Source organism: Propioniciclava sp. LT432 (assembly GCF_059515965.1).
The window spans coordinates 1-53396 of the sequence record NZ_JCAKNE010000031.1 but is presented as its reverse complement, the minus strand read 5'-3'; the positions used below and the strand labels follow the sequence as shown (position 1 = coordinate 53396).

Here is a 53396-nt window from a genome sequence, read left to right as displayed (position 1 = left end):
GTCGTAGGCCGGGAACGCGCCACGGGACGATGAGGTCACCACCCAGCATGGCCGGCGTCCCCTTGAGCCTTGTGAGGCTTGCGTCGGGCGCCGGCTTCAACTTGACACTTGAATTGGCACTTTCGGCTACAGGCCGGCAATACGCCCAGATCGCTCAAACTCTCTTCGCTGTTCGAGGAAGTCCGAGGCAAGCGTGGCACCTTCTTGGCGTAGAGTGACGTGAGCGGGCCAACCTCCAGCTAGATCATCGCCATCGGGGATTTGGTACAGCAAGGCGTCGCCGCGTTGCCAGCCGACCTCGCGCAACTCAGCTGGGGTAAGCGAAAACGCGTTCCCGGCCATCCATGATGTCAAGGCCCCGAGAGCTTCCCTCAGGGATCGAAATGCTTCATCAACGTCAGTTGAATCGAAGAACCACTCCGTCCACTTACCCTCCAAGGCGTACAACGGGTCCGATTGCTCATCGGTCCACTGCTTGAGGGGACTGTTCTGCAGCCAGGCCAGGGGGCCGCGCTCCCACGGTAGGTCATCCAGAACTGAAGTGAACTGCGCTCGATCGCGCTCACTTCCTTCCGCACGCGTCGCTTCTAGACGGGAGAGCCTTTCTCGTGCGCTACCCAGCTGATGCCGCATCCGATCGAGGGTAGCCAATTGGGCCGCCATGGCTAGGAGTAACACCAAGGACACACCCCACCCCCACCACGCATTTTCAGAAAACCAACTGCGCATGTTTGGAAAGAAGACCACGCCGGCACCGAGTAACGTTGCGATGCCCAAGAGGGTCGCTATAACAGACCGGGTAGCGGCCCGTGGATTCATCATGAAGTTTAGCTTACGGGTAGCTCGCGTCACCTTGGCCCCCTACCGGCCCGGGATGCGCTCTCGTCAGAACCCAGAGCCTCCGAGGTATACCGACGCGCTCGTGGTCCACCCGCCTGTCAAGTTGACATGACTCTGCCGAGTTCCCGCATCAAGCAGTTGCGTTATGTCACGACCATGGGCATGACTGCGATCTCAAGACCATCCCCATCGGCATACGTCCACAGCCGGGGGTGAGGCCGGACCTCCGCAGTCCTGGACTGAATCTCCGGGCTTGGACTCGGGGCCTGCTGCCCTTGGCGTACCCCCCCAGACCCGATGGGGCCCAAGGATGCTCACGCCATCACGTGAATCGGCAGACCTGATGGGGGGGCACTGTGCCGGGCTGCTGAGGGGTAGTCTGGTCAGCAGGAAGGGGGCGAGTTGGGGCGACAGGATGGACACGCGATTCTGTAGCCCCCAATAAGCCCCCAAAACGCAACAACAGGTCAGGAACTCCATCGTTACCCCTAGTCAACGAGAGATCGAGACGAGGGGGTCGCTGATTCGAGTCCTGTCGCCCCGACCATGTCGCCACATCGTCCTGGCTACGGGTTCAACGCTCGCCCAGCTGGGGCTCCGTAGTCAGGACGATGTTGCCGATTACCTGTCCGGTCTCGTACAAGGTGTTCGCGTCAGCGGCCCCAAGGAGCGGGAAGGTGGCCGCAACCACCGGACGAATGGCACCCTCACGCAGCAGCCTGAAGAGCGTCGCCCAGTCCGCCAGGAACGGCTTCCGGTCGAGGAAGGACAGGCCGGTGCTGTACAGCGTCGCCTTCCTGCCATCGGGCCACAGGGAAAGCCCGCCCACCAGCCCGAGCAGTCTCAACATCGCGGCCAAGCTGCCCGGATTCCCGAAACCCACCAGCGTCCCGCCCCGCCGGAGCAGGGAGTAGCCGCGCCAGTGGTCCTTCCCGGCCATCCCGTCCAGCACCGCGTCCAGACCGGCTGGTTCGGCCTGTCTGATCACCCGCACGTAGTCCTCGGTGAGGTAGTCGATCGGAGTGGCCCCGTACTCCTGCAAGATCTGGTGCTTGCCTCGGGAGGCCACTCCATAGAGGCGAAGGCCGCGAGCCGCCCCAACTGGAGCAACGCGGTCCCGATCCCGCCACTGGCACCGATGATCAGCACCCGGTCACCCCTCCCGCACACGGGCGGTGCAGCACCTGATAGGCGACCAGGTAGTTGAGGATGAGGGGCACCACTTGGGCGGGGTCCAGGTCGGCCGGCACCGGAGTCAAGGCCTTGGCGGGCACGTACACGTACTCGGCGTACCGCCATAGATGGTCAGGGCCGCGACCCGTTCCCCCACTGACGCGCCCGTCACTCCTGTACCCACGGCGTCGACGTCCCCGACGATCGAGTAACCCGGCACGAACGGCGTCCGAACGCGGAACGGAGAAGGACCGTAACGGGCCTGGACGTCCGGGGCGCTGACCGAGGCCGCCAGAGCCTTCACACGCACCTGCTTCGCTGCTGGGAGACGAAGCTCCTTCACGACGGTCCGCAACACCTCCGGACCCCCACGCGCCGTGACAACCACAGCCCTGTAGCCCACATCAGATTCTAACGCCGCCGGCACCGCGACCGAGCAGAAACATCACCCACCTGCATGGCCCAGCTGCGGACAGCATGATCGGACAAAGCAGTCTTCGCCCTCCCCGCTACTTTGGGTCCATGGCAGCTCCCCTTCCGTACCTGTACTTTCCTGGCACCGCCCGAGAAGCGCTGACCTTCTACGCCGGCATCTTCGGTGGGGAGGCGCAACTGTTCACCCAAGAGCAGATGGGCGCCCGTGAAGGCCGAGCTGACGCCATCGCCCACGGCGAACTCACCGGTCCTGTCACGCTCTGCGCCGCCGATGGCGACTCCACCGCGAATCCCCGTGTTGAGGGCCTGCAGCTGGCCCTGCTGGGGACTGCTGCTCCCGACATCCTGCGCGGTTGGTTCGTGGCCCTCTCTGAGGGCGGCCGCGTCGTCGACGATCTTCAGGAGCGTCCATGGGGCGACTGGGATGGCACCGTCGTGGATCGCTACGGCCTCACCTGGCTGATCGGCTTCCACCCGGAAGCCTGAGCGCTCCAGCTCGCCTTGGCGTGAGGGTGTCCAACCCGTGTGGACGCCCATTGCCTTGACGCTGCTCCGAATCCGCTGCGGGCATTTTCCGCGATAGCGCAGGCTACGCGAGGGCGTCCGCCAGTTCTCGGGGGCGGCTGAGTGCCACCAAGTGGCCACCGGGCAGGATCCCGGGCGTGATGCCCAGCCGTTTCTGCGCCACTCGTGTCTGGAACTCGACCGGGAAGAACCGGTCGTCGCGGCTGCTGAGGACGATCGTGGCCACGTCTGGCCAGGCGTCCAGTGGCCAGGGTTCCTTGAACGGTGTTGCCGACTGCTGCGCCTCGCGGGCCATCGCCCCCCGGGTGATGTCGTCGGGAACGTCGTGGAAGAAGTGGACCAGCGGGTCGAACGGTGCGTCGGGGGAACGGCCCTGGATCAGGTCCAACTCACGACGGGCGGCGTCCTGGCCGGTGTTGACCCACCAGTCGCCTCCGGACTCCCCTGGCGTGGGAATCATCGCGTTGACGAGCACCAGCCGGTCGACCGGTAGGCGGCCGCACACCAAGGGCGCGGTGAGTCCGCCCATGGATGACGCCACCACGACAAGAGGTCCGCCCAGGCCACTCGGGGTGACCGCCACGACAGCGTCCGCGTACTCCTGCAGGCCGGCGCCATCATCACCGGCGGGCAGGTCGACCGTGATCACCTCATGCCGGGCTTGCTCCAGTTCAGGCACCAATCGGTGCCAGTACCACGCGCTGCCACCCGCTCCGGGGATCAACAGGAACGTACCCATGGGACCACCATGACCCCCCGAGCGCCCATCCGGAAGGGGCAGCCCCCACCACCCCTGCTGCCCAACGCGCGGATCTTGCCGCGTTCGGCCACTGAGGGTTTGTCAGGGACGCGCGGCACGGCCCGCGCGCGCTACCGCCCGCAGTGTCAAGGGACCCGTCGGTTCACCGAGCCGCTCGAAGAGGGCGCGGCGCAGGACGGCCCGGTGCGGGGCGTCCAGGCCCACGCAGTAGCTGCCCGCCGGCCCGACCCCCTCCAAGAATCCCGACCACAGCTCGTCGAAGTCCGCGTAGGTCGACGCCACCGTCAGCGTCGACTCGGTGACCTCCTCGAAGCCGGACTCGTCCAGCCACTGGGCGATCTCGCCGTCGCGTCCGAACCGCATCACCCGCAGTTCATCCCGGGCGTCGGCGTCCACGCTGACCGCGGCGTCCCAGAACGCCCGCAGCATCTCCATGCCGTGGGCGAAGTCCCACACCGTCGCCGCGATGGTGCCGCCGGGTCGCACCACGCGGTGCGCCTCGGTGGCCGCCCGGGCCGGGTCCGCCACGAAGTGAAGTACCAGTTGGGCCAGCGCGACGTCGAACGGGGCGTCGTCGAACGGCAACGACTCCGCGGAGCCGACGCGGATGTCCACTCCTGGGTGTCGACGCCGGCAAGCGGCCACGAACGGCTCGGACGGGTCGCACGCCGAGACCGCACGAACGCCGAGGAGCCGGACAAGTTCCCCGGTCAACGCTCCCGGCCCGCACCCCACGTCCAGCGCCCGTTGGCCCGGCGCCACCCCGGCGAACTCGGCGAAGGCCACGGACAGCGGCCGGGAGTACCGGCCCATGAAGCGGTCGTAGGCCTCCCCCGACGCGGTGAAGGGCCGCCCCGTCAGCGGCATCTGGGCGATCGCCGGACGCCCTCCGCCGGCCTCGAAGTGGGCCAGCAGCGCTGCGGCGTACGCGTCGGACGCCGTGGGCGCGGAGAAGAGAACATCGGGACGGCCCGCGAGGCGCACCCGCACCTCGAATCCGGACGCCGTCCGGGTCAGGCTCTGGAACGCGTTCCCGAGCCGATCCCGGAGCTGCGCCTCCGAGGGCAGCCACAGCGCCTGCTCGACGCTCACCGAGTCGAGCGCCCACTCCGTCGTCCCGTCGAACGCCAGCAGCGTGCCCGTGGGGTAGTCACGCGCCTCGATGACCATGTCGGCCACCGTGAACACCTCACCCTCCAACGCGTCGGCGAGGACAACGAACCGGTCGCCCGCGCTCGGGCGCCAGACGAGACCCGCCTGCCGGAGCCGGCCGGCCGCCGAATGGGAGATCATCCCCGCATTATGCGCCCGATCAGCCGCTCTGCCATGGTGGAAGCAGCCTCCGCCTGGCCGACACGCCGCAGCGGCCGGCGTGCTGCCAACGCTCAGCCCCGCGAGGAAGCCCCACCTTCTTCGAGTGGCCTGTCCCCGGGCACCGATCGCTCGATCCCCGCCACCTGGGTGTAGTAGCGCCAGCGCTCGTCCACGTCAGCCTGGGCGAGTACCGCCAGTTCCTCCGCCCGCTCGGGGTTGGAGCGGGCCAGCATCGAGAAGCGTCCCTCGCCGGTCATGAACTCCTTGACCGGAAGCGTGGGCGGCTTGCTGTCGAGCTTGAGCGGGGCGCCGGTCCCGTCGTCGGGGCGGAACCGGTAGAGGGGCCAGTAGCCGGAAGCGACGGCGTCCGCTTGGTGCGACATGGACGTGGCCATCTCGATGCCGTGCTCGATGCACGTCGAGTACGCGATGAGGAGGGACGGGCCGGGCCACGCCTGGGCCTCGAGCATCGCCCGGACGGCCTGCTGCTGGTTGGCACCGATCGCGAGCCGCGCGACGTACACATCACCGTAGGACTGGGCGATCATGCCCAGGTCCTTCTTGGCCGTCCCCTTGCCCGCGACGCGAACTTGGCCGTGGCCCCTCGCGGCGTCGACTTGGAGGCCTGTCCGCCGGTGTTGGAGTACACTCCGGTGTCGAGCACCAGGACGTTGACGTTGCGGCCCGACGCCAGGACGTGGTCGAGGCCGCCGTACCCGATGTCGTAGGCCCAGCCGTCGCCACCGATGATCCACACGGACTTCTCCACGAGCTCGTCGGCGAGCGAGGCCAACCTGCGCACCGCATCCGCGTCGCCCGCATCGGCGTCGCCCGCGGTGGCGTCGGCCGCGAGCTCCGAGAGCCGCTGCTTCACCTGCTCCACCCGACCACGCTGCCCTGCCACGCCGGCCTCGTCGGACTGGTCGGCCCCGAGCAGGGCACCGGCGAGGTCCCCACCGATGGGTTCGCGCAGACTCCTCAAGAGCCGGCGCGCCTCGGAGTTCTGCTGCTCCCAGGCGATCCGCATGCCCAGACCGAACTCGGCATTGTCCTCGAACAGGGAGTTCGCCCAAGCGGGACCGCGGCCATCGGCGTTCCTGGCGTACGGAACGGTCGGCATGTTCGCACCATAGATGGACGAACAGCCGGTCGCGTTGGCGATGATCATCCGGTCGCCGAACAACTGCGTGAGCGTCTTGATGTACGGCGTCTCGCCGCAGCCCGAGCAGGCCAGCGAGAACTCGAACAGGGGTTGCAGTTGGGCGACCCCCTTCACCTGGTCGTGCCGGACGTCGGTGCGCGCGATCTCGGGCAGGCCCAGGAAGTACTCGTAGTTGACCCGCTCCCGGTCGCGGTGGACGGCCGCCGGCTCCATGTTGATCGACTTGTGGTCCGGTTCGGTCCTGGACCTGGCTGGGCAGATGTCGACGCAGATGCCGCACCCGGTGCAGTCGTCCGGGGCCACCTGCACGATCAGCCGGTGGTCCTTGAGCGTGCGGTCCTTGTACGGCTTCGACGCGAGGGTGGCCGGGGCGTCCGCCAAGATGCCCTCGGGCGCGAGCTTGATGCGGATGGCGGCGTGCGGGCAGACCACGGCGCACTTGCCGCAGTCGGTGCACAGGGAGGCGTCCCACACCGGGATCTCCGTGGCGAGAGCCCGCTTCTCCCACGTCGACGTTCCGGTCGGCCAGACGCCGCCGACGGGGAGCGCGCTGACCGGCAGGAGGTCCCCCTCGCCGTGCAGCATCTTCTGCGTGACCCGCTGGACGAAGTCCGGCGCGGCGTCCGGAACGGGGGCGAGCCGGTGCACCTTGCTGGAGGCGGCGTCGGGGATCTCCACCTCCCGCAGGGCGTCGATGGCCGCGTCGATGGCGGCGAAGTTGCGCTCGACGACGGTGCGCCCGCGCTTGCCGTAGGTCTTCTCGACGGACGCCTTGATCCTCGGGATCGCCTCATCGGCCGGCACGACACCGGAGAGGGCGAAGAAGCAGGGCTGCATGACGGTGTTGATGCGCTTGCCCAGACCCGCCCGCTTGGCCACGGACTCCGCGTCGATGACGAAGAGCCGCAGTCGCCGCTCGAGGATCACGGCCTGCACCTCGGCCGGCAGGTGGTCCCAGGTGTCGAGGCCGTACGGAGAGTTGAGCAGCACCGTCGCGCCGGGCTTTGCGATGTCGATCGTCTTCATCGTCTTGAGCAGGTCGAACTGGTGGACTCCGACGAAGTCGGCTTCCTGCACGAGGTAACTCGACCGGATGGGGTCGGTCCCGAAGCGCAGGTGCGAGACGGTGGACGCCCCGGACTTGCGGGAGTCGTAGACGAAGTAGCCCTGGGCCTCGGCGTCCGGCTGTTCGCCGATGATCTTCACCGAGTTCTTGGCTGCGCCCACGGTGCCGTCCGAGCCCAGGCCGAAGAACACCGCCGCGAGCGCCTTCTGCGGCACGCGGAAGGAGTCGTCGACCTCCAGCGACAGGTGGGTGACGTCGTCGACGATGCCGACGGTGAAGCGGGGCTTCGGCTCGGGCTTGAGCAGTTCGTCGAAGACCGCCTTCGCCATGGCCGGCGTGAACTCCTTGCTCGACAGGCCATAGCGTCCCCCGATCACGGTCGGCATGCGGTGGAACCGCTCCCCACCGCGCTGCCCCAACGCCACCATGACGTCCGCGTGCAGCGGCTCCGCGGGCGCCCCGGGTTCCTTCGAGCGATCCAACACGGCGATGCCGTGGACCGTCTTCGGGAGGGCGGCGAGGAACTCCGCGACCGGGAACGGGCGGAACAGGCGGACGGTGAGCACGCCGACCTTCTCACCGCGACGGTTCAGTTCGTCGACGGTCTCGGCCAGAGTGCCGGACGCCGACCCCATCACGACGACGACCCGGTCGGCGTCCGACGCGCCGTGGTAGTCGACCAGCGAGTAGCGGCGTCCCGTCCGTGCCGCGAGTTCGGCGAAGACCTCGGCCACCGCTGCCGGCACGGCGTCGTGGAACCGGTTCGCCGCCTCGGCCGCCTGGAAGAACGTGTCGGGGTTCTCGGCGGTCCCGCGGACGGACGGGGCGTCGGGCGTCAGGCCCCGGCTGCGGTGGGCGAGCACGTCCTCCTCACGCACCAGCGCCCGCATGTCCTCCCGCGTGAGCAGTTGGATGGTGTTGACCTCGTGAGACGTGCGGAACCCGTCGAAGAAGTGGAGGAACGGCACCCGGCTGCGGAGGGTCGCCGCGTGCGAGACCAGCGCGAAGTCCTGGGCCTCCTGCACGCTCGACGCCGAGAGCATCGCCCAACCGGTCATGCGCGCGCTCATCACGTCCGAGTGGTCACCGAAGATGCTGAGGGCGTGGGTGGCGACCGTGCGGGCGGCGACGTGGATCACGGCCGGGGTCAGTTCACCCGCGATCTTGTACATGTTGGGCAACATCAGCAGCAGCCCCTGAGACGCCGTGAAGGTGGTGCCGAGAGTGCCCTTGGTGATGGCGCCGTGGAGCGCACCGGCGGCGCCGCCCTCGGACTGCATCTCGACGACCTGCGGAACAGCGCCCCAGAGGTTCGTGCGACTCTGGGCGCTCCAGGAGTCCGCGGACTCCCCCATCGCCGAGCTCGGTGTGATCGGGTAGATTGCGATCACCTCGCTCAGCGCATGCGCGACCCGCGCCGCGGCCTCATTCCCGTCGATGGTCGCCCACTTGTTCTCCACGCCGACTCCCGAGGTCGAAGTTCCCCCCATCCTCACCGTCCCGCATGGCTCGGGAGGGGCTGTTCGCCCAGTGGTCCGGACGACACCAACCGCCCCGCGTGTGCTCCCTGCCCGCTGCGCCGGCACGGAAGGCGTCGGAGGGGGACGTGCGGACGACACCATGTGGCATCGAGGCCGCACGGCATTTCATCGCTGTGGGCCCATCACCTTTCCCACCCCGGCAAGCCTGCGGGAATCGTCGGCGACGGGACCGGCTCCGCGGGGGGAGGCGTCGTGGGGGCCGGCGCCTGCGTGGTCGGTGCCGGGGCCTGCGTGGTCGGAGCCGGGGTGGTCGGCGCCGGGGCCTGCGAGGGCGGAGCGGGGGCCTGGGTGGTCGACGCGGGCGGAGCCGGTTGAGGGACGCCTTGGGCCGGTTCGGTCGTGCGCGTGGCCGGCGCACGGGGTGCAGGGGGGCTCGGGCGCACCGTCGGGCTGGGGCGGACGCCGGGCGTCGGCGCCGGTGCGACGGACGCCGAGGGCGTCGCTTCCGGCGTCACGGTGGCCTCCGGCGAGGCGCTCACCTCGGGCGTGGCCGTCACCTCGGGCGTGGCGGACGCCGTGCGCCCGGCCGTCAAGGGCGCCGGGTTGGGCTGCCCCCAGGGATCGGGCGCTGTGACCGGGTTCAGGATCGCGTTGGCCAGGGCCCAGACGACCAGGCCGACGGTTGCCAGGGTCCCCACCGCGAGGGCATAGCCCCACCAGGGGATCATCCACCAGTGGAAGCCCCCGTGACGGCGCATGGCGCGGCGCAGTTCGTCCAAGGCCATGGTCGCCATTGTGGCAAACCATCACGGGACCGGATAGACACCCACGCCCAGGATGCCGATCGGGGGGTCAGGCCCCGATCTCCCCCAGCAGCAGCCACGCCAGGCCCTCGTACCCGGGCTGCAACCCATCGGCGTGGTCGGCCAGCAGCAGGGCCGCCCCCCGCTCAGCGGCCGCCGCGGCCACCCGCTTGGCCGCCCATCCTTCCGGCACAAGCCGGAGCAGGGCCACCAGGAGGCCGGCGTCCGCCTCGGACAGCCCGAGCGGCAGGCCGGGCAGGACGCCGTCCCCGAACCGGTGGGCGATCCCATGGACGCGCGGCCCGAAAACAGCGGCGTCCGTGTCGCCCAGCAGCGCGGCCTCGAAGGCGGCCTCCGGTGTCGCGGCGCGGGCGAAGACGCGGGTGAGGTCGAGTGGCGGCATGCCCATCCGCAGCGTGGCCAGCCAGCAGCGGGTCGCGACCATGCCCTGGCCCACGTCCGCCACCCCGGTCAGCACCGCCTCGCACGCCGCCGCCAACAGGGCCTCGTCGTGGGTCTCGACGGCGATGACGGCCGCGATGGCCGGGGCGAAGACGTCACCTCGGGCCAGCCAGTCCTCCCTCTCGAGCCAGTCCAGCACGGCCTCCGGGTCCGCCACCGCGCGCCTGGACAGAGCGGCCGCGACGACCGCCCCGGTGGCGGACGGCACGGACGAGGGTCGCGTGGACTTCAGGGCGGCCGAGAGCTCGGCGAGGAAGGGCTCCAGGGGCGGGACGAACGTCACGGCCAGCCGCTGCACACCGCGGACGCCGTGCACGGCCACCTCGCGGTGCCCCGGCTCGCCGAGCAGCACGCTGGTGGTGTCCTCGGTGGCCAGGCGGACGCCGGGGCCGGACACCACCGCCAGGTCGGGCTCGTCCAGGCGCAGGTCGTCCCCGGGAGCGACGACGAGTTCGGGCAGCCAGGCCGGCAGGAGGCCGCGGACCGCCGCGGCGTCCGGCACCTCCTCGAATTCCAGCGTGGTCTGGTGCCGTCCGTAGGCGCGGACGGAGCCGGTCGGGTTCGCCAGGTGGAACAGCGCGACGCCGTCACCCAGCGCGTCCCCGCGGCGGTCCAGCGGCGTGAACGCGCGCATGCCGGACGCCGACCTCAGGAATCCCTGACGCACGCGGACGACCAACGCCGGGCCGGGGGCGTCCCGGGGGGCGAGGATGATGAAGCCCTCGGTGTCGCTGGCCCACGACCAGCCCGTCCAGGCGTCGTGCACGGTGACGACCATCCCGAGCGGGGGCAGGGCGCGCTCGGTGGCGTCGATGTTGTCGAGCGAGACCACGGTCGTCCAGCCTCCGGGGTCGGCGACGTGGCGCAGGCGGACGGTGGCGTGGTCGTCCCGGGTCAGGCGCGCCTCGGAATCGTCCGGCTCCCAGCCCGGCACCGGCTCCCCCGGCAGGCCGAAGACGAACTCGGCCACTGATGTCTCACCCCGGCGGACGAGCAGGCCCCGTCCGCCTCCGGTCACCGAGCACGTGAATCCCCAGCTCACGAGCCCGGCACCTCGACGAGGCCACGGGAACCGGGCGACTGGCAGACAGCGCACCAGTACAGGTTGCGTCCGGCGAGGTCAGCGGTCGACACGGGCGTCCCGCACACGTGGCAGGGCAGGTCGGCGCGCCGATAGACGTACACCTCTCCACCGTGGCGATCCACGCGCGGGTCGCGCCCGGTGGCCTCGGGGGTGTGGTCGTCGGCGACGGTGTCGATCCGCCCGACCTCCACGGCGGCGCGCATCAGGGTCACGAGGTCGGCCCAGATGGCACCGAAGACGGGCCGCGCGAGGTCTTGGCCGGGAAGCATCGGGTCGATGCGATGCCGGTAGAGGACCTCCGCACGGAAGATGTTGCCCACCCCGGCGAAGGCCCGCTGGTCCATGAGCAGGGCGGCGATGGGCTTGCGCGAGCGGGACACGACCTCCCACGCGCGCTCGGGGTCGGCGTCGTCGCGGATGGGGTCCGGACCCGAATCGGCGATCACGGCCGCACGCTCGGCGGGCGTGATCAGCCGGCACCACTGCGGCCCGCGGAGGTCGGCGGCCGTCCTCCCGTCGGTGATGCGCAGGCGCAGCGTGGTGGGGTTGGGCGCGGGGAACGCGGTCGTGAACAGGAACCTCCCGATCAGACCCAGGTGGATCCAGACCGTGCCCGGCTCGAAGTCGACCAGCAGGTGTTTGCCGACCGAGTCGGCCCCCACGAGGACCCGACCGTCCAGCAGGGCGGCGGCCTCCGCGAAGCGTCCCTGCGGTGAGGACACCGACACGGCACGGCCGCCGAACTCGCCGGCCAGGGCGCGGGCGAGCCGGTGCGTGACGTGTCCCTCGGGCATGGCGGCGAGTGTAGCCCGCCCGGGAGTGACCCTCCCGGGGGGTGGGGGTCAGGCGCCGCGGCCCTCGTCGTAGGCGTCGATGATCGCGAGGCGACGGACGTGGCGCGGATCGCCGGAGAAGGGGGTGTCGAGGAACACCTTGGCCATCTCCAGGGCCTCGGGCAGGCTCTGCATCCGCCCACCCATCGACAGGACATTGGCGTTGTTGTGCTCGCGGGCCAGGCGGGCCATGACGAGGTTGTAGGCCAACGCCGCCCGGATGCCCCTCACCTTGTTGGCGACGATCTGCTCGCCGTTGCCGGAGCCGCCCAGCACGATCCCGAACGACTCCGGGTCGGCCGCGACGGCCTCGGCGGCGGGCAGGATGAACACGGGGTAGTCGTCCTGGGCGTCGTACGCGTGAGCTCCATGGTCGACCACCTCGTGCCCGAGCGCCCTCAACTCCTTGACCAGGAACTGCTTGAGGTCGAACGCCGCATGGTCGGTGGCAATGTGAACCAGCATGGCCTCAGTCTCCCCCACGCGGCGGCGCCGCAACAGGCTCAATCGAAGATGGGGCCCACGGTGCGCGTCCGCTTGAGCTCGTAGAAGCCCTCGTACGCGGTGACCTTGACGAGGCCGTCGAACAGGCTGGCGGCCTCCTCGCCCTTGGGTGCCGGGGAGATGACGGGGCCGAAGAGGCCCTTGCCGTTCAGGTGGATCACCGGCGTGCCCACCTCGTCGCCCACCGGGTCCATGCCCCGGTGGTGGCTGGCGCGCAGGTCGGCGTCGTGGGCGTCCGTCTGCCCGAGTTCGGCCAACCCGACGGGCAGCCCGACGTCGGCCAGCGCCCCCTCGATGGTCTCGTGCGCCTGCGGCTCGCCTCCGGGATGGAAGCGCGTGCCGATCGCGGTGTAGAAGTCGCGCAACGCCTGCTGGCCGTGCTCGCGCTCCACGGCGAGTGCCACCCGGGCGGCCGCCCAGCCGTTGTCCATCGCCGCGCGGTAGTCCGGCTCGAGGTCGCGGCCCTCGTTGAGCACCGACAGGCTCATCACGTGGAAGTCGACCCTCACGTCGCGCAACTTCTCGACCTCGAGCAGCCATCGGGACGTCATCCAGGCCCACGGGCACATGGGATCGAACCAGAGATCAACCGTCTGTGTCATGGGCGCCAGCGTAGCCGGGCCCACGACACTGAAATGTTGCGGGGGGCGTCCCGAGGGGCCGCCCGCTAGGCTGGGCGGTCGAACCAGCTTGCCGTTCGAGAATCGAGACCGCATGTTCCGCGCCAACATCACCCGCGACGAGGCCAGCACCCGGAGCGGTCAGCTCCGCCTGGAGTCCTACGAGGTCACCGTCGACCTCACCGGCGCGAGCGAGACCACGTTCACCGCCTCGACCCGCATCCGGTTCGGCTCCATCGCGTGCGTGGCCAACGCCAACGTCATCGCGGACGCCGTGTCGGCCACGCTGGACGGCCAGCCAGTCCGCGCCGAGGCGTTCGACGGGGAGCACCTGACGCTGGAGCTGTCGGAGGGCGACCACGTGCTGGAGGTCGAGAGCACGATGCGGTACTCCCGCACCGGCGAGGGCCTGCACCGCTTCGTCGATCCCGCGGATGACCGTGTCTACCTGTACAGCCAGTTCGAGGTCGCCGATGCGCGCCGAATGTTCGCGACGTTCGAGCAGCCCGACCTGAAGGCCACCTTCCAGTTCACAGTGCTGGCCCCGCAGGAGTGGACGGTGATCTCCAACAGCCCCGCCGTCCAGCCGACCGCCATCGACGACCGGTTCGCCCGCTGGGAGTTCGCCCCCACCCAGCGCATCTCGACCTATGTCACGGCCCTGTGCGCGGGCGAGTTCCACTCCGTCCTCGACTCCTACGCGCGCGAGGACGGCTCCCAGATCCCGCTGTCGATCCACGTCCGGCAGTCGCTCGCCGACGCACTGGACGCCGACCGGATCCTCGAGACCACCAAGCGCGGCTTCGCGGTGTTCGAGCACCACTTCGGCCGCCCCTACCCCTTCGAGGACTACGCGCAGGTGTTCGTGCCGGAGTTCAACTTCGGCGCCATGGAGAACGCGGGCTGCGTGACCTTCCGCGACGAGTACATCTTCCGCAGCCGCCAGACCACCGCCGCCTACGAGGGCCGTGACAACACGATCCTCCACGAGATGGCGCACATGTGGTTCGGCGACCTCGTCACGATGACGTGGTGGGACGACCTGTGGCTGAACGAGTCGTTCGCCGAGTTCGCCTCCCACTTCGCCCAGGAGCAGATCCGGGCCGAGCACGGCGACCGCGCCAACCCGTGGGCCACCTTCTCCAACCAGCGGAAGACCTGGGCCTACCGGCAGGACCAGCTCCCCTCGACGCACCCCATCGCCGCCGACATGGTCGACCTGGAGGCGGTCGAGCTGAACTTCGACGGCATCACGTACGCCAAGGGCGCCTCCGCCCTGCGGCAGCTCGTCGCGTTCGTCGGTGAAGAGGACTTCCTGGCCGGCGTCCGCACCTACTTCGAGGCCCACGCCTGGGGCAACACCCAGCTCGGCGACCTGCTCCACCACCTCCAGGTGGCCTCCGGGCGTGACCTGTCCTTCTTCACCACGCAGTGGCTCCAGACAGCCGGCGTCAACACGCTCGCGGCCGACTGGGACGCCGACGGCGAGACGTTCACCCGGTTCGGCATCCGCCAGTGGGCCACCCAGCAGTGGCCGACCCTGCGCCGGCACCGCATCGCGTTGGGCTTCTACAACCGGGTGGACGACAAGCTGGTGCGCACCCAGCGCTTCGAGTTCGACATCGACGGCGAGTACACCGAGGTGCGGGAGGTCGTCGGCCAGACGCGTCCCGACCTGTTGCTCATCAACGACGACGACCTCACCTACGCCAAGATCCGCCTGGACTCCCGCTCGCTCGCCACGCTGGTGAACCACGTGCACGAGCTCGACGACGAGTTGGCCCGGGCGCTGGCCTGGGGCGCCACGTGGGACCTGACGCGCGACGGCGAGATGGCGGTCTCCGACTACGTGGACCTCGTCCTGCGCGGCGTCGGCGTCGAGACCGACCTCACCGCGGTGGCGGCGCTGCTGGCCCAGGCACGCACCGCGATCGACTACTACGCGCACCGCGATGAACGGCGTGCGTTGGCCGACCGTTTCACGGCCGGCGTGACCAAGCTGCTCCTGGCGGCGGAGGCGGGTTCCGACCACCAGCTCGCGCTGGCCCGTTCGCTGGCGCTCTCCATCAACGACGAGGTCGGCGCCGCGGTGCTGCTGGCCTGGCTGCAGGGCGAGGAGGTGCCCGAGGGCCTGGCCATCGACACCGACCTGCGTTGGCGCCTGGTCACGGAACTCGCCCGCGTGGGCGCCGTCGGCGAGGCCGAGATCGCCGCCGAGTCCGAGCGCGATCGCACCGCCACGGGCGCCGAGAAGGCCGCCGGGGCACGCGCGGCGTCCAAGGACGCGGATGCCAAGGCCGAGGCCTGGTCGGCCGCGACCGAGCGGGAGACCCCGAACGAGACGCACGCCCAGATCTGCAGCCAGTTCTGGCAGCTCGACCAGGACGAGCTGCTCGCCCCGTACGCGGACAAGTACCTCGCGGTCGTGGACGCCATCGGTGCGGGCCAGGGCCGCTGGGCGACCACGTCGACGACCATCCGCCAGCACGTGCTGGGGCTGCTGTTCCCGCGTCCGCTCGCCGATGGTGCCTTCATCGAGAAGCTGGACGCCTTCCTCACCGAGCGGACCCTGCCCGAGTCGGTCCGCCGGCTCGTGGTGGAGCGGCGCGACGACGCCGTGCGCGCCCTCAACAATCAGGCGGCGGCGGTCAACCAGCCGGAGGAGCCGACGGAGTAGCCCCGGGGCGACGAAGGCTCCCGCCGGTAGGGTCGTCCCATGGCCACGGACCTCCGCACGATCATGGGCTGGCTGCAGGCCGCCTACCCCGAGAACCTCGCCGAGGAGTGGGACCGCGTCGGCCTGGGCTGCGGTGATCCCGACGCGTCGGTGGACCACGTCCTGCTCGCGGTCGACTGCACCGACGAGGTCGTCGACGAGGCCGAGCGCCTCGGCGCCCAGATGGTCGTCACGCACCACCCCCTCCTGCTGCGCGGCATCCACGCCGTGCGGGCCGACCAACCCAAGGGCCGGGTCCTCATGCGCCTCATCCGGTCGGGGATCGCCCAGTTCGCGGCCCACACCAACGCCGACTCGGCCACCGACGGCGTGGCCGAGGCGTTGGCGTCCGCGTGTGGGCTGACGGACCTGCGGCCGCTCCGACCGGTGCCGGGCGACCCGCTCGACAAGGTCGTCACCTTCGTCCCCGCGGCGGACGCCGAGTCCCTCATCGACGAGTTGGCCGCGGCCGGCGCGGGTGCGATCGGCGACTACGACCGCTGCGCGTTCACCGCGAGCGGGACGGGGACCTTCCGGCCCCTGCCGGGTGCGCACCCCACGATCGGCAGCGTCGGGGCGATCGAACGCGTCGAGGAGGTCCGGGTGGAGATGGTGCTCCCCCGCGGGCGCCGCTCCGCCGTCCTGTCGGCGCTGCGTGCGGCGCACCCTTACGAAGAGCCGGCCTTCGACGTGCTGGAACTGGCGCCCGAGGCGTCCGACCGCGGGCTGGGCCGCATCGGACGGCTGGCCGAGCCGCTGACGGCCCGGGAGTTCGCTCGCCGCGTCGCGGCGGGCGTCCCGGCGACGGCGGGGGGCGTGAAGCTGGGGGGTGACCCGGAGCGGATCGTGGAGAGGGTGGCTGTCGTCGGCGGCGCCGGCGACTCGATGCTGGACGCCGTGCGCGCGGCCGGGGTGGACGCCTACGTCACGGGGGACCTGCGCCACCACCCCGCCCAGGACTTCCTCGCCCACGTGGACGCCCCGGTCCTGGTGGACGTTCCCCACTGGGCGGCGGAGTGGACGTGGCTGCCGCGGGCGCAGCGGGTGCTCGACCATGCGGCGGCGGACGCCGGTGTCCGCGTGCGGTCGACGGTGTCGCGGATCGTCACCGATCCGTGGCGCGAACGCTTCTAGGTGCGCTGCAGTTCCTTGCTTTGCTCCCCCTGGGACTTGTGGAACCAGTGGGGACCCATCATCAGGACGGTGACGACCGCCGCGATCGCCGCCGGAATGCCGAGGACGACCACGAGGATGTCCAGCAGCGACGGCGAGTAGACCTCCGGCCAACCCGGGAGGCTCTCGAGGACGGGGATCAGGGCGACATGCGACATGGCCGGAATCGTAGCGGACAACTGGGGTAGATTGACTGCCGCCATGAGCGGTCGAGGGAGGGCCTAGTGAGTGCAGAGGGTGGGGCCCGGGTCATCTGGGACGGCGACGACGTGCAGCGGGCGCTGAAGCGCATCGCGCACCAGGTCCTGGAGGTCAACCGCGGGCCCGACGGCCTGGTCCTGCTGGGCATTCGGACGCGCGGCGTCCCCCTGGCACGCCGACTGAGCACCCTGATCGCCGACGCCGAGGGCGTCGAGGTTCCCGTGGGGGAACTCGACATCACCATGTACCGCGACGACCTGCGATCCAACCCGACCCGCGCGATCGGCCCGACCCGGATCCCGGTGTCCCTGGACGACAAGACGGTCGTGCTGGTCGACGACGTCCTGTTCTCCGGGCGCACGATCGCCGCCGCGATGGACGCCCTGAAGGACCTGGGTCGCCCGCGCGCCGTCCGGCTCGCCGTGCTCATCGACCGGGGGCACCGCGACCTTCCCATCCAGGCCGACCACGTCGGCAAGGACCTCCCCACGAGTTCGGGCGAGCACGTCCGGGTGGCCCTGGTCGAGACCGACGGTGAGGACCTGGTGACCCTCAGCCAGCCGAAGGGATCCTGATGCGCCACCTGCTGAGTGCCGCCGACCTGTCCGAATCCCAGGTGCAGTCGATCCTCGACGTCGCCGAGGAGATGCACGAGGTGCAGAGCCGGCCGATCAAGAAGTTGCCCGCCCTGCGCGGCCGCACGATCATCAACATGTTCTTCGAGGACTCCACCCGCACCCGCACGTCCTTCGAGATCGCCGGCAAGTGGATGAGCGCCGACACCATCAACGTGTCCGGCAAGGGCTCCTCGGTCAGCAAGGGCGAGTCGCTGCGCGACACGATGCTGACGCTGGACGCCATGGGTGTCGACTGCTTCGTCATCCGCCACCCGAGCTCCGGCGCGGTGGCCCAGGCCGCCGGCTGGGTGCGCGCCAGCGTCGTGAACGCCGGCGACGGCCAGCACGAACACCCCACCCAGGCCCTGCTCGACGCCTACACCATGCGCCAGCACTTCCGCGCCCACAAGATGTCCGACACGTTCGACGGCAAGAGCATCGCCATCGTGGGCGACCTGCTGCACAGCCGGGTGGTCCGGTCGAACGTCCTGCTGCAGCGCACGCTGGGTGGCCGCGTCACCCTCGTCGCTCCCCCGACCCTCCTCCCCTCGGGCGTGGACACGTGGGGCGTCCGCGTCACGCAGGACTTCGACGAGGCCCTGGAGTCGGCCGACGTCGTGATGATGCTGCGGGTGCAGCGCGAGCGGATGTCGGGTGGCTTCTTCCCGACCGCGCGCGAGTACGCCTCCTCCTACGGCCTGACGGCCGAGCGCCTGGTACGCCTCAAGCCGACCGCCGCGATCATGCACCCCGGCCCGATGAACCGCGGCGTCGAGATCAGCAGCGAGGCCGCCGACGCCGCGAGCTCCCGCGTGCTGGACCAGGTGTCCGCCGGCGTGGCCGTGCGGATGAGCGTGCTGTACCACCTGCTGGGTGGAGAGGGAGGACGTTGACGATGGCCGAAGCTGCACAGGCCCTGATCCTGACCGGCGCCAGCCTGGCCGATGGGTCCACCACCGACCTCGCGATCGCCGACGGTCGGTTCGTGGAGGTGTCGGACGCCCCGGCCGACGCCGAGCGCGTCGACGCCGCCGGCCTGGTCGCCCTGCCGGGGCTGGTCGACCTCCACACCCACCTCCGCGAGCCCGGCAAGGAGGACGCCGAGACCGTGGCGTCCGGCACCCTGGCCGCCGCCCGCGGTGGCTACACCGCCGTGTTCGCGATGCCGAACCTCACCCCGACGACCGACACGGCCGAGGCCGCCCAGTTCGTCCGCGAGTTGGGGCTCCGGGACGGACACTGCGAGGTCGTACCGATCGGTGCGGTGACCAAGGGCCGCGAGGGCGAGGAGCTGGCCGAGCTGGGGCTCATGGCGGACCAGGGCGTCCGTGTGTTCTCCGACGACGGGGCCTGCGTCCACGACTCGTTGATCATGCGGCGGGCGCTGACCTACCTGAAGCCGTACGACGGCGTCGTCGCCCAGCACGCCCAGGACCCGCGGCTCGCGGGCCCGTCCGCCTGCTGCCACGAGGGTGAGGTCTCCGGTCGCCTCGGCCTGCCGGGCTGGCCCACGGTGGCGGAGTCCACGATCATTGCGCGCGACGTCCAGCTCGCCGAGTTCACCGGCGGCCGCTACCACGCCTGCCACATCTCGACCGCGGAGTCCGTGGACGTGATCAGGTGGGCGAAGAAGCGGGGCCGGGCCGCCGTGACCGCCGAGGTGACCCCGCACCACCTGTTGCTCGACACCCCGCACGTGGAGACGTACGACACGACGTTCAAGGTCAACCCGCCGTTGCGGCCGTCCGAGCACCTCGAGGCGCTGCGCGAGGCCCTGGCCGACGGAACGATCGACATCGTCGGCACCGACCACGCCCCGCACACCGTCCAGGACAAGGACCACCCGTTCGAGGTCGCCTCCCCCGGCATGCTCGGACTGGAGCAGGCCCTCGCCGTGGTCATGGAGGTCATGGTGTCGACCGGGCGGCTCGACTGGGCCGGCGTGGCCGACCGCATGTCGATCGCACCGGCCCGCATCGGACGCCTGCCGCACCAGGGGCGTCCGATGGCGGTCGGTGAGCCCGCGAACCTCGTGTTGGTCGACCCGTCACGCCGCTCGATGGTGGACCGCAACCGGTCGGCGTCCAAGTCGCGCAACAACCCCTACCACGGCCTCGACCTGCCCGACCCGGTCGAGCTGACGGTCTGGGCGGGCAAGGTGACCTTCCGGCGCTGAGGCACCCCTTGTGGTCGCTCCTCCCCCGGCGGACAATGCCGGGATCGGCCGGACACGAGGAGAAGCACCATGAGTGACCACACCTACGGCATCAGCGAGATCGTCGGCACGTCGAGGGAATCGTTCGACGACGCCGTGCGCAGCGCGGTCGCCCGCGCGAACAAGACGGTGCGCAACCTCGAGTGGTTCGAGGTCGTCAGCACCCGCGGGCACTTGGTCGACGGCCAGGTGGCCCACTTCCAGGTGACCCTCAAGCTCGGCTTCCGCATCGAGGACTGACCGGGGCGGCCCGGCCAGTCCTCGATCTCGCGGCGACCCCGTCAGGCGGCCAGGCCCTCCAACTCCCGGGCGAGCGCCAGGATCGAGGCGCGAGCCCCGGCGTCCGAGATGGTGAGGTAGTCGCAGACCTTCTCGACCGACTCCTCGAGCGTGCCCTCACCGAAGCCCTTCACGGCGTCGGCGTTGGCGTCCTGGAACGGCGCACCCACGCCACGCAGGTGCAGCGTCCAGGCGGCGACGGCGCGCTCCGCACCGATCGGCTCCCCACCGGCCGCGCGCTCGGCGTTCAGCGCCGGGACGATGCGGATCGGCAGCTTCACCGAGCCGTCGGCCGCGATGCGGGCCAACTGGTCCTTCATGCGCGGGTTGCCGAAGCGCTCGAGCAGGGCGGCGCGGTAGGCGTCGACCTCGTCGGCGGGCAGCGGCAGGTGCCTGGCCGCGACGTCCCACCACTCGTTCACCCAGCCGGCGACGACCGGGTCCGAGATGGCCTCGTACACGGTCGGACGCCCGACGATCGTGGCGGCGTACGCCATGAGCGAGTGCGAGCCGTTGAGCAGCCAGAGCTTGCGGAGCTCGTGCGGGGTGATGTCGTCGACGAAGTTCGCGCCGGCGTCCTCCCAGCGGGGGCGTCCGGCCTTGAAGTCACCCGCGATGACCCACTCGGTGAAGGGCTCGGTCGCGACGGCCGCCGGGTCCTCGATGCCGGTGTCGTCGGTGATCGCCTGGAGGGCCTCGCCCGAGATGGACGGCGTGATGCGGTCGATCATCGTGGTGGCGAAGCCGACGTTCTCCCCCACCCACTCCGAGAGGGACGGATCGACCAGCGCAGCGACATCGCGGACGACGTGGGCGACCATCTCGCCGTTGTCCGGCACGTTGTCGCAGGGGCAGAAGGTGATCGGCCCGGCACCGGCCTCGCGGCGGACAAGCAGGCCGGCGGCGAACTTGCCCGGCGCCGTGGTGACGCCCGCCAGGTTGCCGGCCCTGATGGCCTCGATGTCGGCCTGGACGGCCGGGTGCTCGGCGTTGAGGCCACCGCCCGGCTTCGGCATGTAGCCGGCCTCGGTGATGGTCGAGGTGACGATCGCCAGTTCGGGCGAGCGGAAGTACTCCAGCAGCTGCTCCACGTCGGTGCCCGAGTGGGTGGCCGACAGCGAGCTGATCACCTGGTAGTCGTTGCCCTCGGGGTTCTGCACGACGAGGGTGTAGAGGTTGTCCTGCTCCTGCATCTGCGGGACGATGCCCAGCGAGCGCCCGGTGAAGGCGGCGATGCCCCACTCGGCCGCGTCCGGGGCGCGATCGGTGTACATGGCCTGGTGGGCCCGGAAGAAGTTGCCCAATCCCAGGTGAACGATCCGGACAGGGGCGGCGGGACGTCCGTCCTGAGCGCGGGAGAGTCGACGAGCCACGGGTGAGTTCCTTTCCAAACGGCACCAGAGGGGGAGATCCAAGTGCTCCCGAGACTAGTTCTCATGCTCTGCCCGAGGGTGGAATGGCTGGAAGTTGCCACCGCGTGCTGCGGCAATTCGCCGTGGGCCGAGGACCTCCGGACTAGTGTGGACGGACACGACCCGCAACCAGGAGGCACCCGTGACGACTGACGTGAGCCCTTCGCGCACCCTCGACGCTGTCACCATCGGGGGACCGCACCAGACCGTCAGCGACGCGGAACTGGACGCGTTCGTCGCCGAACAGTTCCAGCGCGTCGACTTCGACGGCAAGAAGGTCGTCCTCGTGGTGCCCGACGGCACGCGGAGCTGCCCGCTGCGCCTCGTGGTGAGCACCGCCCACAAGTACCTGATCGACCGCGTCGCGTCGCTGACCTGTGTCATCGCGCTGGGCACCCACTCCTACATGGAGCCGGACGAGATCGACCGCTGGTTCGGCGTCGAGGAGGGCGAGACCCTCGATTCGGTCTACCCCGGCATGACGATCGTCAACCACGAGTTCCTGGACCACGACAAGATCGTGCACATCGGCACGCTCACCGCCGACCAGATCCGGGAACTGTCCAACGGCTCCATGGCCGAGGACGTCGCGGTCGAGATGAACCGCTACGTGGTCGAGGCCGACATCAACCTGGTCATCGGACCGGTGTTCCCGCACGAGGTGGTCGGCATCTCCGGCGGCAACAAGTACTTCATCCCGGGCTGCTCGACCCACGACGCCATCGACCTGTCGCACTGGGTGGGCGCCCTCATCGGCGTCGAGGACATGATCGGCTCCCCCGGCGTCACCCCGGTCCGCAAGATCATCAACGCCGGCGTCGACCTGATCCCCAACGCCAAGTACGCCCTGTGCATGGTCGTCCAGTCCGGCACCGGCGAGCTGGAGTCCGTGTCGTTCGGCGACTCCGAGTCGTCCTGGGCCGACGCGGCCGACATCGCGGCCGAGAGCCACGTCGTCTACGTGGACGAGCCCTTCACCAAGGTGCTCGCCATGATGCCGACGCGCTACGACGACATCTGGACCGCCGCGAAGGGCTGCTACAAGATGCAGCCGGCGATGGCCGAGGGCGGCGAGGTCATCATCTACGCCCCACACGTCACCGAGGTCTCCGAGCAGCACCCGGAGATCTATGAGATCGGGTACCACTCGATCGAGTACTTCACGAAGCAGTGGGACAAGTTCTCCTCCGTCCCCAAGGGTGTGCTTGCGCACTCGACCCACGTGCGGGGCGCCGGATCCTACGACCCGGAGACGGGCGTGGAGACGAACCGCATCAAGGTGACGCTCTGCACACAGATCCCCGAGGAGGTCTGCCGGTCGGTCAACCTCGGCTACCTGTCACTGGACGACGTGGACGTCGAGGCGTGGAAGAACGACCCGAGCATCTTCGTCCAGGAGAACGCCGGCGAGGTCCTCTACCGCCTGCGCAGGAGCAACTGACGCAAGACAAAGCAGGACGCCCGGGTCTCGGCCCGGGCGTCCTGCGTGTCGTGGGGCTGTACGGCTCAGGCGGGGCCGGTGCTCTGGCGCACGATGAGGCGGACGGGCACCGACACCGGGGCGGCGTCCGCGGCCTTGTGGCCGGTCAGCGAGGCAACGATGTAGCGGACGGCCGAGTCACCCAGCATGGTGAGCGGCGCCGCGACCGTCGTCAGGCCCGGGGTGATGAGCGCCGAGGCGAAGATGTTGTCGAAACCGATGACGCTGACCTGCTCGGGCACCTTGATGCCGCGCTCGGCCAGGCCCTGCATGAGGCCGATCGCCATCAGGTCGTTGTAGCAGATCACGGCCTTCAGCCGGCGCGCGGCGATGACCTCGGCCGCACCGCGTCCGCCCTGGATCGTCGGCGCGAACGGCCCCACCCGGTGCTCGGTGAAGCCCAGGTCCTTCGCGGAGTCACGCATGGCCCTCCAGCGCATGCCGTCCGCCCAGGAGGCCTCCGGCCCCGCCAGGTAGGTGATGTTGCGGTGGCCGAGCGCCATGAGGTGCTCGGCGGCCTTGCGGACGCCGTGGGCCATGTCCGGGATGATGCAGTGCAGGCCCGCCACGCGACGGTTCAGCACCACCGTCGGGATGGTCTTGGCCACCGTGCGCAACTCCGTGTCCGACAGGCGTGAGCTGGCGATGATCAGGCCGTCCAGAAGTGGCAGGGAGCGACGGAGCATCTCGCGCTCGAGCGCCTCGGACTCCTGGGCGTCGTTCAGCGTCACGACGAAGCCCGCCTCGGCGGCGGCGGCCTGGCAACCCCGGATCACGCGGAAGTTGAACGGGTTCGTGATGTCCGCGACGGCCAGGCCCAGGACCTTGGTCGTGCTCTTCGCCGCCGTCCGCGCCACCTCACGGCTGCGGTAACCGAGTTCCTCGGCGACCTGGCGAATCTTCTCGGCAGTCTGGGCGCTGACCCGACCGGGTCGCGAGAAGGCTCGGGACACGGTGGAGGGGCTCACCCCGGCCACCCGCGCCACGTCATAGATGGTGGCGTCCGACCCTGTCCCCGACTCATTGGCCATGGTGGAACCCTAGCAAGTTGGCAACTTCGTGCAACGAACTTCGGAGAACTTTCTGCCCGCTGCTCGCTACGGGTATCCTTCGCCGTCGATGCTCCGGCTGCGCGTGGAGGCCGTCCACCAAGAGGCTCGCCGCGCGCGACCTCGTCTGGGACGCAGGAGGGCGGCCCCGTGCGGGGCCGCCCTCGGCGCATCGTGCAGCCGGTGGTCAGCTCGGGATGTTGAACGCCTTCCGGGGCAGCGTCGAGGTCAGGTCGAACGCGGTCTGCTCCGCCTCGTCCATCGCCAGGCGTCCCTCGACGACGAGCTCGGCCAGGTGCGAGACGTCGCAGCGGCGCGCGACGTCGTGGCGGGCCGGGATCGACATGAACGCACGGGTGTCGTCGATGAAGCCGGTCGTCTTGTAGAACGTGCCGTATTCCGTGACGGCCTTGCGCCAGCGCTTGATGGCGTCGGGCGCGTCGATGAACCACCAAGGCGGGCCGACGTACACCGAGGGGTAGAACCCGGCGAGCGGGCCGACCTCACGGCTGTAGACCGTTTCGTCCATCCCGAACAGGATGATGCGGAAGTTCGGGTTCGTGCCGAACGCGTTCAGCATCGGCTGCAGCGTCTTGACGACCTCGATCGCCATCGGGATGTCGCCGCCGACGTCGGCGCCGTACTTCTCGAACGTGGGCTGGTGGTGGTTGCGGTACACGGCCGGGTGGACGGTCATGACGAGGCCGTCCTCGGACGCCATGCGCGCCTGCTCGAACATGAAGGCCCTGCGCAGCGCGGTGCACTCCTCGACGGACGCCTCCCCGCGACGGGCCCTGGCGTAGACGGCCTCGACGTCGCCCAGCGGTTCGGCACCGAGGTCGGCGTGGCTGTGGTCGGTGGACGTGGCGCCCATCGACTTGAAGAACGCGCGACGGTTCTCCATCGCCTCGACCCAGCCGGTGAAGGTGCCGGTGTCGGCGCCGGTCTTCTCGGCCAGCGCGTCCATGAGGCCGTTCCAGTCGTCGCGGGCCGGCTCGAGGTACTTGTCGGGGCGGAACGTCGGGGCGACGGTGCGGGTGAACGAGGCGTCGTCGCGGATCTTCGCGTGGTGCTCGAGGTCGTCCAGCGGGTCGTCGGTGGTGGCGATGAACTCGATGTTGAAGCGGTCCATGAGCGCGCGCGGCTTGAAGTCGGGCTCGGCCAGCTTCTCGGCGATCTGGTCGTAGATGCGGTCAGCGGTCTCCTCGGACGGACGGACGTCCACACCGAAGATGTCGACGAGCTCCGCCTCCATCCAGAACTTCATCGGCGTGCCGCGGTAGAGGTACCAGTGGCGGCAGAAGATGCGCCACGCGTTGCGCGCCTGCTCGGCGCTGAAGTCGGTCCGCCCCATGGGCACGCCGAGGTCGGCGAGGTCGACACCCTGGCCGTGCATGATGCGGTTGACGTAGTGGTCGGGCGTCAACAAGAGGTTGGTGGGGTCGGGGAACGGAATGTCGTCGGCGATCCAGGCCGGGGGCACGTGACCGTGGGGTGACAGGATCGGCAGGTCCTTGACCTGGTCGTACAGCTTGCGTGCGACCGCGCGGGTCTGCGGTTCGGCCGGGAACAGCCGATCAGGATTGAGGGTCAACGGCTCTGTCATGCCGCCATTCTGGCGGGCATCACCGCCAGTGTCAGGGAATTGCCGCCACTTTCCGGCACCGGCAAGGGCAACCGCTGCAATCCCCCTCCCCCCGTTCACGGTTGGGGCAAGATGAACGTGATCGGTCCCCTAGCAAAGGAAGCACCACACATGAGCGAGAAGACAGGCACGGCCCAGATCGGCGTCGTCGGCATGGCCGTGATGGGCTCCAACTTGGCCCGGAACTTCGCCAGCAAGGGATTCAAGACGGCCATCTTCAACCGGTCCTACGCGAAGACGGCCGCGGTCCTCGAGGCGCACCCCGAGGCCGGGTTCGTCGGTTCGGAGACGGTTGAGGAGTTCGTCGACTCCTTGGAGAAGCCCCGCCGCATCATCATGATGGTCAAGGCCGGCCCCGCCACCGACGCGACGATCGAGAGCCTCCTCCCGTACCTCGACCAGGGCGACATCGTCATCGACGGTGGCAACACCTACTTCCCCGACACCCGTCGTCGGGAGAAGATGATGGCCGAGAAGGGCTTCAACTTCATTGGCTGCGGCATCTCCGGCGGCGAGGAGGGCGCCCTCAAGGGCCCGTCGATGATGCCCGGTGGCCCCAAGGAGTCCTACGACGTCGTCGGCCCCATCCTGGAGAAGGTCTCGGCGCAGTACGAGGGTGAGCCCTGCTGCACCTGGATCGGCACCGACGGCGCCGGCCACTTCGTCAAGATGGTCCACAACGGCATCGAATACGCCGACATGCAGTTCATCGGCGAGGCCTACGACCTGCTCAAGGGTGTCGGCGTCTCCGCCGCCAAGGCCGCCGACATCTTCGCCCAGTGGAACACCGGCGACCTCGACTCCTACCTGATCGAGATCACCTCCGAGGTGCTCCGCCAGGTGGACGCCGAGACCGGCAAGCCGCTCCTCGACGTCATCCACGACGCCGCCGGCATGAAGGGCACCGGCACCTGGACGGTCCAGGAGGCACTGAACCTCGGCGTCCCCACCGCGGCGATCGCCGAGTCGGTGTTCGCGCGGGCCGCGTCCAGCTCCCCGGACCTCCGCAAGGCCGCCCGCGCCGCCCTGTCCGGTCCGGACGGCAAGGTCCAGGTCGATGACAAGGAAGCCTTCATCGAGGACGTCCGCCAAGCACTGTGGAGCGCCAAGGTCATCGCGTACGCCCAGGGCCTGCACCTGATCAAGGTCGCCGGCCAGGAGTACGGCTGGGACATCGACGTCGCCGCCTGCGCCCGCATCTGGCGCGCCGGCTGCATCATCCGCGCCAAGCTGCTGGACCGTATCTCCAACGAGTACGCGGCCGGGAACCTCGAGACCCTGCTCGAGGCCCCCTCGATCGCCAAGGGCCTCGCCGACGCCAACACCTCGTGGCGCCGCGTCGTGGCCAGGGCCACCGAGGCCGGCGTGCCGATCCCGGGCTTCGCGTCCGCCCTGTCGTACTACGACCTCGTCCGTGCCGAGCGCACGAACGCGGCCATGACCCAGGGCTTGCGCGACTTCTTCGGTTCGCACACCTACAAGCGCATCGACAAGGAGGGCACGTTCCACACCAACTGGAGCGGTGACCGCACCGAGTCCGAGGCCGTGGACGCCCACTGACCTCGACGCTGATCCGACCGACGCATCGCCGGTGTGCCCCGGGCCCCGTGCCCGGGGCACACTGGTGCTTGGAGGTGTTGCGATGACCCAGGCCCCACAGTCGGCCCCAGCCGGTTGGTACCCGTCCCCCGACGGCGCGCCCGTCCAGCGCTGGTGGGACGGCCAGATGTGGACCGACGCGACCCACCAACCGGTGCCGCAGTACCAGCCGCAGTACCAGCCGCAGTACCAGCCGCAGTACCAGCCGCAGTACCAGCCGCAGCACCAGCCGCAGCACGAGCCACAGGCTTCCTCGCCGACCCTCGACGTCCCGGCCGTGTCGGGCTGGGTCGCACCCCAGCCGCCCGACCCGCGAGCCCTGGGGCTGGCCACCCGGGTGTTCGCCGCGATCGCGGGCCTGGCCGCCCCCCTCGCGGCAGGGGCCCACGTGTGGCAGCGGGCCGACGCCCCCGCCTGGTTGACGTCCGACGTCGTCCTCGCCGTCGCGGGCGGCGCGTCCGGCCTGTTCATCGTGGCCGGCGCGCTCTGGATGACGTGGCAGTACCGCGTCGCGCACTCCCTGCCGCCCGGCACCACCCGCCGCAGCCCCGCCTGGCACGTCGGCTCCTGGCTCGTCCCCGTGGCGGCGTGGTGGCTACCCGTCCAGAACGTCTCCGACCTGTTCGCGCTCCTGACCGGACGCCGCCCGGCGTGGCTCACCGCGTGGTGGGGCCTGTGGGTGGCCGGCCAGGCCCTGACGGTGTTCGCCGTCGTCGCACCGTGGGTCGGACTGGCGGGGTCCCTCCTCCTGACCGCTTCGGCACCCTTCGCGTGGCGCATCGTCGCCCTGCTGACCGCGGCAATCAGGCCGGCCCGGGAACAGGACGGCGCCTGACGGTGTTGGTCTGGTCATGAAGATCGACATCTGGTCCGACATCGCCTGCCCTTGGTGCTACATCGGCCTCACCCGTTTCGACCGTGCCCTGGCCGGCTTCGAGCACTGCGACGGCGTCGAGGTCACGTTGCACAGCTTCCAGCTGGATCCGACCCTGCCGGAGAGCTACGACGGCACCGAGACCCAGTACCTGGCGCAGCGCAAGGGCATTCCGGAGGCGACCGTCCGCCAGATGTTCGGCCAGGTCGCGGCTGCCGGCCAGACCGAGGGGCTCACCTTGGACTTCGACAAGCTCCAGGTCGCCAACTCGCGCCAGGCCCACCGCCTCCTGCATGCCGCGAAGGCCGAGGACCAGTCCGGACGCCTCGCCCACGACCTCAAGCTCGCCCTCTTCCGGGCCCACTTCACCGACGGCGAATCCATCTCGGACGCCGACGTGCTCGTCCGCCTCGCCGAGTCGGTCGGACTCGACGCAGAGGTCGCCCGCGCCTCGCTCGAGGACGAGGCGATGGACGCCCGCGTCCAGTCGGACGTCGACACCGCCCGCTCGCTGGGCATCAACGGAGTCCCGTTCTTCGTGCTGCACGACAAGTACGGCATCTCCGGCGCGCAGCCGTTCGAGGTGTTCACCCAGGCGCTCGCCCAGGTCTGGGACGAGGCGCACCCCAAGCCGGCGTTCGCGACCCTCTCGATCCCCGGGCTCCAGCAGGACGCCGCGGGCCCCGCCTGCGGGCCCGAGGGCTGCGACTGAAACCCCGACACCAACGACCCACGACGAGGAGCCGCATGAGTGACGTCACCATCAACCACAACGCCGAGACCAGCCGCTACGAGGCGAAGCTGGACGGGAAGGTCGCCGGCTTCGCCGAGTACCAGCTGGCCAAGGACCTGATCGTGTTCACCCACACCGAGGTCGACCCCGCCTTCGAGGGCCAGGGCATCGGCAGCCAACTCGCCCGGGGTGCGCTGGACGACGTCCGGGCCGACGGCACCCGCAGGGTTCTGCCGCTGTGCCCGTTCATCAAGGGCTGGATCGCGAAGCACCCCGACTACTCGGACCTCGTCTACAACGCCTGAGGGTCACCCCAGAGCGGCGTACGCGACCTCCAGCAACGGCTCGGGCGGGCACTGGCGGCCCGTCATGAGCCGGATCTGGTCCAGCGCCTGACCGACCAGCAGGTCGATGCCCGAGAGCTGAACGATGCCGGCGGCACGGGCAGCCCTGTCGAGTTCGGTCGGGTAGTGGTTGTACGTCGCGTCGAAGCAGGCGGCGGTGAGGCGCACCAGTTCCGTCGCCACCGCGGGGGGCAAGGGTGCCGACACCGTCGAGACCAGCACGTCCACGGCGTCGGCGTCCGGCACCTCGCCCCACGGGGCGTATGCGAGGGACACCCCCAGCGTCCGGCCCAGCGCGTCCAGTGAGTCGCGCGCCCGAGCCTGCGATCGCGCCAGCACGAGGGCGTCCCGCACCCCCATCTCGGCCAGCGCGTACAGCGCCGAGCGGGCGGTCGCGCCGTTGCCGAGCAGGGCAGCGGATGACGCCGAGGTGACCCCGGCCCGCGCGAACGCGCCGACCAGCCCGGTCACATCGGTGTTCTCGACGAGGGGGTCGCCGTCGTTGAACAGGAACGTGTTGCCCGAATCCAGCAGCCGGGCCCGGTCTGACGCCCTGCCGAGCGCAAGCACCGCGTGCTTGAGCGGCGCCGTGCAGGACAGTCCCACCCACTCGGGACCACAGCCCGCGACGAAGGCGGCCAGGCCCGCTTCGTCCACCTCGTGGCGTCCGTACTCCCAGAAGTCGGCGATGCCCAGCACCTCGTAGGCACGCGTGTGGATCAGGGGGCTCAACGAGTGCTCGATGGGCGACCCGAGCACGGCACAACGGTGGAGAGCGGTCACAGCACCGGTCGTCCGGTCTCGATGGCCGGCCACGCGGCCAGGGCGTGACGCATGGCGTCCGGCAGGGGTTGCGGGTGTCCCGCCGCATCGCCGTGCACGAGCACGGTGGTGGAGCGCGACATGACCTGCCCGCCGAGCGGATCCACGATATCGGCGGCGAGGGTGAGCGACGTGCGGCCCATCGAGCCGACTGCGGTGCGGACCTCGTACGGCTCGAGCCGGTGGGTCACCTGCCCGACGTAGCGCATGTCCTGCCGCACCACCATCCAGGCGTGCTCCACGGCGTCGTGTGGGTTGCTCCGGATCGAGTTCGCCAGCAACGGCTCCTTGAGCGCCACCCGCGCCTCGGCCACGTAGTCGAAGAAGCGCGTGTTGTTGGCGTGCCCGTAGGCGTCCAGGTCGGACCAGCGGACCTGAAAGGTGTGCGTGTGGTGGTGCTCCCCCACCGCGTACCCCGTCAGCTCGCGCAGCGGCTCCAGGACGACCGAACGCTCACTGAACCAGGCGCGCTCCTCGTCCGAGAGCCGGGCGGGCCGTCCGGCCACGAAGTCGAAGTTCGCCAGCACCGTCCGCGCGCGGGCGACCAGCTGACCGCCCTGGTGGACGAGGTAGCCGACCGTGAACCGCGCAGCGCCCACATCCCCCACGTGCAGCTCGATGTCGAGCGGCTCGGGCGTGAAGAAGATGGGCCTCACGTACTCGACCTGGTGGCCCACCACGATGATGCCCTGGCCCAGGAGGTGCGCATTCGGCCCCGTCAGCAGCCAGTCGACGCGCGCTTCCTGCAGGTAGTCGACGAGGGCGGCGTTGTTCGCGTGCCCCTGCGCGTCGAGGTCGACCCAGCGCAGGGGAACGCGGACGCGGTACGGCTCCACTCAGTCCTCGGGTTCGGCGTCGTAGAGGGACTCGACGATGTCGGCGTAGCGCTTGGTCACGGTGCTGCGGCGCAGCTTCATGTTGGCCGTGACGCCGCCATCCTCGACCGTGAGCTCGTGGTCGAGCACCGCGTAGCGCTTGACCGTCTCCCAGCGCTCCAGCTTGCGGTTGGCACGCTCCAGGAACCGGTCGATGGAGGCGCGGAACTCGGGCAGCTGCGTCAACTCCGCATAGGAGAGGCCCACCTTGCCGTGGCGTTCGGCCCAGCCCTGCATGGACGCCGGGTCGATCGTGAACAGCGCCGAGATGTACTTCTGGCCGTCGCCGACGGCGACCACCTGCGAGACGTAGGGAATGTTGGCGGCCATGACGCCCTCGACCTTCTGCGGAGCCACGTACTTGCCGCCCGAGGTCTTCATGAGGTCCTTCTTGCGGTCGGTGATCCGCAGGTATCCATCGGCATCCAGCTCACCGATGTCGCCGGTGTGGTACCAGCCGTCGACCAGCACCTCGGCGGTCTGCTCGGGGTTCTTGTGGTAACCCCGCATGATGCCCGGGCCCTTGATGAGCACCTCGCCGTCGTCGGCGATACGGATCTCCGTGCCGGGCAACGCGGGTCCGACGGTGTCGAAGCGGGGCGTCCGGGGGACGTTCACCGTGGCCACCGCCGAGGTCTCCGTGGATCCGTAGCCCTCCACCACCACGATGCCGGCCGAGTAGAACCACTCCTGCACCTGCGCGCTGAGCTTGGCCGCCCCCGAGATCATGAACTCGATGTTCCCGCCCAGCCGCTCCTGCAGCTTGGAGAAGACCAACTTCTCGGCGATCCGGTACCGCAGGCCCAGTGAGCCGGGCAGCTTCTCCCCCTTGAGGCGATACGGGTTCGACTCGCGCCCGACCGCGAAGGCCCAGCGTGCGATACTGCCCTTCACGCCACCGGCCGACTTGGCCTTCACGCCGTTGCGGACCTTCTCGAAGATGCGGGGGGCACCGCACATGAAGGTCGGCCGCGTGGCCTCGAGCCCGTCGACGATGCGTTCGAGCCGGCCGTCCACCACGGAGGCGAACCCGATCTGCAACTGGATCATCATGACAGCCTTGCCGAACACATGGCTGAGCGGCAGCCAGAAGTACTGCAGGGAGTCGGGGCCGATGATGTTCAGCGCGTCGACGGCGACGCCCTCGTAGGTCCAGTTTCCGTGCAGCAGCTCGACGCCCTTGGGGAGGCCGGTGGTGCCGGACGTGTAGATGAGGGTGGCCAGCGTCTCCGGGGTCGTGTTGGCGACGGCGTCGTCCATGACCGACGGGTTCTCGGCCAGCAGGGCCCGCCCCTTCTCGCGCAACTGTTCCTTGCTGATCGTGCCCTCGGCCACGCCGTCGAGCAGGATGACCTCGCGAATCTGGTCGCCCGGGACGTTCGCGCGCAACTTGGTCAGTTGCTCGAGGTTCTCGGCGACGAAGTACCTGCTGTCGGAGTGCGTGACGATGTGGGTGAAGTCCTCGCCCTGGGTGTTCGGGTACACCGTGGTGGTGGCGCCTCCGGCGCAGTTGATCGCCAGGTCGAGCAGCACCCACTCGTAGCGCGTGTTGGAGGCGATCGCGACCCGCTCCTCGGGCTGCAGCCCCAGGGCCAGCAGGCCGGCGCCGATCTCCCACACCACCGTGCGCATCTCGGCCCAGGTGAGGGAGACCCAGTTGTCCGCCGCGTCGGGGTACCGCATCGCCTCGTTGTCCGGCGTCGCCGCGACGCGGCCGTTGAACATCGCCCCCACCGTCGGCGGGCGATTGTCCAGCATGGTCTGGATGTCGGTCATGTCGTCCTTCCCCGGCAAGGCCATCGCCCACCTGTTTGGATCAGTGTAGGGCGCGAACGCGGCAATTGAACGGTCAAGTCCGTCTATGCTGGCGTGATGGACGCCACTTCGACGCGTTGGCTCGACAGCCGTCAACAGAAGGTGTGGAGAGCCTTCCTCGACGGTGTGGCCCGCATCGACAACCACTTGGACCAGGCCCTCCGTCCCTACGGACTGGACCTGGGCGAGTACGAGATCCTCGTGCGCCTGTCGGAGGCGCCCGATCGGAAGATGCGGATGAGTGACCTGGCTGCGGCCGCGCGGCAATCGAGGTCCCGCCTGACGCACACGGTGTCACGCATGGAGCAGAAGCACCTCCTCACGCGTGGCCCGTGCCCCGAGGACCGGCGCGGCGTGATCGCCGCCCTCACGGACGAGGGCTTCGCCCTGCTCGAGTCCGCCGCCCCCACCCACGTGAACTCGGTGCGCGAGGTGCTGGTCGACGTGGTCGAGCCCGCTGACTTCGACGCGTTGGGACGCGCCATGGACGCGGTCAACCAGGTGGCAGACTGACGAGGTGTCCACCGTCGCCACCGCCTCGATCCCGGGCCTGGACGAGTCATCGCTGACCCGGGCCCTCTACTCCACGGATGCGTCCCTCTACCGGGTCGTCCCCCAGGGCGTGGCCCACCCGCGGACGACGGCTGAGCTGGAGGCCGTCGTGGACGCCGCCCGCTCGGCCCGTGTGCCCCTCACCACCCGCGGCGCCGGGACGTCGTGCGCCGGGAACGCCGTCGGGCCGGGCGTCGTCGTGGACGTCGCGCGCCACCTCACCCGGATCCACGCCATCGACGCCGCGGCACGGACGGCCGTGGTCGATCCGGGTGTCGTCCAGGACGTGCTCTCCCGCGCGGCGCAGGAGGTGGGTCTGCGCTACGGACCCGACCCCTCCACCTTCACGCGCTGCACCGTCGGCGGCATGATCGGCAACAACGCCTGCGGCCCCCGCGCGCTCGGGTACGGCCGCTCATCCGACAACGTCGTCGCGCTCGAGGTCATCACCGGGACCGGGGAGCGCCTCACCCTCGACTCGCGCACCGACCTCACGGCGTCCGACTCGCCCACCCTGCGCGCTCTCCACGACCTCGTCAGGGCGAACCTCGGCACCATCCGCACCCAGTTCGGCACGTTCTCCCGCCAGGTGTCGGGCTACTCCTTGGAGTGGCTCCTGCCCGAGAACGGGTTCGACGTCGCCAAGTTCTTCGCCGGCTCCGAAGGCACCCTCGGGGTCATCACGCAGGCGACGGTCCGCCTCGTCGCGGACGCCCCGTACAAGACGATGCTGGCCCTGGGCTACCCGTCCATGCCGGAGGCGGCGGACGCCATGCCCGCGATCCTGCCGTTCTCGCCGACCGCCGTCGAGGGCATGGATCGCCGCATCGTCGACGTGGTCGCCCGCAAGCTGGGCGTGGACGCCGTTCCCCGCCTGCCCGAGGGGGACGGCTGGATCTTCGTCGAGCTCGTCGGTGACGACCCGGACGCGCTGGCCGAGCGGGCCCGCGGGCTGCTCGCGGCGTCCGGGTGCCTCGACGGCGAGGTCGTGGACGATCCGGTGGTCACCGCCTCCCTGTGGAAGATCCGCTCCGACGGTGCCGGCCTGGCCGGTGTCAGCCTGTCCCGACCGGCCTACGCGGGCTGGGAGGACTCCGCCGTCCCGCCCGCGAAGCTGGGCGCCTACCTGCGCGACCTGGACGCCCTGCTGGCCAAGCACGACCTCGAGGGCCTGCCGTACGGCCACTTCGGCGACGGCTGCGTGCACTGCCGCATCGACTTCCCGCTGACCCAGGTCGGCGATGGCGCGGCCCGCTACCGCGTGTTCATCGAGGAGGCCGCCGACCTGGCGGCGTCCTACGGCGGGTCCATGTCGGGCGAGCACGGCGACGGACGGGCACGCTCCGAACTGTTGCCCCGCATGTACTCCCCCGAGGCTCTGGAGCTGTTCGCGGCCGTCAAGCACATCTTCGACCCCGACAACCTGCTCAACCCCGGCGTCCTGGTCGACCCGGCACCCATCGACGCCGACCTGCGCGCGCCGGCCGTCCGGAACTCGCCGCTGTTCCGCACCCACCGCCCGTTCGTCGACGACGTGCACCGCTGCACCGGCGTCGGCAAGTGCGTCGCGTCGACCGGCTCCAACGTGATGTGCCCGAGCTGGCAGGCGACCCGCGAGGAGAAGGACTCCACCCGCGGTCGGGCGCGCATCCTGCAGGAGATGGTCAACGGCACGCTGGTGACCGACGGGTGGCGCTCCGCCGAGGTGCACGAGGCCCTCGACCTCTGCCTCTCCTGCAAGGGCTGCTCGCGCGACTGCCCCACCGGCACGGACATGGCCGCCTACAAGTCGCGCGTCCAGTACGAGGCGTTCAAGGGTCGTCTCCGGCCCCGCGACCACTACACCATGGGCTGGCTGCCGATGTGGGGGCGCCTCGTGTCCTCCCAACCGGTGCTCCCCCGCATCATGAACCTGTTCATGCAGACCCCCGGGCTCAACACGGTCGTCAAGGCCGTCGCCGGCATCGACCAGCACCGCGGCATGCCCCGCTTCGCCCGGCGTTCCAACAAGGAGGTGGCCCGCAGGGAGGTCGCCGGCGTGGTCTCGCGTCGCGAGCTCCGGGGCTCGGCCGGTGGATCCGTCGCGGACAAGGGCGAGGTCGTGCTCTGGGTCGACTCGTTCTCCGACGCGTTCGAGGGCGACCACGTCGTCGCCATGGCCGGGCTGCTCATCGCCAACGGGTGGACGCCGCGGCTGCTCGAGCGCAAGGCCTGTTGCGGCCTGACCTGGATCACCACCGGCCAGCTGGACGGCGCGACCAAGGAGCTCCGCAACGCCACCGACGTGCTGCACCCCTACGTTTCGCGCGGCGTGAAGGTCGTCGGCACCGAGCCGTCCTGCATCGCCGTCTGGCGTTCGGACGCCCTGGAACTCCTCCACGACGACGAGCGCGTGGCCCAGGTCGCCAGCTCGGTGAAGACCCTGGCCGAGTTCCTGGCCGAGGACCCCGACTTCCGCATGCCCGACCTCTCGGGCCACACGGTGGTCGCGCAGCCGCACTGCCACGAGGCCTCGGTCATGGGCTGGGCGGCCGAGCAGCGCCTGCTCAAGGCGTCGGGGGCGAACCTCGTGCGCGTCACGGGCTGCTGCGGACTGGCCGGCAACCACGGCATGATCGACGGCCACTACGACTTCTCGGTGAAGGTGTTCGAGACCAACCTCGGCCCCGCCCTGGACGCCGCCGGCCCCGACGCGATCGTCCTCGCCGACGGGTTCTCCTGCCGCACCCAGCTGCAGGACCTCCAGGGCCGTCAGGCCCTCACGTTCGCCGAACTCGTCGTGGCCCACACCGTCCACGCATGAGCCTGCACGCGGACGCCGTCGCGACCCTGACCGGCTGGGCGGCCCCGTCACCCAGCCAGGCGGCGCTCGCCCAGGCCTACCTCGCCTTCCTCGCCGCGCGCCCGGACGCCTGCGCACGCAGCTGCACCCCCGGCCACCTGACGGCGTCCGCGGTGGTGTTCAGCCACGACCACTCCTCGGTGGCGTTGCTGCTGCACGGAATCGTGGGCGCCTGGCTCCAGCCGGGGGGCCACCTCGAGGCGTCCGACTCCACGCTCGCGGACGCGGCGCGCCGCGAGGTGCGCGAGGAGCTGGGGCTGGAGGTCGACCTGGACCCCACGCCGGTGACGCTCGACTGCCATCCGATCACCTGTCGGGGGTACACCGAGACGACCCGGCACCTGGACGTGAGGTTCGTGGCCCGGGCCTTGCCCGGTGCCGAACTGGTCATCTCGGACGAGTCCCACGCGGTCCGGTGGTGGCCCGTGGACGCCCTGCCCGACACGGTGTTCGACGAGGTGCGCGAACTCGTGCGGGCCGGCGCTCGGCGCTTGGCGGCCGGGCCCTAGACTGCGGCATGGCCTCCTTCCTGCACCGGTACGTCGACGATCCCTCCGAGCCGAGCAAGGGGGCGTATTGGCGCGACATCGCCGTCCGCGGCCTCCTCCCCGCCCTGCTGCTGCTCGTGGTCGTGGTGCTGGTGGGCCGATTCGTCCTGCCGCCCAGCGGAGTGGCGGGCGAGGACGCGGTGAACCGCGCCCTCCAGGCGGGCCGGACGCCGGCGTCCGACCTGGTCGTCTACACCGTGTCGCACGCCGCCGGCGTGGTCGGAGCCCCGCTCACCGCGCTCGTGGCGTTCTTCGTGATCCGCCGCGCGACGCGCCAGTGGTGGCTCGCCCTCCTGCCGCTCGTGTCGGTCGCCCTGGAGGCACTCGTCTACCAGTCAGCCGTGTTCCTGGTCGGGCGTCCCCGCCCCGAGGGCGTCGAACAGCTCGACTTCGGATTGCCGGACGGAAGCTTCCCCAGTGGCCACGTCGGGGCGTCCGCCTGCCTCATGCTCGTCTTCAGCCTGCTGGTCCTGAGCTCGGGGCGCTCCTGGGCGCGGAAGGTCGGCGTGCCGACGTTCGGGGTGGTCTGGGTGTTCGCGGTGGCGCTCTCGCGCCTCTACCTGGGCATGCACCACGTCAGCGACACCGTCGTCGGGGCCGCCATCGGCATCGTGTGCGCCCTCATCGGGTGGGGAGCGTTGCGCCGGGCCCCCCACTGACCAGCGTCAGCGCTTGGCCTCGGCCTCGATCGTCGCGGTGAAGACGTCCACGGGCTGGGCGCCGTTGATGGCCTGGCCGCCGACGACGAAGAACGGCGTCCCGGTGATGCCCAGTTGCTGGGCCTCCCGGGTGTCGGCCTGGACGGCCTGGGCCAAGGTCGGGTCGTCGAGAGCGGCCTCGAAGGCCGCCATGTCGGGCACTCCCGCCTGCGTCGCGAACTCGAGCAGCTTGGCCCGGTCGATCTCCGGGTGACCGCTCTCCGGGGCGTTGCCGTAGACCGCCTCCTGGTACTCCCAGAACTTGCCCTGCAGGCCGGCCGCGCGCGCGGCGACGGCGGCGTTCGTGGACTCGTCCCCGAACAGCACCAGGTCGCGGAACTCGATGCGGAGGGTGCCGTCGTCCACGTAGCGCTGCAACTCGGGGAGGGTGGTCTCGTGCCAGCGTGCGCAGTACGGGCACCGGTAGTCGGACCAGTTGGTGAGGACGACCTTGGCGTCCACCTTGCCGAGGGCGAGCGCATCGTCCGCCTGGCGCCGGGGCAGGGCGAGGAGGTACTGCTCCAACTCCGCGGCGGCCGAGGCGTCCGGCGAGGGTGCGCTCTCGGCGGCTGCGGCATCGGTCGTCGTCGCGGACGGGGCCGAGGGCGGGGTGGCCTGCTGCTTCGGCGTGAAGCTGAACTGGGTCCCGACGACGAACGCCAGGACGACGGAGACGACCCACATGGCGGCCAGGAGTGCCTTGCGCTGCGACGACATGCCTGCCACGGTAGCCGCTCCCTATACTGGGGCCCGATTCCATCCCATTCCAAGCAAGGACGGTTCATGCCCGAGTTCGTGTTCACCATGCACAACGTGCGCAAGTCGTTGGGTGAGAAGCTCATCCTCGACAACGTCACGTTGTCGTTCTACGAGGGCGCCAAGATCGGCGTCGTCGGCCCCAACGGCGCCGGCAAGTCGACGCTGCTGAAGATCATGGCCGGCCTGGAGAAGCCCAACAACGGCGACGCGATGCTCGGCAAGGGCAAGACCGTCGGCATCCTCCTGCAGGAGCCGCCCCTGACCGAGGGCAAGACGGTCATGGAGAACGTCCAGGAGGCCGTGGCCGGCACTCTGGCCAAGGTCGAGCGCTTCAACGCGATCGGCATGGAGATGGCCGAGCCGGACGCCGACTTCGACGCGCTCATGTCCGAGATGGGCACCCTCCAGGAGGAGCTCGACCACCTCAACGCGTGGGACATCGAGTCCCAGCTCGAGCAGGCGATGGATGCCCTGCAGTGCCCCCCGGGTGAGACCGTCGTCGACGTGCTGTCCGGTGGTGAGCGCCGTCGCGTCGCCATGGTCAAGCTCCTGCTCCAGCAGCCCGACCTGCTGCTCCTGGACGAGCCCACCAACCACCTGGACGCCGAGAGCGTGAACTGGCTGGAGGGTCACCTCAAGGCCTACCCGGGAGCCGTCCTGGCCGTCACCCACGACCGGTACTTCCTCGACAACGTCGCCGAGTGGATCTGCGAGATCGACCGCGGCAAGCTTCACCCCTACGAGGGCAACTACTCCACCTACTTGGAGACCAAGCGTTCGCGCCTGCAGATCGAGGGCAAGAAGGACGCCAAGCGCGCCAAGATCCTCGAGCGCGAGCTCGAGTGGGTGCGGGCCAACCCGAAGGCGCGTCAGGCCAAGAACCGCGCCCGCCTCGCCCGCTACGAGGAACTCGCGGCGGAGGCCGAGAAGAACCGGCAGATCGACCCGGCGGAGATCAACATTCCGCCGGGCCCCCGCCTGGGCTCGGACGTGCTCGAGGCCATCAACCTCACCAAGGGCTTCGGCGACCGCGTCCTCATCGACAACCTGTCCTTCACGCTCCCCCGCGCCGGCATCGTCGGCATCATCGGGCCCAACGGCGTCGGCAAGACCACGCTGTTCAAGATGGTCACCGGCGCCGAGGAGCCCGACTCCGGCGAGCTCAAGGTCGGCAAGACCGTGTCGTTCAGCTACGTCGACCAGAACCGCTCCGGCATCGACCCGAAGAAGAACGTGTGGGAGGTCGTCTCGGACGGGCTGGACCACATCAAGGTCGCCAACTTCGAGATGCCGTCCCGCGCCTACGTGGCCTCCTTCGGCTTCAAGGGCCCCGACCAGCAGAAGCTCGCGGGCGTTCTGTCCGGCGGTGAGCGGAACCGACTGAACCTCGCCCTCACCCTGAAGCAGGGCGGCAACGTGCTGCTGCTCGACGAGCCCACCAACGACCTGGATGTGGAGACGCTGCAGTCCCTGGAGGATGCCCTGCTGGAGTTCCCGGGTTGTGCCGTCGTGATCTCCCACGATCGGTGGTTCCTCGACCGCGTGGCCACGCACATCCTCGCGTGGGAGGGCAACGACGAGAACGAGGCCAACTGGTTCTGGTTCGAGGGCAACTTCGCCGACTACGAGGCGAACAAGGTCCAGCGCCTGGGCGTCGAGGCCGCCCGTCCGCACGCCTCCAAGCACCGCCGGCTGAAGCGCGACTGACCTCGCGGTCTGCACGACAAGGACGCCCCGGGCGCGCTCACCGCGCGTCCGGGGCGTCCCGGTTGATCAGCCGTCGTTGCGGACGAACTTCATCGCGTAGTCGAACACCTTCGTGATCACGAAGTCGTCCTGGGCGCCGGTGGAGGCGGTGCGCAGCAGGTCGGCGACCTCGGCGTCCGACTTGGCCTCAACCAGCGCCGCATCGGGGCTTCCCTCGAGGTAGCGGCGGAAGTGTCCGGCGAGCTTGGCGTCCGGGACGTCCTTGACGATGTCCCACAGGTCCGCCTCGCCGGCCACGATGCCGACCTCGCAGGTGCCGCACAAGCCTTCGCGGCACTCCGCGTAGAGCGCGACGCCTGCGTCCTCGGGCCAGTGCCGGGTAAACGCGATGAAGGGTCGGGAGGGGACGGCAGGGAACCGTCCCCTCCCGACCCCCGGTCAGGCGTCGACGCCCAGGGGTTCCGACTCGTGCACGACACCGTCGGCGTCGATGGTTTCCCCCCGCGACAGGGAGGCGTACTGGGCCTCGATGTCTGCCAACCGCTCCGCCTCGTCGTCGGTGAGGTAGCCGGGCTCCTCCGGCTCGGGACGCGAGCGCGTCCGCTCGAACACGGCCTTGCCTCGCTTGAGGTTGTGCCCGACCCAGTCGGCCCTGATCGAGAACTCCTGCCTCTCGTTGCCCTGCTCGTCGCGCCACTTGTCGAGGCGCAGCTTGCCCTTGACGACGACCGCGTCGCCCTTGCTGAGGCTGTCGCGCGCGTGGACGGCCATCTGGCGCCAGCACGTGACCCTGAACCACATCGTGTTCAGCTCGACCCAGCCCTTCTCCTGGCGGTAACCCGGCGTCACGGCGACGCTGAACGTGGTGCGCCCCCCATAGATGGGGTGTTCCCGCCACTCCACGCCGTTGCCCACATTGCCCTCGATGATGATGTCTGCATCCATCTCGTGCCCCTTCCTGTCCTTTGGTGGCCGGTACGACAATGGGCGGAACGCGCTAACGTTGGTCAGTCGCTTCCGGCGCCTGTGGACAGAGGGGGTCCGCATGCCCACCGGGCTGTGGACAGAAGGGATCTCACGTCGTGCTGCCACTGAACCAACTGGACGGGACCTACCACATCGACCCCGCCCACAGCAGCGTCGCCTTCGTCGCGCGGCACGCCGGCATCGCCAAGGTGCGGGGGACGTTCGAGTCCTTCCAGGGTTGGGCAGCGATCGACGGCTCCCATCCCGACTACTCGGCGCTCCTGGTCAGCGTCAAGGCCAGCAGCATCAACACCCGCGACCTCAACCGGGACGGCCACCTGCGCAGCCCCGACTTCTTCGACGTCGCGCGCTTCCCGGCCATCACCTACGTGGGCACGGACTTCCACATCCTCGACGACTCGCACGTCGAGGTCGTGGGCGACCTGACGGTCCGGGATGTGACCCGGCCCGTGCGGGTGACCTTCGAGTACGAGGGCGGCGCGAAGGATCCCTTCGGCAACCAGCGCATCGGCTTCACCGGCTCGACCACCATCAGCCGTGCGGAGTTCGGCCTGACCTGGAACGCCGTCCTGGAGACCGGCGGCGTCCTCGTCGGCGACACGGTCAAGCTGGAGTTCGAGGTCTCGGCCATCAAGCAGGCGGACGGCCCACGCTGAACCCGGGCGGTCCCCCATCCGGGGCACGCTCAGGCGGCCCGCTTCACGGCCTCGCGGGCGGCCGCCAGGCGATCGAGCTCGGCCTGGACGGGCTCCACCACCTCCACAGCGGTCACCCCTGCGACAGCCTCCATCAACGCACGACGCGCCTGCCTCGCCTTCACCCGAGCCCCGGCCTCCACGAAGACCCGGCTCAGCAGGGCCAGCACCACGGCACCCACGATGCCGCCGGCGACGAGCAGGGTCTGGACCGGCCAGCCCTGCCACGTGACCAGCGGCAGTTCGACGGGCGCCTGCAGCAGCGCGAACACCAGCGGGAGTGCCCACCAGGTCGCCCCCACCACGAGCGCCACCAACAGGATCCACTGCAGGATGGTGACGAGTACCCACCAGCCATGGCCCTGGTGCATGCGCAGGTCCGTCCCGGCGACGGCCCGGTCGAGCCGGTCCGCGAGGACCTTCTCGTTGCCGCGCGCGACCGCCTTGATCCGATCGGCCCAGCCCCGCGGGACGCCCTCGGTGGCGACATCGATCAGGCCGCGCAGCGAGGCGTCCAGACGGGCGCGCTGCACCGACGTGGCCTTCGGTAGCGACGTGCGGCTCACGTCGGTCGGGCTCAGTTCCTTCGGTGACAGCCCGACGCGCAGCTTGCGGAGCGGATCCGGCTTGAGCCTCTTCACCCACGTCACCAGCGGCCAGCCCGTGGCGATCGTCCCACGGTGCCGCCACGCCTTCAGGACGCCGTCCGTCACCACCGGGACGGCCGCGGCCTCGGCCATCGTCTCGTTGAGCCGGTCCACGGCGGCGCCGGTCAGGCGTGGCACCGGGTGGGACCCCAGTTCGGCCGCCATGAGCCGCGCTTGACGCGTGACGTCCGCCGAGAAGCGCTGGGTCTTGGCCGCCTTGGCACGGACCACCTCCTCCAGGAGGGCGCGCAATTCGGGGACGCCCTCGCCGGTCAGGACGGACGTCGCCAGCACGCGCGTCCTGCCCAGCCCCTCGGAGTCCAGCAGCCGGCGCAGGTCGGCCAGCGCATCGGCCCGCTGGGGACCGGTGAGCCGGTCGACCTGGTTCAGGACCACGACCATCACGTCGGCGTGGTCGGCCAGCGGCTTCAGGTAGCCGTCGTGCAGGGCGCCGTCCGCGTACTTCTGGGGGTCGACGACCCACACGAGCACGTCGACCAGTTCCACGAGGCGATCCACGGCCAGGCGGTGGGTCACCTCGGTCGAGTCGTGGTCGGGGAGATCGAGGAGGACGAGGTCGCGCAGCACCGAGTCCTCGGCCGACGCCACGAGGTGGCGCCGGTGGACACCGAGCCAGTCCAGGAGTTCCACGGGCTGCTCGGTGCCCCACGAGACGGCCATCGCCTCGCTCGTCGTCGGGCGCGTCACGCCGGTGCGCGCCAACTGGGTACCGGAGATGGCGTTGAGCGTCGAGGACTTGCCCGAGCCGGTGGCCCCGGCGAGCGCGACCACGGTGTGCTCGCCGGCGATGGACAGGCGGTGGCCGGCCCGGTCGACGACGGCGTCCGCGGCGTCGACCACCGCGTCCGGCAGCCTGCCACGGGTGAGGTCGATGGCCTCGTCGAGGGCCTGCAGCCGGACGGCGATGCTGGGCTCCTTGCGCCTACTGCCCATCACGCACCTCCACGCGGAACCCCTCCGCCTCGTCACGGGGGTCCAGGACGTCACCGGTCAGGGCCGGCGGCTCCCCTGTGCCCAACGCACGGTGGGCGGGGTCGAGCTCGGCTCGTCGGCTGCCGTGCAGGACGGGATCGCCGCCCCGTTGCTGCGCGAGCGCGGCGGCCGCGTCGCGCACCGCGTCCGCCCCGTCGGCGGCGACGCCGGTGTCGGCCAGAGCGCGCAGGTAGCGATCGAGCTCGGCGGCCATGAGGGCCTCGATGCGCTCGTCCAGGCGCTGCTTGGCCTGCTTGGCGAGCCGGCGCACGGCGTCCTCGCCGAACACGGCCTCGAGCAGGCGCTGCGCCAGCAGGGCCGTGCCGCCGGCCACACCGACCTCGGCACCGGTGAGCCCACCGGTCTGGCTGAACACCACGACCATCAGCGCGATGCCCAGGCCGTTGACGCCGAGGGCCAGGAAGCGGGCGGTGCTGCGCTTGGACGCCCCCACCTCGGAGACGATGTCCAGCACGTCGCCCTGCCAGTCACGGATCGCGCGGGACACCGCGGCATCGAATTCGACCGAGCTGTGGGACAGGTCCTCCCGGGCCGCGGACAGCACCTCTCGTCCCGCGGGGTGGGCGGCCCAGGCCGCCTCCGCCCGCTCGGCCGCCGCGTCGCCCTCCTCACGGACGAGCGCCTCGAGCCCGGACTCGACCGCCAGCTTCACCTCATTGGCCTCGGGGGGCTCGCCCTTGAAGGTGGCCATGATGCGGTCGCGGAGCCGCCCGATCCTCTGCTCGACGGCGCGCATGAACTCGCCCGTGCCGACGAAGTCCTGCCAGCGGGCCAGCACCTCGCCGCGCAGCAGCGTGCCGTCCGCCGTCTGGACGCCCACGGTGCGGACCGCCTCGGCGTAGCTCTTCTCGGCGTCGTTGCGGAGCTGGGCCAGCGCCTCGACCTGGTCGTCCACGGCCGCCGCCACCGCCGGGGAGCGGGTCACCAGCGACCCGATCGCGCCGTCGAGGGTCTGGAGGACGACGGCCTGCCGGCTGGCCTGGTCGGACGCCAGCGTGGCGAGCCACGTGCGGATGGGTGAGACCGCGGCGTCCGGGAGGATGCCCTGGTCGTCCAGCGTCGTCTCGGGGACGGCGAACAGCGGGGAGTTCGCCAATCCACGCTCGGTCATCAGGCGCCCCAGGTGGGCCGGCACCTCCCCCATCGCCGCCGGGGGAACACGATCCAGGACCACCGCCACGGCGGCGGCGCGCTCAGCGGCGGACCGCAGGTACTCCCAGGGCACGGCGTCCGCGTAGCGGGCCGCCGAGGTCACGAACAACCACAGGTCGGCAGCCGCCAGCAGCTGGGCGGCCAGCGTACGGTTCTCGGCCACCACGGAGTCGATGTCGGGCGCGTCCAGGAGCGCCAGCCCGCGAGGCAGGGACGGCTCGGACACCAACTGGAGGGTGCTGGTGTCGTGCGACGCGTCGAAGGAGCGCCCCAACCCGGGCAGGATGCGGTCGGACTGGAAGAACTCGAGGTCGTCGGGATGGTGGACGAGCACCGGGCTCCGCGTGGTGGGGCGGATGACACCCGGACGCGACACGACGCGTCCGACCAGCGCATTGACCAGCGTCGACTTGCCCGCGCCCGTGGACCCACCGATGACGGTGAGCAGGGGAGCCTCCAGCGAGGCGAGCCGCGGCAGGATGTAGTCGTCCAGCTGCGTGACCATCTCGCGGGCACTCCGCGCCGCGGCCTCACGTCCGGGCAGACCCAGCGGGAGCCTCGCCGACGCCAACGCCTCCCTGAGGGCCGTCAGCGCCTCGACCAGTGCCGCTGTGCTCATGCAGTTCTAACCTCTCGGTGGGGCCCACCGGGGATCCACCGGTGAGTACTGAGGCGAGCCTATCGGCATCGAAGCCGTTGTGGCAGGCACCTTCCCCCGGCGACGGAAGCGCTGCAGCACCTGCGGCAACCGCGGCAGCAGGAACTTCTGCACCGTCGGGTCGGTGACGGCGATCGGCCAGAGCTCCCGCGCGCGCGCCAGCAACTCGCGCTCCCGCCCCTGGCCCGCCCGGTCGATGACGCCCCGCGCCATCGAGTCCCGCAGGTGGACCAGTTCGGTGATCGTCCGCTGCAGTCGTACCGTCGCCCTCCACGCCAGCCACCCGCGGCTGATCGCGTTGAGGAGACTGTGCCAGCGCGTCCGTTGGCGGCTGAACGAGCCGACGGCCGAGTCCGGCAGCCAACCCATGGTGACGTAGTCGGTGAGTCGGTCCCGGTGGCGGCCACCCTCCGCCAGCAGCTGGCGGACGACGTGGATGGCCACGCTGAGCGTCACCAGCCAGCCGATGATCGCCATCCAGTTGGCGTCCATGCCGGTGCTGGCGAGGAAGTTGAAGACCATGTGTGCCAGCGCAGCGACCAGGTAGCCGGCCACCGGCGCGAGGATGCGGACGGTCTTGCTCGCCGACCGCAGGCCGATGACCAACGCGATGCCGGCGAGGACTGTGAACAACGGGTGGCCGAAGGCGGTCTTGAGCCCTCGCAGGAGGACGATCTCGGCCAGCGCGGCCTCGGGATCGCCGGCCTGGATGGTCGAGGAGGAGTACACGATCGCGCGACTGTAGTAGAGGATGTTCTCGGTGAACGCGAACCCGGCTCCGGACAGGCCCGCCAGCGCGACGCCCTGGATGCGGGAGACCAGCCGGTAGCGCAACGCCATGGCGATGAGGAACAGGATCGTGGCCTTCGTGGCCTCCTCGACGAACGGTGCGACGAACACGGCCGTGCGTGCGCCGGTGGCGGGGTCACCGTTGCCGACGATCGCCATCTCCTGCCCGGCCCACGTGTTGACCACCATGGACAGGGCCGTGGCGACCGACCCACCCCAGCCCAGCGCGAGCCACCACAGCGCCGGACGCAGGGGTCGGAAACGGTCGACCGCCAGGAACACGACGACCCACGCGGCGAGCGTCGGGAGGGCGAGTTGGGCCGAGCGCCGGATCGCCGACGCATTGAGGCCCGGGATGACGCCACCCTCGACCGGGGTCGACTGGATGGACGTCTGGTACATCCACGCCAGGCCTGCCGCGTAGATGATCGTCATGCCGAGCACCAGCCACGTCCAGGGGCTGGTGAGGAGGCGCATGGCCCAGTGCGGACGCGGCCCCTCGTCCTCGACCGGGAGGCCGTTGGCGCGGCGTTCGCGCAGGGCGATGTGGTCGAGACTCATGCGCCCTAGGGTAGTCGCGCCTCCTCCACCGATCACGGCAGGTGCGGGTCCACCCCGAACTCCTCCGCCAACCGTGTGAGGACGGCATGGGCGCCCTGGATACTGACCGATGTGGCGAAGGTGATGTCGTCGGCCGGCAGCACCTTGCCCTTCAGGCTCGCCCAGAGCGGGTTGGCCTGGAAGGCCGCCTGCTGCGCCCGTGACTTGTCCCCCTCGGCCGTTTCCTGCCCGAACGAGCTGACGATGACCAGCCCGGCGTCGGCCACGGTCAGCTGCTCCTGCGACAGGGGAACGAAGATCTTCTCCGTCGAGTCAGGCTGACCCTCGGGCCGGGGGATGCCCGCGTCGGCCATGATCTCGCCCAAGAAGGAACTCGACGAGTACAGCCGCGCCGTGTCCTCCCCGGCGAAGCGCAGGTACGAGTAGGTCAGGCCAGGGTTCTTCGCCATGATCTCCCCACCGACCTTCTCGGCGCGCTCCTCGTAGTCGGCGACCACCTTCTCGGCCCTGGCCTTGTCCCCCAGGGCGTCGCCGAGCGTCACGACGTTCTGCTTCCACGTGGGTCCGGTCGACACGGAGAAGATGGTCGGGGCGATCTTGGACAGCTGCCCGTAGAGCGCTTCATGGCGGACCTTCGCCGAGACGATCAGGTCCGGGCGCGTCTCGAGGATCTTGTCGAGGCTCGGTTCGGCCAGCGATCCGACATTGACCGCCTCCTTGGTTTGTGCGCTCACGTCGCCGAGGTAGGCCGGGAACGACTCGTCGCCCTTGCGGTAAATCGTGTACCCGACCACGTCGGCGCCCAGCACGAGCGCGGCGTCGGTGTAGCTCGGGTCGAGCGTGACGATGCGCTTGGGGGCGTTCTCCAGCTCGGTGCTCCCCATCGCATGCGTGATCGTCTTGGGGAAGCCGGACTGCCCCGCCGTCGGGGCCGTGCCCGCGGGGGTGGCCGGCGCTGCGGCACAGCCTGCGAGCACCAGGGCTCCTGACAGGAGGACGGCAGTGGAGGCGAGGGCGTGGCGAATGCGGTGTCGGATCATGAAGGTCCTTCCGTGGGTGGCCCAGTGGGCTGAAGTTAGGTTAGGTTTGCCTAACCGTCGCCGCACTCTATACTCATCGCTGAATTGCGCATAATCGGCGTGTCCAAATTCTGAGGAGGGACGTTGGGTCCGCACCCGGGCGTCACGGCAGCGGTGCCGGCGACCACCGCCATGGCCGCGCCACCGCCACTGTGGCGGGTCCGTCGCCGACCCGCACTGGGTCTCTGCCTGGGGTTGGGACTGGTCGCAGCCTCCCTGCTCGTCAGCCTCGCCTTCGGCGGCCGGCCCACGTCGCTGGCCGAGTTGTGGCATGCGCTGGCCACCCCGACCGGGACCGTCGCCGATGTGGCCATCCGCGACCTCCGCTGGCCCCGTACACTCAACGCCTTGGCCGTGGGCGCGGCCGTCGGGGTCGCCGGCACCCTCGCGCAGGGACACACCCGCAACCCGATCGCGGACCCGGGCCTGCTCGGCATCTACCCGGGCGCCGCGCTGGCCGTGGTCGCAGGGTCGATGCTGCTCGGCCCAGCCGGCACCGCGGCCCACGTCCAGGCGGCTCTGGCCTTCTCGGGAGCGGTCGTGGCCTGCCTGGTCGTCGTCGCGGTGGGCTCCGCAACCCGGCACGGCAGCACCGTGCTGAGCCTCGTGCTGGCCGGGGCAGCGGTGTCGGCCCTCACGCAGGGCGTCGTGTCGGTCATCGTGCTCAGCAACGATGCGGCACTGGACACACTCCGGTTCTGGCAGCTGGGTTCCGTGGCCGTGCGCGGCTCGATGTTGCCGGACGTGTCCCCGCTCATCGCCGTCGGCCTCGTGCTGGCGGCCGCCAACATCGCCCCGCTCAACGCCCTGGCCCTGGGCGAGGACACCGCACGCGCGCTCGGGGTGGCCGTCGGTCGTGCCCGATTGCTGGGCCTGGCCGCCCTCGGCGTGCTGGCGTCCGCGGCCGTCGTGCTCGCCGGGCCCCTGGCCTTCGCCGGGCTGCTCGTCCCGCACCTGGCCCGCGGCACCGTGGGTCCCGACTACCGCTGGCAACTTCCGGCGAGCGCCTTGCTGGGCTCCGCCGTCCTGCTGTTGACGGACACGGCCGGCCGGGTCATCGCGCGTCCCGGGGAGCTGCCGGTCGGCGTGGTGCTGGCCGTCGTGGGCGCACCGTTCTTCGTGCACCTGGCCCGCCGCCGCCGGTTGGTGTCCCTGTGACGGCCTTGCGGCAAGGGGCTCGCGACACCGCGTGGGGACCCGCGCCGGGCACCCGGGTGTGGCGGTCACCGTCGGCGTCCGTCGTCGTCAGCCCCCGCGTGGCGGCGTGGACCGCGGGCATCGTCCTCGTCCTCGCCGCGGTCACGCTCGCCCACCTGCTGTGGGCCGGCCGTCCCATGACGGTGCCCGAGGTGATCGGTGGCCTGGCGGGTGACCAGGCGACGCCCCGCGCGGTTCGGCTGGCGGTCGTCGAGTTCCGGCTGCCGCGCACCGTGGCAGGGGCCGTGGCGGGAGCCTGCCTGGCTGTCGCCGGGGCGCTCACGCAGACGGTCGCGCGCAACCCGTTGGCGACTCCCGAGATCCTCGGCGTGACCAGCGGGGCCGCGACCGGCGCCGTGGCGGTGCTCGTCCTGGCGGGCGCCGGGCACGGCGGCGCCAGTGGGTTCGCGGCCGCCGTCGGCATGCCCGTGGCGGCGGCGCTCGGGGCACTGGCGACCGGTGCCGCCGTCTTCCTGCTGACCCGGCGGCGCAGCGGCCGGGAATTCGACTCGATGCGCCTGGTCCTGGTGGGACTCGGGTTCAGCGGGCTCGCCTCGAGCCTGACCACGTGGCTGCTGACCCTCGGCGACGTGAGCAACGCCGGCCAGGCGCTCACGTGGATGATGGGGTCGCTCAACGGTCGGGACTGGGGTGCCGTGCTGCCGTCGCTGGCGGCGTCCGTGCCGCTGTTGGCCCTGGCCGCTGGGGCCGGTCCGTGGTTGGCTCTCAGCTCGTTCGACGACGACACGGCTCGCAGCCTCGGTCTGCCACTGTCGTGGAGCCGCCCCGCGTTGGTTGGCCTCGCGATCCTGCTCACGGCAGTCGGGACGGTGCTCGCGGGACCGATCGCGTTCGTCGCGCTGATGTGCCCGCTGGTGGCGCGCGCCCTCGCGGGGAGCGCCCTGCCGCCCCTGGCCCTGACGGCCGCCATCGGCGCCACCTTCGTCGTGGCGTGCGACCTCCTCGCCGGCTTCCTCCTCCCCCACGCCATCCCTGTCGGCGCGTTCACCACCGTGTTGGGCGGGCCCGTCCTGATCGCCCTCGTCCACCGCAGCCAGAGGAAGGCACCATGACCATGGCACCGGACGTCGCCCCCGCTCCCCCACTCGCCGCTTCGGGTCTTCGGCTGGGTTTCGACGGGCGCACCGTCGTGCACCCCCTCGACCTCGCCTTCGAGCACGGCACCGTGACGTCCATCATCGGTCCCAACGGCTGCGGCAAGTCGACGCTGCTGCGGGGGCTCGGCCGGCTGCTGCCCGCGCTCGGGGGCAGCGTCCTCCTGGAGGGCCAGGACATCACGACCCTGTCGTCGCGCCACATCGCCCAGCGCCTCAGTATCCTTCCCCAGTCCCCTGTCGCCCCCACCGGGCTCACCGTCGGTGAGCTGGTGGCCCGCGGACGGCACCCCCGCCAGCGCTGGTACCAACAGTTCTCCCGCGAGGACGCCGGCGCCGTGGCCGAGGCGTTGGCGGCGACCGACATCGCGGACGTGGCGGACGTGCCCCTCGACGAGCTGTCGGGCGGGCAGCGGCAGCGCGCGTGGATCTCGATGACGCTGGCCCAGCAGACCGACACGATGCTGCTGGACGAGCCGACCACGTACCTCGACCTGGCCCATCAGGTCGAGGTCCTCGAGTTGGTGCGGCAGCTCAACCGCACCATGGGCCGCACGATCGTCATGGTGCTGCACGACGTGTCCCTGGCAGCCCTCTACTCGGACCGGATCGTGGCCATGCGCGACGGGCACGTCGTCGAGCATGGCGAACCCGACCGGGTCGTGACCCCCGACCTGCTGTGGGACGTGTTCAGGCTCCGGGCCGAGGTGATCGCCGAGCCCACCTTGGGCCGGCCCCACGTCCTGCCCCTCGGCGGTGGCCGGTGACGTCCGTGGCGTTGCGGCGCCGGACCGAGTCCCCGCGCCTGTTCCCGCTCACGGTGGCCTCCTGCACCGACCTCTCGCCCCACGTGCGGCGCGTCACGCTCACCGGGAAGTCCCTGCGCCGGTTCGGGACGCTGTCGGGCGCCACGTGGGACCTCCGGGTCAAGCTCGTCATCCCGGCTCCAGGACAGCCGCTGCCGGACGCCGTTGGCCTGCTCGCCGCGGCGGACGGTTGGCGGGCGGAATGGGCGCGCCTCCCGGACGCCGCCCGCGGTGACCTGCGCACCTACACGATCCGCGCTGCGCGGCTCGGGGGCGACCGGCCCGAGGTCGACATCGACGTGGTGCGCCACGGTGGCCCCCAAGGGCCCGCGGCACGCTGGTTCACCGGCCTCGCCGCAGGTGACCCGGCGCTCGTGGTCGGCCCCGACGCGGACGCACCGGAGGTCCCCGGCATCGAGTTCGACCCCGGCGACGCACGGCGTATCGTGCTCGCGGGCGACGAGACGGCGCTCCCGGCGATCTCCGGGATCCTGCATGACGCATCCGACGACCTCACCATCGACGCCTTCATCGAGGTGCCGACCGAGGCGGACGCCCTGCCGTTGCCGACCAAGGCCTCCGCGAGCGTCACCTGGTTGCCGCGCGGACCGGCCCCGGTGGGCCAGCGACTCGGCGAGGCACTGCGCCGGGCGCTCCCGTCGACGGCGGACGGCGGGAGCGAGCCCATCGTCGAGACCGGACCAGAACGCCCCATCGTCTGGGACACCCGCCAGTACCGGGCGCTGTACGCGACCGACGGGTCCGTCCCACGCAGCCGCGACGTCTACGTGTGGGTCGCCGGGGAGTCCGGGGTCGTCACCGACCTGCGGACACACCTTGTCCGGGATCGTGGGATGCCCCGCGACCACGTCGCGATCATGGGGTACTGGAAGCGCCCCCGGCCCGACTCGAACGGGCAACCATCGGACTAGATCAGACCCTACCCGCGAGCGTCCCTGGAGACCCCTGAAACCCCTTGTCGCCACGCTCAATATCGGGCATCAGCGGCGTTCCCCGTAGTGGCACCTAGGAACGGCAGCTAAACCTGAATCCACCGATTGACGTCTGAGGGTGTTTGTGCTTGTAGATGTGGTGTTCGGGCGACCGTGCGGTGGCTTTCGGGCAGGGGTGATCGCCCGGTCTGTCCGGGCTTTCCACTGGGGTTCCTTGGTCGTGACGGTCGGGGGCTACCGGGTTCAGGTGGTCATGACAGCGGTCCAGAGCCGCTGCCACCCGCTGGCCCAGGGCCAGCGGGTGGGCAGGTGCAGCCGTATTCGTCGTGCCGAGGTGGCTACCCGGGCCGGGGTGTGGATCAGGTGGGCGCGGATGGTCGCGGTCTCGGCCCGGGCGTACCGGCCGCCGGCGGTGACGCCGAGGGCGCGGGTGAGGTTGAACGCGATCGTGGCGATGGCGAGCCAGGCGGCGTTGGCGTTGAACGATTTCGACGGCAGATGGGCCAACGGGCCGGCTTTCAGATCGGCGAACACCTGCTCGATGACCGCGTGCCCCCGGTGTGTCTTCTCCGCCTCCACCAGAGGGGAGCTCTGGTTGGTGAACACCGCGTGGTAACGCCACACCTCGAACAAGCCATCCTGGGCAGCCGCGGCCAGCTTCTTGGTGTTGCGTTCGGGGACCCTGCGCACGATCAACCGGGCGGTGACCTGCCCGGTGGCCCCATACGAGGTGAACGCCGTGTAGCCGACTTCGGCGACCTCGGCCGAGGAGATCAACTCCCCAGTATCGGGGTCGGTGATCGCGTTCGGGTACACGATCGGGGTCCACGCCTGATCGTCGATGGTCGCGATCGCGGCACGGACCCCCTTGTTGAGCCGGGCACCGATCGAGAATTGGCAGCCGGCCTTCACGATCGCCGCGACCACAGACTGCTGGTAGTAGGCCGAATCCGCCCGGACCAGCACCTGCCCTGTGACCCCCGCTCGACGCAGGGTGGCGATCGCGTCACGGACCAGCCGCACCGCGCCGTGCGCCGACGCTGCTGCGCCCCGACGCAGCCGAGCGGCCACGATCACCGGTGCAACCTCCACCCCGGACACGGTCGCCAGTTGGGCGTTCAACCCGCGCACCCGGGTGTAACCGTGCTCGGCGCCCTGCTTGGAGCGGCCGTACACCGGTTTGATCGTGTCATCGACATCCAGCCACACGATCTGACTGTCGGGTAGCAGGCCCGGCACCCGGTCAGCCAGTCGGCACAAGGTGCGGGCGGCGACCGCGTCGAGTTGGCGGACGTGCCCGAACCGGATCGACCGCAGAAACGTGCCCAGCGTCGAGGGAGCCCGCACCCCACCGAACAGCTTGCCCATCGCCCCGTGACGCAGCACGTCCAAGTCGTCGATGCTGTCCGCGCCGGCCATCATCCCGGCCAACACCGAGGTCAGCTTCAACCCGGCGCAACCCTTCGCGCCGGGCACCGTCAACAACCTGTCAGCCAGCCCCGCCAGGCCGAGCTGGTCCGCAAGCGCGATCGCGGGCACCAGTCCAGCGGACCCGACCAAGTTCGGCTCATCGAACGATGCCGACATCCGACCAACAGTGTAAGACAGTTGCATCTCGGAAGTGCCCTTCTTGGCGGGAGCCACGGAACCTTAGACAAGTCCCATTCTCCCTTACCAGAGGGCATTTCCTCGTTTACCCCGCCCTCACAGAGATGGTGGATTCAGG

The 53396-nt window shown here is 70.3% G+C and carries 49 protein-coding genes; 22 read left to right on the top strand and 27 right to left on the bottom strand.

Annotated elements, in window-relative coordinates:
* Positions 1-1414 precede the first annotated feature (1414 nt).
* The 3 genes from AC5YDV_RS16435 to AC5YDV_RS16425 all read right to left on the bottom strand — a co-directional run bounded on the left by AC5YDV_RS16435 (position 1415) and on the right by AC5YDV_RS16425 (position 2323).
* Entirely contained in the window at positions 1415-1882 is a 468-nt protein-coding gene (locus AC5YDV_RS16435; protein WP_496192530.1) for a zinc-binding dehydrogenase, read from the bottom strand.
* Between the two features lie 100 nt (positions 1883-1982).
* A complete protein-coding gene (locus tag AC5YDV_RS16430) occupies positions 1983-2114 on the bottom strand; it encodes a hypothetical protein (protein ID WP_496192531.1) in 132 nt (43 codons plus the stop codon).
* The gene (locus tag AC5YDV_RS16425) at positions 2096-2323 is read right to left on the bottom strand and encodes an alcohol dehydrogenase catalytic domain-containing protein (protein ID WP_496184610.1); all 228 of its coding nucleotides are present in this window, start codon (positions 2321-2323) and stop codon (positions 2096-2098) included. Before AC5YDV_RS16425 ends, AC5YDV_RS16430 begins: the two co-directional genes overlap by 19 nt.
* Positions 2324-2535: 212 nt before the next feature.
* Between AC5YDV_RS16425 and AC5YDV_RS16420 the strand changes: the two genes are divergently transcribed.
* On the top strand, positions 2536-2934 hold the full coding sequence (locus tag AC5YDV_RS16420; RefSeq protein ID WP_496184606.1) for a VOC family protein: 399 nt from the start codon (positions 2536-2538) through the stop codon (positions 2932-2934).
* Between the two features lie 103 nt (positions 2935-3037).
* On the opposite strand, the gene AC5YDV_RS16415 is transcribed toward AC5YDV_RS16420, so the two are convergent.
* From AC5YDV_RS16415 to AC5YDV_RS16375, 9 genes are all read right to left on the bottom strand, one after another.
* Positions 3038-3712, bottom strand: coding sequence for an alpha/beta fold hydrolase (locus tag AC5YDV_RS16415; protein WP_496184605.1), 675 nt, complete (start codon positions 3710-3712; stop codon positions 3038-3040).
* Between the two features lie 102 nt (positions 3713-3814).
* Positions 3815-5026: a class I SAM-dependent methyltransferase gene (locus tag AC5YDV_RS16410; protein ID WP_496184604.1), complete on the bottom strand. Its 1212-nt coding sequence runs from the start codon at positions 5024-5026 to the stop codon at positions 3815-3817.
* Between the two features lie 92 nt (positions 5027-5118).
* The gene (locus AC5YDV_RS16405) at positions 5119-5595 is read right to left on the bottom strand and encodes a thiamine pyrophosphate-dependent enzyme (RefSeq protein WP_496184603.1); all 477 of its coding nucleotides are present in this window, start codon (positions 5593-5595) and stop codon (positions 5119-5121) included.
* Complete coding sequence (gene nifJ / locus AC5YDV_RS16400) at positions 5592-8735, bottom strand: pyruvate:ferredoxin (flavodoxin) oxidoreductase (RefSeq protein WP_496184602.1); 3144 nt, start codon at positions 8733-8735, stop codon at positions 5592-5594. The genes AC5YDV_RS16405 and nifJ overlap by 4 nt, the downstream gene beginning before the upstream one ends.
* A gap of 203 nt (positions 8736-8938) precedes the next feature.
* On the bottom strand, positions 8939-9541 hold the full coding sequence (locus tag AC5YDV_RS16395; RefSeq protein ID WP_496184601.1) for a hypothetical protein: 603 nt from the start codon (positions 9539-9541) through the stop codon (positions 8939-8941).
* Positions 9542-9608: 67 nt separating this feature from the next.
* The gene (locus AC5YDV_RS16390) at positions 9609-11063 is read right to left on the bottom strand and encodes a hypothetical protein (protein ID WP_496184600.1); all 1455 of its coding nucleotides are present in this window, start codon (positions 11061-11063) and stop codon (positions 9609-9611) included.
* The gene (locus AC5YDV_RS16385) at positions 11060-11899 is read right to left on the bottom strand and encodes an Fpg/Nei family DNA glycosylase (RefSeq protein ID WP_496184599.1); all 840 of its coding nucleotides are present in this window, start codon (positions 11897-11899) and stop codon (positions 11060-11062) included. Before AC5YDV_RS16385 ends, AC5YDV_RS16390 begins: the two co-directional genes overlap by 4 nt.
* A gap of 48 nt (positions 11900-11947) precedes the next feature.
* Positions 11948-12403 (bottom strand): ribose-5-phosphate isomerase, encoded by a 456-nt coding sequence (locus AC5YDV_RS16380; RefSeq protein WP_496184598.1) that lies wholly within the window; start codon positions 12401-12403, stop codon positions 11948-11950.
* Between the two features lie 38 nt (positions 12404-12441).
* A complete protein-coding gene (locus AC5YDV_RS16375; RefSeq protein ID WP_496184597.1) occupies positions 12442-13044 on the bottom strand; it encodes a DsbA family protein in 603 nt (200 codons plus the stop codon).
* Between the two features lie 112 nt (positions 13045-13156).
* Between AC5YDV_RS16375 and pepN the strand changes: the two genes are divergently transcribed.
* Together pepN and AC5YDV_RS16365 are read left to right on the top strand one after the other, a co-directional pair.
* Complete coding sequence (gene pepN / locus AC5YDV_RS16370; protein WP_496184596.1) at positions 13157-15739, top strand: aminopeptidase N; 2583 nt, start codon at positions 13157-13159, stop codon at positions 15737-15739.
* Positions 15740-15778: 39 nt separating this feature from the next.
* A complete protein-coding gene (locus tag AC5YDV_RS16365) occupies positions 15779-16912 on the top strand; it encodes a Nif3-like dinuclear metal center hexameric protein (RefSeq protein WP_496184595.1) in 1134 nt (377 codons plus the stop codon).
* On the opposite strand, the gene AC5YDV_RS16360 is transcribed toward AC5YDV_RS16365, so the two are convergent.
* Positions 16909-17109, bottom strand: a complete 201-nt coding sequence (locus tag AC5YDV_RS16360) for a hypothetical protein (RefSeq protein ID WP_496184594.1) — start codon at positions 17107-17109, stop codon at positions 16909-16911. The genes AC5YDV_RS16365 and AC5YDV_RS16360 overlap by 4 nt on opposite strands.
* 66 nt (positions 17110-17175) lie before the next feature.
* Between AC5YDV_RS16360 and pyrR the strand changes: the two genes are divergently transcribed.
* From pyrR to AC5YDV_RS16340, 4 genes are all read left to right on the top strand, one after another.
* Positions 17176-17727 carry a bifunctional pyr operon transcriptional regulator/uracil phosphoribosyltransferase PyrR gene (pyrR, locus tag AC5YDV_RS16355; RefSeq protein ID WP_496184593.1) on the top strand — a complete coding sequence of 184 codons (552 nt, stop codon included), beginning with the start codon at positions 17176-17178 and terminating at the stop codon, positions 17725-17727.
* Positions 17727-18662, top strand: a complete 936-nt coding sequence (locus AC5YDV_RS16350) for an aspartate carbamoyltransferase catalytic subunit (protein ID WP_496184592.1) — start codon at positions 17727-17729, stop codon at positions 18660-18662. Before pyrR ends, AC5YDV_RS16350 begins: the two co-directional genes overlap by 1 nt.
* Positions 18663-18664: 2 nt before the next feature.
* Entirely contained in the window at positions 18665-19945 is a 1281-nt protein-coding gene (locus AC5YDV_RS16345) for a dihydroorotase (RefSeq protein ID WP_496184591.1), read from the top strand.
* A 69-nt stretch (positions 19946-20014) separates the two neighbouring features.
* Positions 20015-20224: a dodecin gene (locus AC5YDV_RS16340; RefSeq protein WP_496184590.1), complete on the top strand. Its 210-nt coding sequence runs from the start codon at positions 20015-20017 to the stop codon at positions 20222-20224.
* A gap of 41 nt (positions 20225-20265) precedes the next feature.
* On the opposite strand, the gene AC5YDV_RS16335 is transcribed toward AC5YDV_RS16340, so the two are convergent.
* Entirely contained in the window at positions 20266-21636 is a 1371-nt protein-coding gene (locus AC5YDV_RS16335) for a mannitol dehydrogenase family protein (protein ID WP_496184589.1), read from the bottom strand.
* 181 nt (positions 21637-21817) lie between these two features.
* Here AC5YDV_RS16335 and AC5YDV_RS16330 point away from each other — a divergent pair, with 181 nt between their 5' ends.
* Positions 21818-23116, top strand: coding sequence for a lactate racemase domain-containing protein (locus tag AC5YDV_RS16330; RefSeq protein ID WP_496184588.1), 1299 nt, complete (start codon positions 21818-21820; stop codon positions 23114-23116).
* A 65-nt stretch (positions 23117-23181) separates the two neighbouring features.
* On the opposite strand, the gene AC5YDV_RS16325 is transcribed toward AC5YDV_RS16330, so the two are convergent.
* Both AC5YDV_RS16325 and uxaC read right to left on the bottom strand, forming a co-directional pair.
* A complete protein-coding gene (locus AC5YDV_RS16325; protein WP_496184587.1) occupies positions 23182-24186 on the bottom strand; it encodes a LacI family DNA-binding transcriptional regulator in 1005 nt (334 codons plus the stop codon).
* A gap of 205 nt (positions 24187-24391) precedes the next feature.
* Positions 24392-25810: a glucuronate isomerase gene (uxaC, locus tag AC5YDV_RS16320; protein WP_496184586.1), complete on the bottom strand. Its 1419-nt coding sequence runs from the start codon at positions 25808-25810 to the stop codon at positions 24392-24394.
* A gap of 150 nt (positions 25811-25960) precedes the next feature.
* Between uxaC and gnd the strand changes: the two genes are divergently transcribed.
* From gnd to AC5YDV_RS16300, 4 genes are all read left to right on the top strand, one after another.
* Positions 25961-27409, top strand: coding sequence for an NADP-dependent phosphogluconate dehydrogenase (gene gnd / locus AC5YDV_RS16315; protein WP_496184585.1), 1449 nt, complete (start codon positions 25961-25963; stop codon positions 27407-27409).
* Positions 27410-27491: 82 nt separating this feature from the next.
* Positions 27492-28283 (top strand): DUF4328 domain-containing protein, encoded by a 792-nt coding sequence (locus AC5YDV_RS16310; protein ID WP_496184584.1) that lies wholly within the window; start codon positions 27492-27494, stop codon positions 28281-28283.
* Between the two features lie 16 nt (positions 28284-28299).
* Complete coding sequence (locus AC5YDV_RS16305; protein WP_496184583.1) at positions 28300-29034, top strand: DsbA family oxidoreductase; 735 nt, start codon at positions 28300-28302, stop codon at positions 29032-29034.
* Positions 29035-29069: 35 nt separating this feature from the next.
* The gene (locus tag AC5YDV_RS16300; RefSeq protein WP_496184582.1) at positions 29070-29360 is read left to right on the top strand and encodes a GNAT family N-acetyltransferase; all 291 of its coding nucleotides are present in this window, start codon (positions 29070-29072) and stop codon (positions 29358-29360) included.
* A 3-nt stretch (positions 29361-29363) separates the two neighbouring features.
* On the opposite strand, the gene AC5YDV_RS16295 is transcribed toward AC5YDV_RS16300, so the two are convergent.
* Genes AC5YDV_RS16295 through AC5YDV_RS16285 form a run of 3 tightly spaced genes read right to left on the bottom strand, consistent with a single transcriptional unit; the run spans position 29364 to position 32872 of the window.
* A complete protein-coding gene (locus AC5YDV_RS16295; protein ID WP_496192529.1) occupies positions 29364-30182 on the bottom strand; it encodes a shikimate dehydrogenase family protein in 819 nt (272 codons plus the stop codon).
* On the bottom strand, positions 30179-31057 hold the full coding sequence (locus AC5YDV_RS16290; RefSeq protein WP_496184580.1) for an acyl-CoA thioesterase: 879 nt from the start codon (positions 31055-31057) through the stop codon (positions 30179-30181). The genes AC5YDV_RS16295 and AC5YDV_RS16290 overlap by 4 nt, the downstream gene beginning before the upstream one ends.
* Complete coding sequence (locus AC5YDV_RS16285) at positions 31058-32872, bottom strand: AMP-dependent synthetase/ligase (protein ID WP_496184579.1); 1815 nt, start codon at positions 32870-32872, stop codon at positions 31058-31060.
* Between the two features lie 96 nt (positions 32873-32968).
* On the opposite strand from AC5YDV_RS16285, the gene AC5YDV_RS16280 reads away from it, so the two are divergent.
* From AC5YDV_RS16280 to AC5YDV_RS16265, 4 genes are read left to right on the top strand one after another with little or no spacing between them, the layout of a single operon-like run.
* A complete protein-coding gene (locus AC5YDV_RS16280) occupies positions 32969-33424 on the top strand; it encodes a MarR family winged helix-turn-helix transcriptional regulator (RefSeq protein WP_496184578.1) in 456 nt (151 codons plus the stop codon).
* A gap of 4 nt (positions 33425-33428) precedes the next feature.
* Positions 33429-36266: an FAD-binding and (Fe-S)-binding domain-containing protein gene (locus tag AC5YDV_RS16275; RefSeq protein WP_496184577.1), complete on the top strand. Its 2838-nt coding sequence runs from the start codon at positions 33429-33431 to the stop codon at positions 36264-36266.
* Complete coding sequence (locus tag AC5YDV_RS16270; protein ID WP_496184576.1) at positions 36263-36814, top strand: NUDIX hydrolase; 552 nt, start codon at positions 36263-36265, stop codon at positions 36812-36814. The genes AC5YDV_RS16275 and AC5YDV_RS16270 overlap by 4 nt, the downstream gene beginning before the upstream one ends.
* Before the next feature lie 8 nt (positions 36815-36822).
* Positions 36823-37512 (top strand): phosphatase PAP2 family protein, encoded by a 690-nt coding sequence (locus AC5YDV_RS16265; RefSeq protein WP_496184575.1) that lies wholly within the window; start codon positions 36823-36825, stop codon positions 37510-37512.
* A 6-nt stretch (positions 37513-37518) separates the two neighbouring features.
* Here the strand turns inward: AC5YDV_RS16265 and AC5YDV_RS16260 are convergent, their stop codons facing one another.
* Positions 37519-38268, bottom strand: coding sequence for a DsbA family protein (locus AC5YDV_RS16260; RefSeq protein WP_496184574.1), 750 nt, complete (start codon positions 38266-38268; stop codon positions 37519-37521).
* A gap of 66 nt (positions 38269-38334) precedes the next feature.
* On the opposite strand from AC5YDV_RS16260, the gene ettA reads away from it, so the two are divergent.
* On the top strand, positions 38335-40017 hold the full coding sequence (ettA, locus tag AC5YDV_RS16255; protein WP_496184573.1) for an energy-dependent translational throttle protein EttA: 1683 nt from the start codon (positions 38335-38337) through the stop codon (positions 40015-40017).
* Between the two features lie 66 nt (positions 40018-40083).
* Here the strand turns inward: ettA and AC5YDV_RS16250 are convergent, their stop codons facing one another.
* Both AC5YDV_RS16250 and AC5YDV_RS16245 read right to left on the bottom strand, forming a co-directional pair.
* Positions 40084-40407: a 2Fe-2S iron-sulfur cluster-binding protein gene (locus AC5YDV_RS16250; RefSeq protein ID WP_496184609.1), complete on the bottom strand. Its 324-nt coding sequence runs from the start codon at positions 40405-40407 to the stop codon at positions 40084-40086.
* A gap of 48 nt (positions 40408-40455) precedes the next feature.
* Positions 40456-40962 carry a single-stranded DNA-binding protein gene (locus AC5YDV_RS16245; protein WP_496184572.1) on the bottom strand — a complete coding sequence of 169 codons (507 nt, stop codon included), beginning with the start codon at positions 40960-40962 and terminating at the stop codon, positions 40456-40458.
* A 137-nt stretch (positions 40963-41099) separates the two neighbouring features.
* On the opposite strand from AC5YDV_RS16245, the gene AC5YDV_RS16240 reads away from it, so the two are divergent.
* A complete protein-coding gene (locus tag AC5YDV_RS16240; RefSeq protein WP_496184571.1) occupies positions 41100-41660 on the top strand; it encodes a YceI family protein in 561 nt (186 codons plus the stop codon).
* A gap of 29 nt (positions 41661-41689) precedes the next feature.
* On the opposite strand, the gene AC5YDV_RS16235 is transcribed toward AC5YDV_RS16240, so the two are convergent.
* From AC5YDV_RS16235 to AC5YDV_RS16220, 4 genes are read right to left on the bottom strand one after another with little or no spacing between them, the layout of a single operon-like run.
* Positions 41690-43300, bottom strand: a complete 1611-nt coding sequence (locus tag AC5YDV_RS16235) for a GTPase (protein ID WP_496184570.1) — start codon at positions 43298-43300, stop codon at positions 41690-41692.
* The gene (locus tag AC5YDV_RS16230; protein ID WP_496184569.1) at positions 43290-45131 is read right to left on the bottom strand and encodes an ABC transporter; all 1842 of its coding nucleotides are present in this window, start codon (positions 45129-45131) and stop codon (positions 43290-43292) included. The genes AC5YDV_RS16235 and AC5YDV_RS16230 overlap by 11 nt, the downstream gene beginning before the upstream one ends.
* A 6-nt stretch (positions 45132-45137) precedes the next feature.
* On the bottom strand, positions 45138-46520 hold the full coding sequence (locus tag AC5YDV_RS16225; RefSeq protein ID WP_496184568.1) for a PrsW family intramembrane metalloprotease: 1383 nt from the start codon (positions 46518-46520) through the stop codon (positions 45138-45140).
* Between the two features lie 32 nt (positions 46521-46552).
* Positions 46553-47560 carry an ABC transporter substrate-binding protein gene (locus tag AC5YDV_RS16220; protein WP_496184567.1) on the bottom strand — a complete coding sequence of 336 codons (1008 nt, stop codon included), beginning with the start codon at positions 47558-47560 and terminating at the stop codon, positions 46553-46555.
* Positions 47561-47683: 123 nt separating this feature from the next.
* Here AC5YDV_RS16220 and AC5YDV_RS16215 point away from each other — a divergent pair, with 123 nt between their 5' ends.
* The 4 genes from AC5YDV_RS16215 to AC5YDV_RS16200 are packed head-to-tail and all read left to right on the top strand — an operon-like array spanning position 47684 to position 51649.
* Positions 47684-48757: a FecCD family ABC transporter permease gene (locus tag AC5YDV_RS16215; protein ID WP_496184566.1), complete on the top strand. Its 1074-nt coding sequence runs from the start codon at positions 47684-47686 to the stop codon at positions 48755-48757.
* Positions 48754-49869, top strand: a complete 1116-nt coding sequence (locus tag AC5YDV_RS16210) for a FecCD family ABC transporter permease (protein ID WP_496184565.1) — start codon at positions 48754-48756, stop codon at positions 49867-49869. Before AC5YDV_RS16215 ends, AC5YDV_RS16210 begins: the two co-directional genes overlap by 4 nt.
* Positions 49866-50678: an ABC transporter ATP-binding protein gene (locus tag AC5YDV_RS16205; RefSeq protein WP_496184564.1), complete on the top strand. Its 813-nt coding sequence runs from the start codon at positions 49866-49868 to the stop codon at positions 50676-50678. Before AC5YDV_RS16210 ends, AC5YDV_RS16205 begins: the two co-directional genes overlap by 4 nt.
* Positions 50675-51649, top strand: a complete 975-nt coding sequence (locus AC5YDV_RS16200; RefSeq protein ID WP_496192528.1) for a siderophore-interacting protein — start codon at positions 50675-50677, stop codon at positions 51647-51649. Before AC5YDV_RS16205 ends, AC5YDV_RS16200 begins: the two co-directional genes overlap by 4 nt.
* A gap of 264 nt (positions 51650-51913) precedes the next feature.
* Here AC5YDV_RS16200 and AC5YDV_RS16195 read toward each other — a convergent pair whose 3' ends face one another.
* Positions 51914-53284 (bottom strand): IS1380 family transposase, encoded by a 1371-nt coding sequence (locus AC5YDV_RS16195; protein WP_496182203.1) that lies wholly within the window; start codon positions 53282-53284, stop codon positions 51914-51916.
* Positions 53285-53396 lie beyond the last annotated feature (112 nt).

Bases quoted from the DNA above. Each gene is read 5' to 3' on its own strand.
- AC5YDV_RS16420 (WP_496184606.1), top strand. From the start codon at position 2,536: ATGGCAGCTCCCCTTCCGTACCTGTACTTTCCTGGCACCGCCCGAGAA.
- AC5YDV_RS16415 (WP_496184605.1), bottom strand. From the start codon at position 3,712: ATGGGTACGTTCCTGTTGATCCCCGGAGCGGGTGGCAGCGCGTGGTAC.
- AC5YDV_RS16410 (WP_496184604.1), bottom strand. From the start codon at position 5,026: ATGATCTCCCATTCGGCGGCCGGCCGGCTCCGGCAGGCGGGTCTCGTC.
- AC5YDV_RS16405 (WP_496184603.1), bottom strand. From the start codon at position 5,595: ATGATCGCCCAGTCCTACGGTGATGTGTACGTCGCGCGGCTCGCGATC.
- AC5YDV_RS16395 (WP_496184601.1), bottom strand. From the start codon at position 9,541: ATGGCCTTGGACGAACTGCGCCGCGCCATGCGCCGTCACGGGGGCTTC.
- AC5YDV_RS16385 (WP_496184599.1), bottom strand. From the start codon at position 11,899: ATGCCCGAGGGACACGTCACGCACCGGCTCGCCCGCGCCCTGGCCGGC.
- AC5YDV_RS16380 (WP_496184598.1), bottom strand. From the start codon at position 12,403: ATGCTGGTTCACATTGCCACCGACCATGCGGCGTTCGACCTCAAGCAG.
- AC5YDV_RS16375 (WP_496184597.1), bottom strand. From the start codon at position 13,044: ATGACACAGACGGTTGATCTCTGGTTCGATCCCATGTGCCCGTGGGCC.
- pepN (WP_496184596.1), top strand. From the start codon at position 13,157: ATGTTCCGCGCCAACATCACCCGCGACGAGGCCAGCACCCGGAGCGGT.
- AC5YDV_RS16365 (WP_496184595.1), top strand. From the start codon at position 15,779: ATGGCCACGGACCTCCGCACGATCATGGGCTGGCTGCAGGCCGCCTAC.
- AC5YDV_RS16360 (WP_496184594.1), bottom strand. From the start codon at position 17,109: ATGTCGCATGTCGCCCTGATCCCCGTCCTCGAGAGCCTCCCGGGTTGG.
- AC5YDV_RS16350 (WP_496184592.1), top strand. From the start codon at position 17,727: ATGCGCCACCTGCTGAGTGCCGCCGACCTGTCCGAATCCCAGGTGCAG.
- AC5YDV_RS16345 (WP_496184591.1), top strand. From the start codon at position 18,665: ATGGCCGAAGCTGCACAGGCCCTGATCCTGACCGGCGCCAGCCTGGCC.
- AC5YDV_RS16340 (WP_496184590.1), top strand. From the start codon at position 20,015: ATGAGTGACCACACCTACGGCATCAGCGAGATCGTCGGCACGTCGAGG.
- AC5YDV_RS16325 (WP_496184587.1), bottom strand. From the start codon at position 24,186: ATGGCCAATGAGTCGGGGACAGGGTCGGACGCCACCATCTATGACGTG.
- uxaC (WP_496184586.1), bottom strand. From the start codon at position 25,810: ATGACAGAGCCGTTGACCCTCAATCCTGATCGGCTGTTCCCGGCCGAA.
- gnd (WP_496184585.1), top strand. From the start codon at position 25,961: ATGAGCGAGAAGACAGGCACGGCCCAGATCGGCGTCGTCGGCATGGCC.
- AC5YDV_RS16310 (WP_496184584.1), top strand. From the start codon at position 27,492: ATGACCCAGGCCCCACAGTCGGCCCCAGCCGGTTGGTACCCGTCCCCC.
- AC5YDV_RS16305 (WP_496184583.1), top strand. From the start codon at position 28,300: ATGAAGATCGACATCTGGTCCGACATCGCCTGCCCTTGGTGCTACATC.
- AC5YDV_RS16300 (WP_496184582.1), top strand. From the start codon at position 29,070: ATGAGTGACGTCACCATCAACCACAACGCCGAGACCAGCCGCTACGAG.
- AC5YDV_RS16285 (WP_496184579.1), bottom strand. From the start codon at position 32,872: ATGACCGACATCCAGACCATGCTGGACAATCGCCCGCCGACGGTGGGG.
- AC5YDV_RS16280 (WP_496184578.1), top strand. From the start codon at position 32,969: ATGGACGCCACTTCGACGCGTTGGCTCGACAGCCGTCAACAGAAGGTG.
- AC5YDV_RS16270 (WP_496184576.1), top strand. From the start codon at position 36,263: ATGAGCCTGCACGCGGACGCCGTCGCGACCCTGACCGGCTGGGCGGCC.
- AC5YDV_RS16265 (WP_496184575.1), top strand. From the start codon at position 36,823: ATGGCCTCCTTCCTGCACCGGTACGTCGACGATCCCTCCGAGCCGAGC.
- AC5YDV_RS16260 (WP_496184574.1), bottom strand. From the start codon at position 38,268: ATGTCGTCGCAGCGCAAGGCACTCCTGGCCGCCATGTGGGTCGTCTCC.
- ettA (WP_496184573.1), top strand. From the start codon at position 38,335: ATGCCCGAGTTCGTGTTCACCATGCACAACGTGCGCAAGTCGTTGGGT.
- AC5YDV_RS16245 (WP_496184572.1), bottom strand. From the start codon at position 40,962: ATGGATGCAGACATCATCATCGAGGGCAATGTGGGCAACGGCGTGGAG.
- AC5YDV_RS16235 (WP_496184570.1), bottom strand. From the start codon at position 43,300: ATGGGCAGTAGGCGCAAGGAGCCCAGCATCGCCGTCCGGCTGCAGGCC.
- AC5YDV_RS16230 (WP_496184569.1), bottom strand. From the start codon at position 45,131: ATGAGCACAGCGGCACTGGTCGAGGCGCTGACGGCCCTCAGGGAGGCG.
- AC5YDV_RS16225 (WP_496184568.1), bottom strand. From the start codon at position 46,520: ATGAGTCTCGACCACATCGCCCTGCGCGAACGCCGCGCCAACGGCCTC.
- AC5YDV_RS16220 (WP_496184567.1), bottom strand. From the start codon at position 47,560: ATGATCCGACACCGCATTCGCCACGCCCTCGCCTCCACTGCCGTCCTC.
- AC5YDV_RS16205 (WP_496184564.1), top strand. From the start codon at position 49,866: ATGACCATGGCACCGGACGTCGCCCCCGCTCCCCCACTCGCCGCTTCG.
- AC5YDV_RS16195 (WP_496182203.1), bottom strand. From the start codon at position 53,284: ATGCAACTGTCTTACACTGTTGGTCGGATGTCGGCATCGTTCGATGAG.